The sequence below is a fragment of the Streptomyces sp. SID12501 genome (assembly GCF_010550245.1).
Classification (GTDB): domain Bacteria; phylum Actinomycetota; class Actinomycetes; order Streptomycetales; family Streptomycetaceae; genus Streptomyces.
Window position 1 is genome coordinate 56,569 of the sequence record NZ_JAAGLU010000041.1, and the last position, 44,503, is coordinate 101,071.

General features: G+C 70.2%; 40 protein-coding genes and 1 pseudogene (1 of these 41 cut by a window edge). 26 read left to right on the forward strand and 15 right to left on the reverse strand.

Annotation, left to right across the window (positions count from 1 at the left end; translation table 11 throughout):
* Window positions 1-388: the 3' portion of a response regulator transcription factor gene (locus G3I71_RS37210; RefSeq protein ID WP_164321939.1), read on the forward strand. 284 nt of this gene lie to the left of the window's left edge; the window shows 388 of its 672 coding nt (coding positions 285-672); its start codon lies beyond the left edge, outside the window; the stop codon is at window positions 386-388.
* A gap of 60 nt (window positions 389-448) precedes the next feature.
* Here the strand turns inward: G3I71_RS37210 and G3I71_RS37215 are convergent.
* Window positions 449-1,147, reverse strand: a pseudogene (locus G3I71_RS37215) (DUF5937 family protein); the annotation flags it as partial.
* A gap of 405 nt (window positions 1,148-1,552) precedes the next feature.
* Complete coding sequence (locus G3I71_RS37220) at window positions 1,553-2,752, reverse strand: low specificity L-threonine aldolase (protein ID WP_164321941.1); 1,200 nt, start codon at window positions 2,750-2,752, stop codon at window positions 1,553-1,555.
* Between the two features lie 193 nt (window positions 2,753-2,945).
* Between G3I71_RS37220 and G3I71_RS37225 the strand changes: the two genes are divergently transcribed.
* The 10 genes from G3I71_RS37225 to G3I71_RS37270 all read left to right on the forward strand — a co-directional run bounded on the left by G3I71_RS37225 (window position 2,946) and on the right by G3I71_RS37270 (window position 11,355).
* Window positions 2,946-3,899: a DUF2520 domain-containing protein gene (locus tag G3I71_RS37225; RefSeq protein ID WP_164321943.1), complete on the forward strand. Its 954-nt coding sequence runs from the start codon at window positions 2,946-2,948 to the stop codon at window positions 3,897-3,899.
* A complete protein-coding gene (gene panC / locus G3I71_RS37230) occupies window positions 3,896-4,918 on the forward strand; it encodes a pantoate--beta-alanine ligase (protein ID WP_164321945.1) in 1,023 nt (340 codons plus the stop codon). Before G3I71_RS37225 ends, panC begins: the two co-directional genes overlap by 4 nt.
* Before the next feature lie 188 nt (window positions 4,919-5,106).
* Complete coding sequence (locus G3I71_RS37235; protein ID WP_164321948.1) at window positions 5,107-6,855, forward strand: L-aspartate oxidase; 1,749 nt, start codon at window positions 5,107-5,109, stop codon at window positions 6,853-6,855.
* A 5-nt stretch (window positions 6,856-6,860) separates the two neighbouring features.
* Window positions 6,861-7,847, forward strand: a complete 987-nt coding sequence (gene nadC / locus G3I71_RS37240; RefSeq protein ID WP_164321951.1) for a carboxylating nicotinate-nucleotide diphosphorylase — start codon at window positions 6,861-6,863, stop codon at window positions 7,845-7,847.
* Between the two features lie 10 nt (window positions 7,848-7,857).
* Window positions 7,858-8,655, forward strand: coding sequence for a type III pantothenate kinase (locus tag G3I71_RS37245; protein WP_105970850.1), 798 nt, complete (start codon window positions 7,858-7,860; stop codon window positions 8,653-8,655).
* Window positions 8,656-8,799: 144 nt separating this feature from the next.
* A complete protein-coding gene (locus G3I71_RS37250) occupies window positions 8,800-9,441 on the forward strand; it encodes a hypothetical protein (RefSeq protein ID WP_164322020.1) in 642 nt (213 codons plus the stop codon).
* A gap of 82 nt (window positions 9,442-9,523) precedes the next feature.
* On the forward strand, window positions 9,524-9,706 hold the full coding sequence (locus G3I71_RS37255; RefSeq protein ID WP_164321953.1) for a hypothetical protein: 183 nt from the start codon (window positions 9,524-9,526) through the stop codon (window positions 9,704-9,706).
* 102 nt (window positions 9,707-9,808) lie between these two features.
* Entirely contained in the window at window positions 9,809-10,249 is a 441-nt protein-coding gene (locus G3I71_RS37260; RefSeq protein WP_203732368.1) for a BlaI/MecI/CopY family transcriptional regulator, read from the forward strand.
* A 9-nt stretch (window positions 10,250-10,258) separates the two neighbouring features.
* Complete coding sequence (locus tag G3I71_RS37265) at window positions 10,259-10,792, forward strand: amino-acid N-acetyltransferase (RefSeq protein ID WP_164321957.1); 534 nt, start codon at window positions 10,259-10,261, stop codon at window positions 10,790-10,792.
* A gap of 227 nt (window positions 10,793-11,019) precedes the next feature.
* Complete coding sequence (locus G3I71_RS37270; protein ID WP_164321959.1) at window positions 11,020-11,355, forward strand: Lsr2 family protein; 336 nt, start codon at window positions 11,020-11,022, stop codon at window positions 11,353-11,355.
* Here the strand turns inward: G3I71_RS37270 and G3I71_RS37275 are convergent.
* Window positions 11,334-12,023 carry an SCO3374 family protein gene (locus tag G3I71_RS37275; RefSeq protein WP_164321961.1) on the reverse strand — a complete coding sequence of 230 codons (690 nt, stop codon included), beginning with the start codon at window positions 12,021-12,023 and terminating at the stop codon, window positions 11,334-11,336. The genes G3I71_RS37270 and G3I71_RS37275 overlap by 22 nt on opposite strands.
* Before the next feature lie 441 nt (window positions 12,024-12,464).
* On the opposite strand from G3I71_RS37275, the gene G3I71_RS37280 reads away from it, so the two are divergent.
* Complete coding sequence (locus G3I71_RS37280; RefSeq protein WP_164321963.1) at window positions 12,465-14,993, forward strand: ATP-dependent Clp protease ATP-binding subunit; 2,529 nt, start codon at window positions 12,465-12,467, stop codon at window positions 14,991-14,993.
* Between the two features lie 106 nt (window positions 14,994-15,099).
* Here G3I71_RS37280 and G3I71_RS37285 read toward each other — a convergent pair whose 3' ends face one another.
* The gene (locus tag G3I71_RS37285; RefSeq protein ID WP_164321965.1) at window positions 15,100-15,750 is read right to left on the reverse strand and encodes an HAD family acid phosphatase; all 651 of its coding nucleotides are present in this window, start codon (window positions 15,748-15,750) and stop codon (window positions 15,100-15,102) included.
* Window positions 15,751-16,254: 504 nt separating this feature from the next.
* On the opposite strand from G3I71_RS37285, the gene G3I71_RS37290 reads away from it, so the two are divergent.
* On the forward strand, window positions 16,255-16,851 hold the full coding sequence (locus G3I71_RS37290) for a M23 family metallopeptidase (RefSeq protein ID WP_164321967.1): 597 nt from the start codon (window positions 16,255-16,257) through the stop codon (window positions 16,849-16,851).
* 61 nt (window positions 16,852-16,912) lie between these two features.
* On the opposite strand, the gene G3I71_RS37295 is transcribed toward G3I71_RS37290, so the two are convergent.
* Entirely contained in the window at window positions 16,913-17,500 is a 588-nt protein-coding gene (locus G3I71_RS37295) for a TetR/AcrR family transcriptional regulator (RefSeq protein WP_164321969.1), read from the reverse strand.
* Window positions 17,501-17,654: 154 nt separating this feature from the next.
* On the opposite strand from G3I71_RS37295, the gene G3I71_RS37300 reads away from it, so the two are divergent.
* On the forward strand, window positions 17,655-19,310 hold the full coding sequence (locus G3I71_RS37300) for an MDR family MFS transporter (RefSeq protein ID WP_203732370.1): 1,656 nt from the start codon (window positions 17,655-17,657) through the stop codon (window positions 19,308-19,310).
* Window positions 19,311-19,566: 256 nt separating this feature from the next.
* Here the strand turns inward: G3I71_RS37300 and cseC are convergent, their stop codons facing one another.
* From cseC to G3I71_RS37325, 5 genes are all read right to left on the reverse strand, one after another.
* Window positions 19,567-20,928 carry a two-component system sensor histidine kinase CseC gene (cseC, locus tag G3I71_RS37305; protein WP_239149570.1) on the reverse strand — a complete coding sequence of 454 codons (1,362 nt, stop codon included), beginning with the start codon at window positions 20,926-20,928 and terminating at the stop codon, window positions 19,567-19,569.
* A gap of 11 nt (window positions 20,929-20,939) precedes the next feature.
* Window positions 20,940-21,647: a two-component system response regulator CseB gene (gene cseB / locus G3I71_RS37310; RefSeq protein WP_164321971.1), complete on the reverse strand. Its 708-nt coding sequence runs from the start codon at window positions 21,645-21,647 to the stop codon at window positions 20,940-20,942.
* Between the two features lie 60 nt (window positions 21,648-21,707).
* A complete protein-coding gene (locus G3I71_RS37315) occupies window positions 21,708-22,361 on the reverse strand; it encodes a hypothetical protein (protein ID WP_164322026.1) in 654 nt (217 codons plus the stop codon).
* A 125-nt stretch (window positions 22,362-22,486) separates the two neighbouring features.
* On the reverse strand, window positions 22,487-23,029 hold the full coding sequence (locus tag G3I71_RS37320) for a SigE family RNA polymerase sigma factor (RefSeq protein WP_164321973.1): 543 nt from the start codon (window positions 23,027-23,029) through the stop codon (window positions 22,487-22,489).
* A 297-nt stretch (window positions 23,030-23,326) separates the two neighbouring features.
* Window positions 23,327-24,268 carry an A/G-specific adenine glycosylase gene (locus tag G3I71_RS37325; protein ID WP_164321975.1) on the reverse strand — a complete coding sequence of 314 codons (942 nt, stop codon included), beginning with the start codon at window positions 24,266-24,268 and terminating at the stop codon, window positions 23,327-23,329.
* Window positions 24,269-24,538: 270 nt separating this feature from the next.
* Here G3I71_RS37325 and G3I71_RS37330 point away from each other — a divergent pair, with 270 nt between their 5' ends.
* Window positions 24,539-25,408 carry a hypothetical protein gene (locus G3I71_RS37330; RefSeq protein WP_164321977.1) on the forward strand — a complete coding sequence of 290 codons (870 nt, stop codon included), beginning with the start codon at window positions 24,539-24,541 and terminating at the stop codon, window positions 25,406-25,408.
* A 59-nt stretch (window positions 25,409-25,467) separates the two neighbouring features.
* Here the strand turns inward: G3I71_RS37330 and disA are convergent, their stop codons facing one another.
* Window positions 25,468-26,592 carry a DNA integrity scanning diadenylate cyclase DisA gene (gene disA, locus G3I71_RS37335; RefSeq protein ID WP_164321979.1) on the reverse strand — a complete coding sequence of 375 codons (1,125 nt, stop codon included), beginning with the start codon at window positions 26,590-26,592 and terminating at the stop codon, window positions 25,468-25,470.
* 81 nt (window positions 26,593-26,673) lie between these two features.
* Window positions 26,674-28,083 carry a DNA repair protein RadA gene (gene radA, locus G3I71_RS37340; RefSeq protein WP_164321982.1) on the reverse strand — a complete coding sequence of 470 codons (1,410 nt, stop codon included), beginning with the start codon at window positions 28,081-28,083 and terminating at the stop codon, window positions 26,674-26,676.
* A 208-nt stretch (window positions 28,084-28,291) separates the two neighbouring features.
* Between radA and G3I71_RS37345 the strand changes: the two genes are divergently transcribed.
* Window positions 28,292-30,118, forward strand: coding sequence for a BACON domain-containing protein (locus tag G3I71_RS37345; protein WP_164321984.1), 1,827 nt, complete (start codon window positions 28,292-28,294; stop codon window positions 30,116-30,118).
* A 23-nt stretch (window positions 30,119-30,141) separates the two neighbouring features.
* Here G3I71_RS37345 and G3I71_RS37350 read toward each other — a convergent pair whose 3' ends face one another.
* Window positions 30,142-30,936, reverse strand: a complete 795-nt coding sequence (locus tag G3I71_RS37350; protein WP_343243178.1) for a hypothetical protein — start codon at window positions 30,934-30,936, stop codon at window positions 30,142-30,144.
* 155 nt (window positions 30,937-31,091) lie between these two features.
* On the opposite strand from G3I71_RS37350, the gene G3I71_RS37355 reads away from it, so the two are divergent.
* From G3I71_RS37355 to ilvD, 4 genes are all read left to right on the forward strand, one after another.
* Window positions 31,092-32,036 carry a Ppx/GppA phosphatase family protein gene (locus tag G3I71_RS37355; protein WP_164321988.1) on the forward strand — a complete coding sequence of 315 codons (945 nt, stop codon included), beginning with the start codon at window positions 31,092-31,094 and terminating at the stop codon, window positions 32,034-32,036.
* Between the two features lie 138 nt (window positions 32,037-32,174).
* Window positions 32,175-33,014, forward strand: coding sequence for a sugar phosphate isomerase/epimerase (locus tag G3I71_RS37360; RefSeq protein WP_164321990.1), 840 nt, complete (start codon window positions 32,175-32,177; stop codon window positions 33,012-33,014).
* Window positions 33,011-33,625, forward strand: a complete 615-nt coding sequence (locus G3I71_RS37365; RefSeq protein WP_164321992.1) for a TetR/AcrR family transcriptional regulator — start codon at window positions 33,011-33,013, stop codon at window positions 33,623-33,625. Before G3I71_RS37360 ends, G3I71_RS37365 begins: the two co-directional genes overlap by 4 nt.
* A gap of 152 nt (window positions 33,626-33,777) precedes the next feature.
* Window positions 33,778-35,631 carry a dihydroxy-acid dehydratase gene (ilvD, locus tag G3I71_RS37370; protein ID WP_164321994.1) on the forward strand — a complete coding sequence of 618 codons (1,854 nt, stop codon included), beginning with the start codon at window positions 33,778-33,780 and terminating at the stop codon, window positions 35,629-35,631.
* Window positions 35,632-35,749: 118 nt separating this feature from the next.
* Here the strand turns inward: ilvD and G3I71_RS37375 are convergent, their stop codons facing one another.
* Window positions 35,750-37,903, reverse strand: a complete 2,154-nt coding sequence (locus tag G3I71_RS37375; RefSeq protein WP_164321996.1) for a PQQ-binding-like beta-propeller repeat protein — start codon at window positions 37,901-37,903, stop codon at window positions 35,750-35,752.
* Window positions 37,904-38,086: 183 nt separating this feature from the next.
* Here G3I71_RS37375 and G3I71_RS37380 point away from each other — a divergent pair, with 183 nt between their 5' ends.
* The 6 genes from G3I71_RS37380 to proC all read left to right on the forward strand — a co-directional run bounded on the left by G3I71_RS37380 (window position 38,087) and on the right by proC (window position 42,600).
* Window positions 38,087-38,431, forward strand: a complete 345-nt coding sequence (locus G3I71_RS37380; protein WP_164321997.1) for an SH3 domain-containing protein — start codon at window positions 38,087-38,089, stop codon at window positions 38,429-38,431.
* A 61-nt stretch (window positions 38,432-38,492) separates the two neighbouring features.
* The gene (locus tag G3I71_RS37385) at window positions 38,493-38,987 is read left to right on the forward strand and encodes an EamA/RhaT family transporter (protein WP_164321999.1); all 495 of its coding nucleotides are present in this window, start codon (window positions 38,493-38,495) and stop codon (window positions 38,985-38,987) included.
* A gap of 71 nt (window positions 38,988-39,058) precedes the next feature.
* The gene (locus G3I71_RS37390) at window positions 39,059-39,880 is read left to right on the forward strand and encodes a class I SAM-dependent methyltransferase (protein ID WP_164322001.1); all 822 of its coding nucleotides are present in this window, start codon (window positions 39,059-39,061) and stop codon (window positions 39,878-39,880) included.
* Window positions 39,881-40,104: 224 nt separating this feature from the next.
* Window positions 40,105-40,875 carry an ABC transporter ATP-binding protein gene (locus tag G3I71_RS37395; RefSeq protein ID WP_239149571.1) on the forward strand — a complete coding sequence of 257 codons (771 nt, stop codon included), beginning with the start codon at window positions 40,105-40,107 and terminating at the stop codon, window positions 40,873-40,875.
* Window positions 40,872-41,666 carry an ABC transporter permease gene (locus tag G3I71_RS37400; protein ID WP_343243176.1) on the forward strand — a complete coding sequence of 265 codons (795 nt, stop codon included), beginning with the start codon at window positions 40,872-40,874 and terminating at the stop codon, window positions 41,664-41,666. Before G3I71_RS37395 ends, G3I71_RS37400 begins: the two co-directional genes overlap by 4 nt.
* A 121-nt stretch (window positions 41,667-41,787) precedes the next feature.
* Window positions 41,788-42,600, forward strand: coding sequence for a pyrroline-5-carboxylate reductase (proC, locus tag G3I71_RS37405; RefSeq protein WP_164322005.1), 813 nt, complete (start codon window positions 41,788-41,790; stop codon window positions 42,598-42,600).
* Between the two features lie 18 nt (window positions 42,601-42,618).
* On the opposite strand, the gene trpS is transcribed toward proC, so the two are convergent.
* A complete protein-coding gene (trpS, locus tag G3I71_RS37410) occupies window positions 42,619-43,656 on the reverse strand; it encodes a tryptophan--tRNA ligase (RefSeq protein WP_164322007.1) in 1,038 nt (345 codons plus the stop codon).
* Window positions 43,657-44,503: the final 847 nt, after the last annotated feature.

The following is a 44,503-nucleotide window of genomic DNA, read 5'->3' on the forward strand; positions in this document are numbered from 1 at the left end:
GAAGGCGGGTGCCTCCGGCTTCATGCTGAAGGACGTGCCGCCCGGCGAACTCCTCACCGCCATCCGCTCCGTGCACAGCGGCGACGCGGTCGTGGCCCCCTCGACCACCCGGCGGCTCCTCGACCGCTTCGCGCCCATGCTGCCGGCCACCGGCAACCAGCCCCAGTACAAGGAGCTGGAACGGCTCACCGACCGTGAGCGCGAGGTCATGATCCTGGTCGCCCAGGGCCTGTCCAACGGCGAGATCGCGGCCCGGCTGGTGCTGTCGGAGGCGACGGTGAAGACCCACGTGGGCCGCATCCTGGCCAAGCTGGGGCTGCGGGACCGGGTGCAGGTGGTCGTCCTCGCGTACGAGACGGGGCTCGTGCGGGCCGGCGGGGCCGGCTGACCGACTGTTCGGCGTCGGGCGACCGTTCGGTCCCCCTTCGGTCGCCGGTCGGTCCGCCGGTTACCTGAGGATGCCCTCCAGGAAGTCGCTGCCCAGCCGGGCCACCATCGTGACGTCCAACTGGTGCAGCACATACCGGCCGCGGCGGCGGGTGGTGGTCAGGCCGGCCTTTCTGAGGACCGCGAGGTGCCGGGATGTCTCGGGCGCCGTCATGTTGTGCGTCTGCGCCAGCTCGGTCGTCGTGAACGAGCTGCGGGCCAGCTGGCGGCAGAGCCGCATCCGCACCGGGTGGGACAGCGCGGTCAGGCGCAGGCCGAGCTGCTCGACCGAGGCGGGGGCGGCGAGCTCGGTGGAGCCCGCCGGGTAGTGCAGGACCGGCTGCCAGCCGTACCGGTGCAGGACCATCAGATGCGGCCGGCCAAGGCTCGTCGGGACGAGCAGGAGGCTGCCCGCCGCCGTGGTGTGGCCGTTGGCCAGTTTGTCGACGGTGATGCGGCCCGCGGCCTCGTCGAGGGTGACCGCGGACGACACCGAGGCCAGCGCCTCCGCCAGGCCCTTGTGGTGCAGGAGGTCCGTCTTGTGGCGGGCGTCCGCCATGAGCTGGGGGTGCACCCGGGACCACGTCTCGGCGAAGAAGGCGTCCTCGCAGTCCACCAGCAGCTGTCGCAGCCAGGTGCGGATCCGGGGAGGGTCGTCCAGCAGGCGCCTGGTGAAACGGAGCTGGCGGGGGCCGCGCGAGACGGCCAGGTCGAGAGCACGCCCGCACGCCTTGGAGGCGGCGGGCGTGTCGACGCTCTCGCATGTTGTACGGCAGCGCGCAGTTGAATCCTCCCCCGGCTGAAGCAGGGGATTCCTGGCTCACGCTGCCTGTGGGTCAGCGACCCGACAGGTCTTCCACGATCAGCACCAGCCGGGTTGAAACCAGCCCGGTTTGATACGGCAGAGCTTGGAGACGCATGTGCTGTCTTGGCTCTCGATCAGCACGGTATACGCGCTTGGTTCTCGCAACGCACGGCGTCGATCTTACCCGGCCAGGCGGACGGTGTTTGGCCCTGGAGGCGAAACACCGCTTCCTGCCCCGGAGCCCGGGACGGTGTCCCGGGCTCCGGGCAACGGAGGGCGTACGACGGCGATCTGGTCCCGCGACTTCGCTGGTAGCGCCCCCTACAGCCGCCCCACGAACTCCGTCACCGCCGCCTTCACGTCGTCCGCCGTCCACTCCAGGCCGGCGGCACGGACGGACACCTCGGTGACCGCGAGGCCGGGGCCGCGGCGGCCCCAGGCGCCGGCGAACAGGAGGGTCTTCGTCTCCTCGCCCTGTCGAACCGCGGCCTCCGCGGCGACCTCGTGGTCGTACGGGAGCCAGACCTGGAACTCGTTCGTGTGCGGCACCTCCGGGTGGACGCGCATCCACGGCACCCCGGCCGCCGCGAAGCCCTCGCGCAGCGCGGCGGCGACCACGCGCGCGTGGGCCACGTACTCCGGGAGGCGGGGCAGCTCGCGGTCCAGGCCGACGAGGGCCGACAGGACCGTCGGGAACTGCTGGGCGACCTCGCCGCCGTACCGGTGCCGCCACGCCTTCGCCTCCTCGACGAGGGTCCGCGGGCCCGCCAGGACGGCACCGCCGTACCCGTCGAGGGACTTGTAGAGCGACACGTAGACGCTGTCCGCGAGGCCCGCGATCTCGTCCAGGGGGCGGCCGAAGTGGGTGGTGGACTCCCACAGGCGGGCCCCGTCGAAGTGCACCACCGCGTCGCGTTCCCGCGCCGCCGCCACCGCCTCGGACAGCTCCTCCCAGGTGGGCAGCACGAAACCGGCCTCCCTGAGGGGCAGTTCCAGCATCAGTGTCCCGAAGGGCTCGTCGAAGTCGCGCACCTCGTCGGCCGTCGGCATCCGGGGCTCGCTCGTCACCCGGAGCGGGCGCAGTCCGCCGAGCGTGCTGAACGCGTTCCGCTCGTGCACCTCGGGGTGGGCGAGCGCGTGCAGGGCGACGGCCGGGTTGCCGGTGCGGCCCGCCCAGCAGCGCAGGGCCACCTGCTGGGCCATCGTGCCGGTCGGGAAGAAGGCGGCGGCCTCCTTGCCGAGCAGTCCGGCGACCCGTTCCTCCAGGGTCTCGACGATCCCGCCGCCGTAGATGTCCGACGGCTCGTCCAGGTCGTACGACTCCCGGGCCTCGTCGAGCAGCGCCAGCCGCTCCCTGATCGTCCCCAGGAACCCCGGGCGTGCCAGGACCCGTTCGGCGCCCCGCAGCGCGGCCCGGCGCCGCAGCCGCCGTTCCTTGCCGCGCTGCTCCGCGCCCCGCTCCCCGCCGGGTTCCTCGCCCGGTCGCCCGTCGTCATCCGCCGTGTCGGCCGTATCGCTCATGCCCGGGATCATCCCGCGCGCGGGATCGGGCGGTCACGCGGATTTCCGCCGGACCGTGCGCGGAAGGCGTGCGGTCGCCCACAGCCTGTGGACAACCGGACGCCTCCCGGACCGATCGCGTTAACATGACGAGAAATCGTCCGGTACATCGTCCGGTACCCCGAGCGGACTGGAACGGGAAGGCCGTCGTCGAGTGAGTACATTCCAACAACCAGACCCCAGGGACCGCCCCGCGCGGCTCACCGTGGGCGTGGTCGGTGCCGGGCGAGTCGGCCCCGCACTGGCCGCGGCCCTGCAACTCGCCGGGCACCGTCCGGTGGCCGTCTCCGCGGTCTCCGACGCCTCCGTCCGCAGAGCCGCGCAGCTGCTCCCCGACGTGCCCGTCGTGTCGCCCGCCCAGGTCATGGAGCGCGCCGACCTGGTCCTGCTGACCGTCCCGGACGACGCCCTGCCCGGCCTCGTCGAGGGACTCGCCGAGACCGGCGCCGTACGCCCGGGACAGCTGCTCGTGCACACCTCCGGGCGGTACGGCGCGAAGGTCCTGGACCCCGCCCTGAGGGCCGGCGCGCTGCCGCTGGCCCTGCACCCCGCCATGACGTTCACCGGCACTCCTGTGGACGTCCAGCGGCTCGCCGGGTGCTCCTTCGGCGTCACCGCGCGCCCCGAACTGCGGCTGGCCGCCGAAGCCCTCGTCATCGAGATGGGCGGCGAACCCGAGTGGATCGCCGAGGAGAGCCGCCCGCTCTACCACGCGGCCCTCGCCCTGGGCGCCAACCATCTGGTGACCCTGGTCGCCGAGTCCATGGACCTGCTGCGCGCGGCCGGCGTCGAATCCCCCCACCGGATGCTCGGCCCGCTGCTGGGCGCCGCCCTGGACAACGCGCTGCGCTCCGGGGACGCGGCGCTCACCGGACCCGTCGCGCGCGGGGACGCGGGCACCGTCGCCGCCCATGTCGCGGAGCTGCGCAAGCACTCCCCGCAGAGCGTCGCCGGTTATCTGGCGATGGCCCGCGCGACCGCCGACCGCGCGCTCGCGCACGGCCTGCTCAAGCCGGAGCTGGCCGAGGACCTCCTCGGGGTGCTCGCGGAGGGCGCGAACCCGCCCGCGAGCCCCGAAAGCCCGAACAGCGACGGGAGAGAGCGATGAGCAGCCGTTTCTGGGGACTTCTGTCCGACACCGACGCTCTGGCGGACGCCCACGCGCACATCGGTGTGCCGGGACACAACGCCGTCGTCATGACCATGGGCGCCCTCCACGAAGGCCACGCCACCCTGATCCGGACCGCCCGCGAACACGTCGGCCCCAAGGGCTTCGTGACCGTCACCGTCTTCGTGAACCCCCTCCAGTTCGGCAAGGGCGAGGACCTCGACCGCTACCCGCGCACCCTCGACGCCGATGTCGCACTCGCCGAACAGGCCGGTGCGGACGCGGTGTTCGCCCCCTCGGTGGACGAGGTCTACCCGGGCGGCGAACCCCAGGTGCGGATCAGCGCGGGCCCCATGGGGGAGCGGCTGGAAGGGGCCACACGCCCCGGGCACTTCGACGGTGTGCTCACCGTCGTCGGCAAGCTGCTCCACCTCACGCGGCCCGACGTGGCCTTCTTCGGGCAGAAGGACGCCCAGCAGCTCGCGATGATCCGCCGGATGGTCCGCGACCTGAACTTCGGCGTGGAGATCGTCGGCGTCCCGACCGTGCGCGAGCCCGACGGACTGGCCCGCTCCAGCCGCAACCGCTACCTGTCCCCGGAGGAACGGCACACGGCGCTCGCCCTCTCCCAGGCCCTGTTCGCCGGCGGCGACCGGCACGCCGCCCAGGAGGCGCTGCGCGCGCGTGCCCGCGAGGTACCCGCCACGCACGCGCGTGCCCAGGCCCTCAGTGCGCTCGGCGAATCCCGCGCCGCCGCCGACGCGCACGCCGTCGCGAAGGTCCCCGGAGGCGCTCCCGCCGCCGTCCGGGCCGCCGCCCGCCTCCTCCTGGACGACGCGGCCCGCCTCCGGCCCCCGCTGGTCCTCGACTACCTCGCCCTGGTCGACCCCGCCGACTTCACCGAGATCCCGGACGACTTCACGGGCGAAGCCGTCCTCGCCGTCGCAGCCAAGGTCGGGACGACCCGGCTGATCGACAACATCCCTCTCAATTTCGGAACCCCCGGAGCCGCCTCGTGAGCACCACAGGCCCCACCGCCGGCCCCAGGGCCTGTCGTCACATTCCCGCCTGCCTGGCGACGCCATGCACGCCCTCTTGCCGCACCGGACACAGGCCCACGTACAACCAGTACGAGGGCCTGCGCCCGGCACGCCGAGAGCACGCACCTGACGCCACCAGGCCCGCCCTCCGGGCGGACGACGGGAATGTGACGACAGGCCCTGGCGGCACCTCCACCGGCATACGGCTGCACGCCCCCGCCCCCGGCTGGGCCCTGACCGCGGACGTCGTGGTCGTCGGCTCCGGTGTCGCCGGGCTCACCGCGGCCCTGCGCTGCGACGCGGCCGGCCTCAAGACGGTCGTCGTCACCAAGGCCCGCCTCGACGACGGCTCCACCCGCTGGGCCCAGGGCGGCATCGCGGCGGCCCTGGGCGAGGGCGACACCCCCCAACAGCACCTGGACGACACCCTGGTGGCCGGCGCGGGCCTGTGCGACGAGGAGGCCGTACGGATCCTCGTCACGGAGGGACCGGACGCCGTACGGCGGCTCATCGAGACCGGCGCCCACTTCGACGAGACCTCCGAAGGCGGACTGGAACTGACCCGCGAGGGCGGCCACCACCGCCGCCGGATAGCGCACGCGGGCGGCGACGCGACCGGCGCGGAGATCTCCCGCGCTCTCGTCGAGGCCGTCCGCGCGCGGGGACTGCGCACGGTCGAGAACGCGCTCGTCCTGGACCTCCTGACGGACGCCGACGGCCGTACGGCGGGCGTGACCCTGCACGTCATGGGAGAGGGCCAGCACGACGGCGTGGGCGCCGTCCACGCGCCCGCCGTGGTGCTCGCCACCGGCGGCATGGGCCAGGTCTTCTCCGCGACCACCAACCCGTCCGTGTCGACCGGCGACGGAGTCGCCCTCGCCCTGCGCGCGGGCGCCGAGATCAGTGACCTGGAGTTCGTCCAGTTCCACCCCACGGTGCTCTTCCTGGGGGCCGACGCCGAGGGCCAGCAGCCGCTCGTCTCCGAGGCGGTACGCGGTGAGGGCGCCCACCTGGTCGACGCCGGCGGCGTGCGCTTCATGACCGGCCAGCACGAACTCGGCGAACTCGCGCCGCGGGACATCGTCGCCAAGGGCATCATGCGCCGCATGCAGGAACAGGGTGCCGAACACATGTTCCTGGACGCCCGGCACTTCGGCGCCCACATGTGGGAGCACCGCTTCCCGACGATCCTCGCCTCCTGCCGCGCCCACGGCATCGACCCGGTCACCGAGCCCGTCCCGGTCGCCCCGGCCGCCCACTACGCCTCCGGCGGCGTCCGCACCGACTCCCGGGGCCGCACGACCGTCCCCGGCCTGTACGCGTGCGGAGAGGTCGCCTGCACCGGCGTCCACGGCGCCAACCGGCTCGCCTCCAACTCCCTCCTGGAGGGCCTGGTCTACGCCGAGCGCATCGTCGCCGACATCACCGCGGCTCACGCCGGAAACGGCCTCCACGCACGCGTGCCCGCACCCGTCCCGCACCCCGAGAAGCCCGCGCACCCGCTGCTCGCCCCCGAGTCCCGCTTCGCGATCCAGCGCGTCATGACCGAGGGCGCCGGAGTGCTGCGCTCCGCCGCCTCCCTGGACACCGCCGCCGCGGCCATCCAGAAGCTGCACACCGAGGCCCGCGACGCCCTCGACGAGAACGGCAAGACCGCCGAGCCCGGCGTCGACACCTGGGAGACCACCAACCTCCTGTGCGTGGCCCGCGTCCTGGTCGCCGCCGCCCGCATGCGCGAGGAGACCCGCGGCTGCCACTGGCGCGAGGACCACGCGGAGCGCGACGACACGACCTGGCACCGCCACATCGTCGTACGGCTGAATCCCGACCGGACGCTGGCCGTACACACCACCGACACCGCAGACTTCCCCCCGACCCGGCATCATCAGCCGGAGCACCCCTCCCAGGAGCAGTGACAGAAGTGAGCACCCCCGACCTTCCCCTCGCCCAGAGCGGCGGCTGCGGCGACGGCTGCGCCTGCGGCGCCGACCCCGACATGGCGGACGAGGTGTACATGGAGTGCGGCCTCGACCCCGCGCTCGCCGCCCTCCTCGCCGACGCCGGCCTCGACCCCCTGGAGGTCGAGGACATCGCCAACGTCGCCATCCAGGAGGACCTCGACCACGGCGTGGACGTGACAACCGTCGCGACCATCTCCGAGGAGGCCCGCGCCACCGCCGACTTCACCGCCCGCGAGGGCGGCGTCGTCGCCGGCCTGCGGATCGCCGAGGCGGTCGTCTCCGTGGTCTGCACCGACGAGTTCGAGGTCGAACGGCACGTCGAGGACGGCGACCGCGTCGAGGCCGGCCAGAAGCTGCTCAGCGTCACGACCCGCACCCGTGACCTCCTGACGGCCGAGCGCAGCGCCCTCAACCTCCTGTGCCGCCTGTCCGGCATCGCGACCGCCACGCGCGCGTGGGCGGACGTCCTGGAGGGCACCAAGGCGCGCGTGCGAGACACCCGCAAGACGACTCCCGGCCTGCGCTCCCTGGAGAAGTACGCGGTCCGCTGCGGAGGCGGCGTCAACCACCGCATGTCCCTGTCGGACGCGGCACTCGTCAAGGACAACCACGTGGTGGCCGCCGGCGGCGTCGCCCAGGCCTTCAAGGCCGTGCGGGACGCCTTCCCGGACGTACCGATCGAGGTCGAGGTCGACACGCTGCACCAGCTGCGCGAGGTCGTCGACGCGGGCGCCGACCTGATCCTCCTCGACAACTTCACCCCCGGCGAGTGCGACGAGGCCGTAGCGGTCGTCGACGGCCGCGCCGTGCTGGAGGTCTCGGGCCGGCTCATCCTGAAGAACGCCAAGGAGTACGCCGACACCGGCGTCGACTACCTGGCGGTCGGCGCCCTCACCCACTCCTCGCCGATCCTCGACATCGGTCTCGACCTGCGAGCGGCGGAGTAGGTACAAGGCCATGCTGCTGACCATCGACGTGGGAAACACGCACACCGTCCTCGGGCTCTTCGACGGCGACGAGATCGTCGAGCACTGGCGCATCTCCACGGACGCGCGCCGTACGGCCGACGAGCTCGCGGTCCTCCTCCAGGGCCTCATGGGCATGCACCCGCTCCTCGGGGACGAGCTGGGTGACGGCATCGACGGCATCGCCATCTGCGCGACCGTGCCGTCGGTGCTGCACGAGCTGCGCGAGGTGACGCGGCGGTACTACGGCGATGTGCCGGCGGTGCTGGTCGAACCCGGCGTGAAGACGGGCGTACCGATCCTCACCGACAACCCGAAGGAGGTCGGCGCGGACCGCATCATCAACGCGGTCGCCGCCGTCGAGCTCTACGGCGGCCCCGCGATCGTCGTCGACTTCGGTACGGCGACCACGTTCGACGCGGTGTCCGCGCGCGGGGAGTACGTCGGCGGCGTGATCGCGCCCGGGATCGAGATCTCGGTCGAGGCGCTCGGCGTGAAGGGGGCACAGCTCCGGAAGATCGAGGTCGCGCGGCCCCGGGCGGTGATCGGCAAGAACACGGTCGAGGCTATGCAGGCGGGCATCATCTACGGGTTCGCCGGTCAGGTGGACGGTGTGGTGACGCGGATGGCGAAGGAGCTGGCCGAGGATCCGGACGACGTGACGGTGATCGCGACGGGTGGGCTGGCGCCGATGGTGCTGGGTGAGGCGTCGGTGATCGACGAGCACGAGCCGTGGCTGACGTTGATCGGGCTGCGGCTGGTGTACGAGCGGAACGTGTCCCGTATGTGAGTCCCGCCCCTGAACCCCGTTCGCGTCGAAGACGTGCACGGCCACCTGGGTGGCTCGCAGCGCCACACCCTCTCTCAATGTCGAGTTTGTCTGATTAGCGCGTATCGTCGCCGCATGCCCACGCCATTCGGATCTCGCGGCGGCATGGCGTTCGGTGCGGAGGAGCTGCGTGTGCTCCGTCGCGCCCTCGCCCTCGCCCTCCACCCCGGCCCCGCCTCCGCAGAGGACGTCCAGGACTGTCTCCGGCTCGCCGAGTCCGTCGACGAGGCGGCGCACGAGGGGGCCAGGCTGCGGGCCTTCCTCGTGGCCGACCTCGCCCGCTACCGCGCCGCCCTGCCCGGCACCGCCGCCGGCTTTCTCACTCTCCTGGAGGAGGCACTGGGCGCCGGCTACCGCCCGAGCCCGGACGACCTCGCCGCCCTCCGGGCCCTGCGAGGGAACCCGGTCGCCGCCGCCCTCCTGGACCGCTGTCTACGGCACGCCGAACGGGACGTACGGGCCCGTCTGGGCGCCAGAGTGGCCGGCCGTACGCCGGTCGCACCCACGGTGCCCGCCTCCCGTACCCGTCTCCTGGCCCTGCCCGGCGGTCTCGCCACCGAGGAGCCCGCCAGGAAGCCCGGTGAGAGGCCCGCGGAGAAGCAGCCTCACGAGCGGCCGGCACCCGCCCCCCGGCCCGCACCCGACGCCCCCAGGCCCGCCCGCCCCGTCCCCACCCCGGGCGAGGTCTTCCCGCGCCGCAAGCCGACCCCGCCCGCGAATCCCCCGCAACAGCTCGCCGCGGGCTGAACGGACAGACCTGACAGAGCTGGAATCGCCAGGCCCGGGCCCCCGCCCGGGCCTTTCTTCGGGCCTGGCTACTCTGGACCCCATGGACTACGTCTCCGCGCTCGTGCCCCCCGTAGTGATGGCCGCGCTCTTCGTCGCCGTGATCGTGACGATGGTGAAGAGTCAGGGCGGTGCCAACAAGGCCAAGGAGGACGCCGCCGCCGATGCCGCCATCGCCCGGGCCGAGCAGACCCCGCAGGCCGGGCAGGACCGCCCCGTTTCGTAGGTGTTCGGCGGTCAATGCGCACGTCCTTCACGCTATTCACCGTTTCTCCCACTAGTGTGCTGACTTGTGCCTCGCCCATTGGGAGAACTCGAAGACGCGGTCATGACGCGGGTGTGGAAGTGGAACCGCCCGGTCACCGTTCGAGAAGTCCTGGAAGACCTTCGGCAGGAACGGTCCATCGCCTACACCACGGTGATGACCGTTTTGGACAATCTCCATCAGAAGGGCTGGGTCCGTCGCGAGGCGGAAGGCCGAGCCTATCGATATGAGGCGGTCTCCACCCGTGCCGCCTACTCGGCCGCGCTGATGAACGACGCGTGGTCGCAGAGTGACAACCCCGCCGCCGCTCTCGTGGCCTTCTTCGGCATGATGAGCGAAGAACAGCGGCTCTCCCTCAGGGATGCCGTTCACATCGTCCAAGGGCCGGAACAGGTCGAACGGCCCCGACGGGCCGACAAGACCGAACAGACCGAACAGACCGAAGCCGCGGAACATACCGCCTTCGAGAACCCCGCCTCGGTCCAGGACCCCACCGGGCGATAGCGTCCGCTCATGTCAGCGATCCGTCCCGAAGCCACAGCGAAAGCCATCACCGTCCGGCGGGCCAGGACCAGCGATGTCCAGGCCGTACGCGGACTCCTTGACTCGTTCGTCCGTGGCCGTATCCTGCTCGACAAAGCGACGGTGACGCTTTACGAGGACATCCAGGAGTTCTGGGTCGCGGAACGCGACGACAACGCTGAGGTCGTGGGGTGCGGTGCACTCCACGTCATGTGGGAAGACCTCGCCGAAGTCCGCACTCTCGCTGTGAACCCCGACCTCAGAGGTTCCGGTGTCGGGCATCAGTTGCTGGAGAAGTTGCTGCAGACCGCCCGGTGGCTCGGTGTTCGTCGCGTTTTCTGTCTGACCTTTGAAGTGGACTTCTTCGGGAAGCACGGCTTCGTGGAGATCGGTGAGACGCCCGTCGACACCGATGTCTACGCCGAGCTGCTGCGTTCCTATGACGAGGGCGTCGCGGAGTTCCTCGGTCTCGAACGAGTGAAACCGAACACCTTGGGCAACAGTCGGATGCTTCTGCATCTGTGATCGAGCATCGGGCAATTTCCGTCGGCTGCCCTGCCCCGGTTCCCTATGTCCGAAACGCGCACGTTTTCGGCCCATGGAAGGGAGGCCGGTCTCTCCCGGGGGTTTGTGTTTTTCCGGCAAAAGCGGTTTGCTTTCCGATGTACTGCAGTACTGCATATAACAGGGGACGCGAATCGGCGGCGCATGCCGCGGCCTCGGCTCCCAAGTTATCGATGAAAGGAAATCCGGTGGCACAGAAGGTTCAGGTCCTTCTTGTCGACGACCTCGACGGCGGCGAGGCCGACGAGACCGTGACGTTCGCGTTGGACGGCAAGACGTACGAGATCGACCTCACGACTGCCAATGCCGACAAGCTTCGCGGTCTCCTCGACGCCTACGTCAAGGGCGGCCGTCGTACTGGAGGCCGTGCTTCGGGTGGGCGTGGAAAGGCGCGTGTCGCCACTGGCGGCAGCCAGGACACCGCGCAGATCCGTGCTTGGGCGAAGGAGAACGGTCACGACGTCAATGACCGTGGCCGTGTTCCGGCGATCATCCGCGAGGCTTACGAGAAGGCCAACGGCTGAGCGCTCGCGCGCCGCAGTCGGATGCGATGGCACTGCGTCGCCAGCGTGTCCACCAGCCGTACGAGATCGGGGGCGCCTCCGACGCCCCCCAGGGCCGACATGGTCGGCAGCGGGATTTCCGTCCCGCAGCCTGTTTCAGGGGGCCGCAGCCAGACAGCGGCCCCCTGCGGATTTTCACGGCCCGGCAAGTCGCCCGTACCGCCGGGAATTCCGGGCAGTGCGGGAAACCCGGGCGGCAGGGGCGCCTCGATGTGGCCGCCCGCGCCGATCGCCCTCAGGTCCGGTGTGAGCCGGCCCCACTCCAGCCAGTCCAGCAGCCCCGGCAGCTCGTCCGCGCTGCCCGCGGCCACCAGCAGCAGCATCCGGTCCTCGCGCAGGGCCACCGGAGAACCCGGCGCCCGTGTCCGCGCCCGGTGGCGCAGCGCCGCGAAACCCGCCTCCGCCGGCACGTCCAGCACGTCGAAGCGCAGGCCCACGGCCAGTCGTAGCGCAAGCCCCGAGGAACCGGGACCAGGACCGGGCACTGTCGCCCATCCCAGTTCGTTCTCGTACCAGCGCCGGACATCACCGGTGGCACTGGTGGCATCGCTACCGGCGTTACTGGTGAGACCACTGGGGGTGTCGCCCGTATCAAGAGGGCGACGAGGAAGGGGGACCGTGGAGACCATGTCAAAGCCAACCGCCGGAAGAGGCCGCGAGTTACGCTGGGTGTCCTCGCGGGCGCACAGAGTGCCGATTCCTGGGGTGTGCAGAGCAGCTCGGCGGCGCAAGGTTGTTCGCCCGTAGCGGAGGGAACCCGTGCATCCGGCATGGAGTGTCGGTCCGTACGGGTAAGACATCCCTAGTGGGAGGGGGCGACACGCAGAAAAGGGCGTCTCACGTTCGCCATCGGCGTACTGATAGTGAGGGTATCTCCCTGGCCTGCGGGAACATCGTCTCGCACGATCGGGTTGGAGCAAATGTCGGCGTACGGGGTCAGGAGGCTGTGTTGGTTCTCGGTCCGGTGTCGGCAGTTGGAATGAGCGGTCCCCGCTTGCGGGACTAAGCTGCGGAAGGACAGGGAGGGGAGCGTCCCCTTACTGCCTGACCGCTCTGAGGAGCGATTAACGATGTTCGAGAGGTTCACCGACCGCGCGCGGCGGGTTGTCGTCCTGGCTCAGGAAGAAGCCCGGATGCTCAACCACAACTACATCGGCACCGAGCACATCCTCCTGGGCCTGATCCATGAGGGTGAGGGTGTCGCCGCTAAGGCACTGGAGAGCCTCGGGATTTCGCTCGAGGCGGTCCGCCAGCAGGTGGAGGAGATCATCGGGCAGGGCCAGCAGGCTCCGTCCGGGCACATCCCCTTCACCCCCCGTGCCAAGAAGGTCCTGGAGCTTTCGCTCCGCGAGGCCCTTCAGCTGGGCCACAACTACATCGGCACGGAGCACATCCTGCTCGGCCTGATCCGCGAGGGCGAGGGCGTCGCCGCCCAGGTCCTCGTCAAGCTGGGCGCAGATCTCAACCGGGTGCGGCAGCAGGTCATCCAGCTGCTCTCCGGCTACCAGGGCAAGGAGACCGCCGGCGCCAGTGGCGGCCCCGCCGAGGGCACCCCCTCGACGTCCCTGGTCCTCGACCAGTTCGGCCGGAACCTCACCCAGGCCGCTCGCGAATCCAAGCTCGACCCGGTCATCGGGCGCGAGAAGGAGATCGAGCGGGTCATGCAGGTGCTGTCCCGCCGTACGAAGAACAACCCGGTCCTCATCGGTGAGCCCGGCGTCGGCAAGACCGCCGTCGTCGAGGGTCTCGCCCAGGCCATCGTCAAGGGCGAGGTGCCCGAGACCCTCAAGGACAAGCACCTCTACACCCTGGACCTCGGCGCGCTGGTCGCCGGCTCCCGGTACCGCGGTGACTTCGAGGAGCGCCTGAAGAAGGTCCTCAAGGAGATCCGCACCCGCGGCGACATCATCCTGTTCATCGACGAGCTGCACACGCTCGTCGGCGCGGGTGCCGCCGAGGGCGCCATCGACGCAGCCTCCATCCTCAAGCCGATGCTGGCCCGCGGTGAGCTCCAGACCATCGGTGCGACCACGCTCGACGAGTACCGCAAGCACCTCGAGAAGGACGCGGCCCTCGAGCGCCGCTTCCAGCCGATCCAGGTCGCGGAGCCTTCCCTCCCGCACACGATCGAGATCCTCAAGGGCCTGCGCGACCGGTACGAGGCGCACCACCGCGTCTCGATCACCGACGAGGCCCTGGTGCAGGCGGCGACGCTCGCCGACCGGTACATCTCCGACCGGTTCCTGCCCGACAAGGCGATCGACCTCATCGACGAGGCCGGTTCCCGGATGCGCATCCGCCGGATGACCGCTCCGCCGGACCTGCGCGAGTTCGACGAGAAGATCGCCGGCGTGCGCCGGGACAAGGAGTCCGCGATCGACTCGCAGGACTTCGAGAAGGCCGCCTCTCTCCGTGACAAGGAGAAGCAGCTCCTCGCCGCGAAGGCCAAGCGGGAGAAGGAGTGGAAGGCCGGCGACATGGACGTCGTCGCCGAGGTCGACGGCGAGCTGATCGCCGAGGTCCTGGCGACTGCCACCGGCATCCCGGTCTTCAAGCTGACCGAGGAGGAGTCGAGCCGCCTGCTGCGCATGGAGGACGAGCTCCACAAGCGGGTCATCGGCCAGAAGGACGCCGTCAAGGCGCTCTCGAAGGCGATCCGCCGTACGCGTGCCGGTCTGAAGGACCCGAAGCGCCCCGGTGGTTCGTTCATCTTCGCCGGCCCGTCCGGTGTCGGTAAGACCGAGCTGAGCAAGGCCCTGGCCGAGTTCCTCTTCGGTGACGAGGACGCGCTGATCTCCCTCGACATGTCGGAGTTCAGCGAGAAGCACACGGTGTCGCGTCTCTTCGGATCCCCGCCCGGATACGTGGGTTACGAAGAGGGCGGCCAGCTGACCGAGAAGGTCCGCCGCAAGCCGTTCTCCGTCGTCCTCTTCGACGAGGTCGAGAAGGCCCACCCGGACATCTTCAACTCGCTGCTGCAGATCCTGGAGGACGGTCGCCTGACCGACTCCCAGGGCCGGGTCGTGGACTTCAAGAACACGGTCATCATCATGACGACCAACCTCGGCACGCGGGACATCTCGAAGGGCTTCAACCTGGGCTTCGCGGCCTCCGGTGACAAGAAGTCCAACTACGAGCGCATGAAGAACAAGGTCTCGGACGAGCTCAAGCAGCACTTCCGCCCCGAGTTCCTCAACCGCGTCGACGACGTGGTCGTCTTCCCGCAGCTGACGCAGGACGACATCCTCACGATCGTCGACCTGATGGTCGGCAAGGTGGACGAGCGCCTCAAGGACCGGGACATGGGCATCGAGCTCTCCCAGGCCGCCAAGGAACTGCTGGCCAAGAAGGGTTACGACCCCGTCATGGGCGCCCGGCCGCTGCGCCGGACGATCCAGCGCGAGATCGAGGACACGCTCTCCGAGAAGATCCTCTTCGGCGAGCTGCGCCCCGGTCACATCGTGGTCGTCGGCACGGAGGGCGAGGGTGAGACCGCGACCTTCACCTTCCGGGGTGAGGAGAAGTCGGCGCTGCCCGACGTCCCGCCGATCGAGCAGGCGGCCGGCGGTGCCGGCCCGAACCTGAGCAAGGAGGCGTAAGCCTCAGGGCTGCGTCGCCGCGTCAGATGTCGGAGAGGGGCCGGTGCTATTCAGCACCGGCCCCTCTCGCATGTCGTGACGACGACTGATGACGACTGACGACGACCTACGACAGCTGGCCGTCGTAGTCCGGCAGCTTGTACGTCTTCTCCGCGTGGCCGCCCGACAGGTCGGTCGCGCTGTTGCCGATGTTGGCGATGATCGTGTAGCCCTTCGACTCGATGTCGACGCGCTGCGCGGTCTTGTAGTCGGCCACGCTCTTGAAGAGGTCGATCAGATTGCGCGCGTACAGCCCGGTCACGTCGTAGCCGACGTACGTGAGGTTGTACTGCGTCACGGGCTTGATGATGTCCGGACGCGCGGTGACGAAGAAGAGGGCGACGCCGTGGTCCTGGGCGTACTGCGCGACCTTCAGCACGGGTGCGTTGGCAGGCGACGGGTAGCTGAAGCCGAAGTCGGTCTCCAGGGTGGTGTTGTCGATGTCGAAGACGATCGCCGGCTTCTCGCTCTTGGAGGCGGCGGCGATGCGCTGCTTCAGATAGGGCAGGGCCTGGTCCATCACGGTCTGGCAGTCCTGTTGCCAGGTGGCGTAGTCGACGTCCTCGGCGGCGGCTGCCGACACGGACGCCGTGGCCGTGGTGGTCGCGGCCTGGGCGCTGCCGGGGCCGGCCAGTGTCACCGCGGCGACCGCGGCGACCGCGGTCAGGCCGATACGGCGGGTCCAGGGCGTCCAGGAGCCTGTTGAGCCTCTTGTCATCGGGATGGGGGTCCTCTCACGTAGGGCCGTGCGGTGCCAGGGCATGCAGATGTCAGGGGCATGCTTGCTGAGGTGAGTGGCGCTGATGGGAAGGGAACATTACTCACGGGTAGCGGCGAGGTGCCAGTAGTCGGAGCGGGTTTATTCGGCCCGCCGACGGCTCATTGGCGATGCGTCGGCCATGCGTTGGAGGTGCGCTGGAGGTGCGTTGTGCGCGTCACAGTCGTACGTCGGTGGATCTTGCGGGCCGGTGACATGACGCACAGGCGAAATGTCTGTTACTAGGGTGATTAGTGGGTGAGGGTGGAGGTGAGCCGTGGTTTGTGGGGGGTTGTCGCTTCGGTTGCTTTGTCAATAAGTGGGTGAATTTGCGGTCGTCTACGAACTTGTGTCGTAGATCGGCGGTTTGGGGATGGGTGGGGCCCGGGGTTACCAAGGGGTTGCCCATCCGGCGGGAACGCTCGTGCCGGGTGGCTTTTCTGTCCCCGTCCCCATGAGGTCTTGATGTTCCAGCGCGCCACCACCCCGTCCCGCGAATCCCGTACGGCCCGTGTCTCCCGCGTCTCAGTTCTGGCCGCGGGGCTCGGCGCGTCGATCGTCCTGGGGGCGACCGGGGTCGCGGCTGCCGCCGAGAGCGGTGCGACGGGGGCCGTCCAGGTTCAGGCCGCCGCCAAGAAGGCCGCCTCCTGGGTGGACCCGGTCAAGAAGTACACGCTCAGCGCCAGCTTCAACCAGGCCGGCACCATGTGGTCGTCCACCCACTCCGGCCAGGACTTCGCCGTGCCGAGCGGCACCAAGGTCGTCGCCGCGCACGGCGGTACGGTCGTCAAGGCCGGCGGCAACGGCGCCGGTGACGGGTCGGCGTACGGCAACGCCGTCGTCATCAAGCACGGCAACGGGACGTACTCGCAGTACGCCCATCTGTCGCGGATCAACGTGAAGGTCGGCCAGGTCGTGGCCACCGGGCAGCGCATAGCCCTGTCCGGAAACACGGGCAACTCCAGCGGGCCGCACCTGCACTTCGAGATCCGTACGACGGCGAACTACGGGTCCGCCGTCGACCCCGTGGCCTTTCTGCGGGCCAAGGGCGTGACTGTCTGACCTGTCGGGCCTGGCGGGCCTGTCTGGGTGGTGTGTGACCTGCCGGTCCAGGGGGCTGCGGTTACGAGGGGTGTTCCGTGCCCTCGTGCGCCTGTGTCACCAGGCCGATCGCGACCTCCAGGACCGCTTGGCGCTTCTCGTCCGCGTCGCCCGCGAGGTCGTGGAGCACGAACATCCCGGCGTGCAGTGTGAACATCGCGCTGATGCAGCGGACCTGGGCGACCAGGGGGGCGTCCGGGTCGATGATGATCTCCCGCATTCCGAGCATGCGGGTCTTGAACATGTCGCCGATGCTCAGGTCCCGTACCGTCGCCTGGTTCTCCTGCATGAAGCGGAAGAGGGGGGCCGCCTCGGTGAGTGCCTCGTTGTAGCGGCGCAGGATCTCCTGCTTCATGTCGAGGGTGTGCGGCTGCTGCCGACCCCACTCGATCAGGTCCTCGATCGGTTTCGTCAGGTCCTCGAACAGGCTGACGACGATCTCTTCCTTGGTCTTGAAGTGGTAGTAGAGCGCCGCCTTCGTGACGTCGAGGCGCTCGGCGATCTCCCGCAGCGAGGTCTTCTCGTAGCCCTGTTCGGCGAAGAGTTCGAGCGCCACGTCCTGGATGCGCTGGCGGGTGTCCCCGCGTCGGCGCTGCTTGGTGCGGTCCATGCCCGTACTCCTGCTTCCGCTTCTGAACCCTGGGGAGTGCCCTTGGGGTAAAACTTACTTGACGCCCGGCTAGTTAGGGGTCTAGCTTCCCCAGTGTAGTCAACTTGCCGGGCGGCAAGTAAGTAGGAGTACGTGGGGGAGTGGGGCGGACACGATGGCGGACACGCGGGCAGCAGCGGACGAGCAGGGCGAGCGGGACGGACGGATTGAGCAGGTCGAGCAGGGCAAGCAACCGCGGAGTGTGCGGGTGGTGCTGCTCGCGCTCATGATCGCGATGATGCTCGCGATGCTGGACAATATGATCATCGGTACGGCGATGCCGACGATCGTAGGGGAACTGGGCGGGCTCGAACACCTGGCATGGGTCGTGACGGCCTACACGCTCGCCACCGCCGCCTCCACCCCGATCTGGGGCAAGCTCGGCGACATGTACGGGCGCAAGGGCGTCTTCATGAGCTCGATCGTGCTCTTCCTGATCGGGTCGGCGCTCAGCGGTATGGCCCAGGACATGGGACAGCTGATCGGCTTCCGGGCCGTGCAGGGACTCGGTGCCGGTGGTCTGATGGTCGGGGTCATGGCGATCATCGGGGATCTGATTCCGCCGCGTGAGCGCGGCAAGTACCAGGGCATGATGGCCGGCGTGATGGCGCTCGCCATGATCGGCGGACCGCTGGTCGGCGGGGCACTGACGGACCACCTGGGCTGGCGCTGGTCGTTCTACATCAACCTGCCGCTGGGTGTCGTGGCGCTCGCCGCCATCAGCGCTGTGCTGCACCTGCCGAAGAAGCGGGCGAAGACGCGGATCGACTACCCGGGCGTCGCGCTGCTGACCGTCGGCATCACCTCGATCGTGCTCGTCACGACCTGGGGCGGTACGGAGTACGCGTGGGGCTCCGCCATGATCATGGAGCTCATCGGGATCGGCGTCGCCTCGCTCGTCGGGTTCGTGTTCTGGCAGACGAAGGCCGCCGAGCCGATCATTCCGCTGCACATCTTCCGCAGCCGCAACTTCACGCTGATGTCGATCATCGGCTTCATCACCGGGTTCGTGATGTTCGGCGCGGTGCTGTTCCTGCCGCTGTACCAGCAGTCCGTGCAGGGCGCGTCCGCCACCAACTCCGGGCTGCTGCTGCTTCCGATGCTCGCGGCGATGATGGTCGTGTCCATGGTCGCCGGGCGGGTGACGACGAGCAGCGGCAAGTACAAGGTGTTCCCGCTGGTCGGCGGTGTGCTGCTGAGCGTCGGGCTGTACCTGTTCGCGCAGATGGACACGGAGACCTCGCGGCTGACGTCCGGTCTGTACATGGCGGTGGTCGGGGCGGGCCTCGGCTGTCTGATGCAGATCACCATGCTGGTCGCGCAGAACAGCGTCGAGATGAAGGACATGGGCGTCGCGTCCTCCACGACCACCCTGTTCCGTACGCTCGGGTCCTCGTTCGGGGTCGCGATCATGGGTGCGTTGTTCAACAACCGGGTGCAGGACGTGATGAACGAGCGGGCCGGGGCGCTCGGGTCCAAGGTGACCGAGCAGTCGGCTCAGCTGGATGCGGCGAGTCTGGCGAAGTTGCCGGCGGCGGCGCGGGAGGCGTATCAGTACGCGGTGGCTTCGGGGACGCACTCGGCGTTTCTGCTGGGGGCCGTGGTGGCTGTAGTGGTGCTGGTGGCGGCGGTGTTCGTGAAGGAGGTTCCGTTGAAGGGGGCGGAACCGGAGAAGGGTGGGGAGTCGGGGCCGGGGTCGGCGTCGGCGGCTACGTCGGAGTCGGCGGGGAACGGGGCTTCGGCCAAGGGGACTGTGGTTGAGGTGGGCTGACGTCTGACCTGGTGGTCGGGGGACGGTGAGGAGGCGAAGGCCCTCGGGTGGTGTCCGCCCCGGGGGTCTTCGGCTGTGTCTCTTCGCCCCCGCCGCCCCTACCCGTCCCATCCCTCCCCCAGAGGGGGGACCCCCAGACGGGCTGGATGGTGCCTGGGCTGGACAGATGCGGTGAACGGGTGGGCGGGTGGGAAACGCGGCCCGAGCTGGACCGGCCTTGTTTCTCAGATGCCGGAGCAGATAACTCCGCCCCCACTCAACCGCTCTTGCGCGGAAGCATCGGGTGGCTGCCCGTGTTGGTCGGGGCGTGTTCCGGGAGCCACAGGACCGCCACCGCGCCCTCTGCGGGAACGCGGTCGGGGGCACCCGGTGGGCGTATGTTGCGGAACGTGAGGCGGGCGCCCAGGACTCGGGCCTGGCCCGCGGCGATGGTCAGGCCGAGACCGTGACCGTGGCCGGAACGGTCACTGCTCCCCGTACGGAAGCGGCTCGGTCCGTCCGCCAGCAGGTCCTCGGGGAAGCCGGTGCCGTGATCGCGTACGCGGATGACCCGGCCCTCGACCGACACCTCTATGGGCGCCTTGCCGTGCCGTGCCGCGTTGGCCAGCAGATTGAACAGCACGCGCTCAAGCCGCCGCGGATCGGTCGTGACCTCCGATTCGTGCACCACGTGTACGGCGATCTCCGGGTCCTTCGCGAGCACCCGCCGGGCCACGAACTCGCCCAGCATGATGTCCTGCAGCTCGGCCCGCTCCGACGCACCGTCGAGACGGGCCACCTCCAGGACGTCCTCGACCAGCGTGCGCATGGCCTGCGCCCGGTCCAGGACCAACTCCGTCGGGCGCCCGGGAGGCAGGAGTTCGGCGGCCGTCAGCAGACCCGTCACCGGCGTACGCAACTCGTGCGCGATGTCGGCGGTGACCCGCCGTTCCGCCTCCAGCCGCTGCTGCAGTGTGTCCGCCATCGCGTCCACCGCCCGGGCGAGGTCGTCGGTCTCGTCCCGCACGACACCGCCGATGGCGTCCCGCACCCGTACGTCCGTCTCGCCCCTGGCGACCTGGTTCGCGGCAGCCGCCGCCTTGCGCAATCGGCGCGACAACTGGGCGCCGATGAGAACACCGAGCGCGCTGCCGCCGAGGACGACGGCGATCGAGCCGATGATCAGCGCCTGGTCGAGGTCGGCCATGATGTCCGTACTGCGGTCGGTGAACCCGGTGTGCAGCGACATGATGTGCCCGTCCTTGAGCGGTACGGCCGCCCAGATGTCCGGCACCCCGTCCGGCCGGTCGGTCACATAGGTCGCCCGGCGGCCCTGTGCGGCCTTCTCCCGCAGTTCCTCCGGCAGGTTCGGGTCGTCGACCTTGATACCGGGGAAGTTGGGCCGCCCCGACAGGTTGTAATTGCTCTGCCCGATCAGGACGCGTTCGTCCGCGAGGTCGCGCGCGCCGTCCAGCATCGAGACCCGGGCCGCGTTGTGCACGACCAGGCTGAGTGTGACCGCCACGAGCGCGCCGACCAGCGCGATGGCGGCGCTCAGCTTCCACCTGAGCCCGGTACGGATGCCCGCGAACCGGCTGAACGGCATGAGCCGCATGATCCGCATTTCTCTGGAGCGCATGGGTGGCCCGCTCAGGCCTTCAACTTGTAGCCGAAGCCGCGGACCGTCTCGATCCGGTCCTGGCCGATCTTCGTACGCAGCCGCTGCACATGGACGTCGACGACACGGGTGTCACCGCCCCAGCCGTAGTCCCAGACGCGTTCGAGGAGCTTGTCGCGGGACAGGACCGTGCCCGGCGCGGACGAGAACTCCAGCAGCAGGCGCATCTCGGTGGGCGTCAGGGCCACCGTCCGGCCCTCCTTGCGGACCTCCATGCCCTCGGTGTCGATCTCCAGATCCCCGAAGACCAGCACCCCGCCGGTCACGGGCCCGCTGTCCTCCGAGGCCGCCGAGCCCGGGCCGCTCGCGTGACCGAAGCGGCGCAGGACCGCGCGGATCCGGGCCACCAGCACAGCACCGTCGAAGGGCTTCGTGACGTAGTCGTCGGCGCCCGCCTCCAGGCCCAGGACCACGTCGATCGAGTCGGCGCGCGCCGACAGCATGATCACCGGAACGGTGGACTCGTCGCGGATACGGCGGCACAGGCTGACCCCGTCGAGGCCCGGGACCATGACGTCCAGGAGGGCGATGTCGGGGCGGTCGGCGCGGAACGCCTCCAGGCCCGACAGCCCGTCGGGCATGGCGGTGACCGCGAAGCCGTCCCGCTCCAGGGCGAGTTGGGTGGCCTCGCGGATGACGTCGTCGTCCTCGACGAAGAGGACGTGGGTCTGGTCTGCCATCCCGGGTGCTCTCAGTTCTCGTCTCGTGTGTGGCGGCGGTATGGGCTCGGTAGGTGTCGGTCAGTTCGGGGCCGGCGTCGGAGCGTCGCCGTCGACCGCGCCGCTGTACTCGTTGTGCGTGCGGTACTCGAGGGCGAAGCGACCCGCCGTCCAGCGATAGGTGATCACATTCTCGCCGGACGGGCTCGTCACCGGGTCGTCCTTCTTGTAGACCTGCTTGGTGACCACCAGGTCGCCGCGGTCTATCTCCGCATACACCGGGGACTCCTCGGCCCTGAAGACGTTCCGGTACCCGTCCCCCGCCTCGCGGTACACGTAGGAACCGACGCCGACGGCATCGCTGCACGTCATGACGTTGACGACGACGTCGTCGGCGGCTCCGTCGGTCAGGTCCCCGTACGACACGTCGATCGGGTACTCGTCCCCGACGCACGGCTTCAGCGCCTGCTTGACCGAGGTCGCGACCTTCGGGTCGTCCCTGATGAGCTCGACCGCGTCCACGTCGTCCGGAGTGGCGTACGCGGAGGGCATGGGGGTGGAGCTCAGCCTGCCCGTGGCGGCATCGGCGCCGGCCGGGCCCTCGTCACGGGCGCCGGTGCCGCCGGTGGCGCAGGCGGAGACGAAAAGGGTGAGGGCGGCGAGCACGGCCGTCGCCGTGATCACCGCCTGAAAGGCCCGCCGGGCAGGGACGGACAGCCCCGGCCCTACGAGCAGCCCCGGGCCATGCCCAGGAGCGGGACCCCGGCCCACTGGCGGGGACGCGTCCGAATCCGTCGTCCCTGTCCCTGTTCGTGTCCCTGTGCGTGTCCGTGGGACCCCGGGATCGGTCGCCCCTGTGCCTAGGCCGCGCAACGCTCCCGCTCCTCATGCTCCAGCGCGCGTGCGTCCAGATCGCGGGCCTCCAGCTCCTCCCGGAGCCGGGCGAGCGCCCGGTGCAGCGTGCTCTTGACCGTTCCGGCCGACATGCCGAGGGCGGCGGCCGTCTCCTCCGTGGACATCTGCTCCCAGTGTCGCAGCACGACGACGCTCCGCTGCTTGGGTGCGAGAACCTTCATGACGTCCATCAGGAGTGCGCGGTCCGCGTGCTGCTCGGTGGAGTCGTCGACGCTCGCGTCCGGGAGCTGCTCGGTGGGTACCTCTTCGAGCTTGCGTGCCCGCCACCACTCCGTCCGGGTGTTGATCATCACCCGGCGGAGGTAGGCGTCCGCGAGCCGCTTGTCCGCTATGCCGTCCCAGCGGCCGTACGTCCGCACGAGCGCCGTCTGCAGCAGGTCCTGCGCGTCGACGGGGTCCGGGACCAGCCGACGGGCGCTGCGCAACAGCGCGTCCTGCCGTGTGCGGACGTACTCCTCGAATCCGAGCACCTCGCCCTGCTGCGCCATGTCGACCGCCTCCCGCTCCCCGTTTCCGACCTGTCTTCCGGTCGGCTTCACTGCCTTGTGGTCTCTACAGGGATGAAGCTACGGAGCTGTTGTCACGGAGTTGTCCGAGCCAGCCTTCGGGGAGCGCTCGGCTGTCCGTCGGTTGTGTAACGGAAATGGGGAAGGGGTAGGGCGGTGGGGTAATTGGCGGGGTTATGAGGTGATTTGGCGGTCTGGTGGGTGTGTTGCGGAAGCATGTTGGGGCGTTACGGAAGTCCGGGCATGTGTTTTGGCTGTGGGCGTCCCCGGCCGTCTGTCTCAGCTGTGCGGCAGGCGGTACAGCCCGCCCGGCAGGGGCTCGACCAGACCGTCGGAGACCAGGCCGTCGAGGGCCCGGGCGCGCTGGACCGGCTCGTGCCACACACCGTCGAGCGCGGCCTGCGGTACGGGGGTGTGCGCTTCGCGGAGTACGGCGAGCAGCTTGCCGCGTACCTGACGGTCCGTGCCCGCGTACGTCTGGCCCCGGCGCGCCGGGCCCTCGTGGTCGGGCTTCCCGGCGAGCCGCCACGCGCACCGGGCGGCGATCGGACAGCGATGGCAGGTCTCGTTCCGGGCCGTGCAGACGAGCGCGCCGAGTTCCATGGAGGCCGCGGCCCAGCGGGCGGCTGTGGGCTCGTCGTCCGGCAACAGGGCGCGGGCGAGCTTGCGTTCGGCGGCGGTGGTGGCGTTCGGGGGGTACTGGACGCCGGTGACGGCGCGGGCGAAGACCCGGCGGACGTTCGTGTCCAGTACGGCGTGCCGCTGGCCGTAGGCGAAGGAGGCGACGGCCGCGGCGGTGTACTCGCCGATGCCGGGCAGGGCGAGCAGCTGGGCGTGCTCGGTGGGTACGTCGCCACCGTGGCGTTCCGTTATGGCGACGGCGGCGCCGTGCAGGCGCAGGGCGCGGCGCGGGTAGCCGAGCCGGCCCCAGGCGCGGACGGCCTCGCCCGAGGGGGCGGCGGCGAGGTCGGCGGGGCGGGGCCATTGGGCGAGCCACTGCTCGTAGACGGGCAGTACGCGGCTGACCGGTGTCTGCTGCAGCATGAACTCGCTGACCATCACCCCCCAGGGACCGGCGTCCGGGCGCCGCCAGGGGAGGTCGCGGGCGTGGTCGTCGAACCAGTCGATGACGGGGGAGTGCAGGGGGGTGCCGTCGGCGATGGGGGAGGCTAGGGGTGTCGGGTCGGCGTCGCGGTGCGGGGGTTTCGTGGGCGCAGTCATGGCGGTTCCGATCCTGCCATGTGGGGGTGCGGGGGTGTGCGACGCGGTGCGGTACGACCCGGTTGTTTCTTCGCCCCCGCCGCGCCTGCCCGTCCCGTCCCGGGCCGGAGATGCGGGCCGGGAAGCGCGACCCGCCCCGAACTGCTCCCCGCCCGAAAGGAGTTCACCCACGTCACCAACCCCCTTCGCCGGGATGATGATCCGGAAAAGTTGGTGCCTGGGCGGCGGGTGGGGCGAGTGAACTGTCCGATCTCTCGTACAGTTTGCGCCGTGGGATCTATGCGCAATCCGGTCGGGCCGCTTCCCTCCTCCATCTACTGGCGACGGAGGGCCGTTCTGCTGTCTTTGCTCGCCCTGCTGGCGTTGCTGGGCATCTGGATCGTCGCCTCCGGCGGCGGAGGCGGCAACAACGGCACGGACGGCGCCAACGGCAAGGATCCCGAGCAGACGATCACCCCGGGACCGTCCGGTTCGGGGCCCGCGATCAGCCAAGCCCCGGGCGGACGCGACGAGTCGGGCAGCTCGGACACCGGCGGCTCGGACTCCGGTTCCGGCTCGGCGGGCTCCGGGAGTTCCGGGAGCTCCGGGGGTTCAGAGGACTCCGGCGGTTCGAGCGGTTCGGCCGGCTCCGGCGGCGACAGCGGTTCCGCCGGGACGGGTGGCGGTTCCGCCGGCACGGACGACGGCGTCAACGGCAGCGTAGGCAGCGGCGATACGCTCCCGGTCGGTTCCACCCTGCCCAACTGCACCGCCGGCGTCGTCCAGTTGAGCCTGCGCAGTGTCCAGAACACCTACGCGCCCGACGAGACGCCCACCTTCCAGCTGGTTGCCAGGAACTCCTCCGCCAACGACTGCAAGATCGACCTCGGCCCGAAGGCGGCGGTCGTGACGATCACGCAGGCGAGCAGCGACGACGACATCTGGGCCTCGGACGACTGCCCCAAGGACGCGGCAGGTCTGCTGTTCCGTGTCTCGGCCGGCGGCAGCATCACGTACACCTTCGAGTGGGACCGCAAGGCGAGCGCCCCGGAGTGCGCCACCCCGAAGGCGGGGTCGGCGACGGCCGACACCTACCTCGTGGAGGCGCAGGCCCAGGGCTTCCCGAAGGCCCAGATCTCTTTCGTGCTGGACAAGGACTGAGAGGGGCCGTGTAAGCACGGCCCCTCGGTCCCACCTCCGCGTACCGACCTGGTGCCGACCTACACGTACCGCTCCAGAATCGACGACTCCGCCAGCCGCGACAGTCCCTCCCGGACACTGCGCGCCCTCGTCTCGCCGACCCCGTCCACCGTCTGGAGCTCGTCGACGCTCGCCGCCAGCAGCTTCTGCAGGCTGCCGAAGTGTTCCACCAGGCGGTCGATGATCGCGCCGGGCAGGCGCGGCACCTTCGCCAGGAGGCGGAAGCCGCGGGGGGAGACCGCAGAGTCGAGGGCCTCGGGTGAGCCCGTGTAGCCGAGGGCCTTGGCCACCGTGGAGAGTTCGAGCAGTTCGGCGTGGCTGAGCGCGTCGAGTTCGCCGAGCGCCTCGTCGACCGTGCGGGAGCGTTTGGCGGTCGGCTCGGGGACGTAGTCCCGGACCACCAGCTCGCGCTCCGGCTCCACGCCCGCGATCAACTCCTCCAGCTGAAGGGTCAGAAGCCGCCCGTCGGTGCCCAACTCGAGCACGTAACCGGCGATTTCCGTCGCGATGAGGCGGACCATCTCCAGGCGCTGCACCACCGCGGAGACGTCCCGGACCGTCACCAGGTCCTCGATCTCCAGCGCGGACAGCGTGCCCGCGACCTCGTCGAGGCGGAGCTTGTAGCGCTCCAGGGTCGCCAGGGCCTGGTTCGCGCGGGACAGGATCGCGGCCGAGTCCTCCAGGACCCGGCGCTGACCGTCCACGTACAGCGCGATGAGTCTCATGGACTGGGAGACCGAGATGACCGAGTAGGCCACCTGCTTCGACACACGGTCGGCGGTGCGGTGCCGGGTGCCTGTCTCCTCGGTGGGGATGTTCGGGTCGGGGACCAGCTGGACGCCGGCCCGCAGGATCTTGGACAGGTCCGACGAGACCACGATGCCGCCGTCGAGCTTGCACAGCTCGCGCAGCCGCGTCGCCGAGAACTCGACGTCCAGGACGAAACCGCCCGTGCACATCGCCTCGACTGTCTTGTCGGAGCCGAGCACGATGAGTCCGCCGGTGTTGCCGCGGAGAATCCGTTCAAGCCCGTCGCGCAGCGCCGTGCCGGGTGCCACGGCGCTCAGTGAGGCGCGCATCAGGCCATCGGCACCGGAGCTCCCGCCGTACTTTCCTGGAGCTGCTGCCCGGTCGTTGGCTGCCACTGCACTCCTCCGGTCGCAGGTACTGGGCCGCTCCCGCTTCGCACACGTTGTTCGTACGGACGGGCGAGACCTGGGCAAAGTCTACCGGCGGTCCTCGTCGTCCCGTGGGGCGTCTCGCCTACGCGACCTCGGAAGCACCCGGAGCGCGTCCCCCATGTCGGCGACTTCGATGACCTTCATACCGGCGGGGACCTTGCCGGGGTCCGACGGAACGAGGGCGTGGGTGAAGCCCAGACGGTGCGCTTCGGACAGTCGGCGCTGGACCCCCGTCACCCGTCTGACCTCGCCCGCGAGGCCCACTTCGCCGATCGCGACCAGGTTCTTGGGCAGCGGGGTGTCGCTCGCGGCGGAGGCCAGCGCGAGGGCGATCGCGAGGTCCGCGGCCGGCTCGGAGAGCTTCACCCCGCCGACCGTGGCCGAATAGATGTCCCGCTTTCCGAGTGCGCTGATCCTGCCCCGTTGTTCGAGAACCGCGAGCATCATCGAGACCCGGGACGTCTCCAGGCCCGATGTCGTCCGCCTGGGGGAGGGGATCTGCGAGTCGACGGTGAGCGCCTGGACCTCGACGACGAGCGGGCGGCGGCCCTCCAGGGTGACGGTCAGGCAGGTGCCGGGCACCGGCTCGGCGCGCCGGGTCAGGAACAGGCCGCTCGGGTCGGCGAGGCCCGTGATGCCCTCGTCGTGCAGTTCGAAGCAGCCGACCTCGTCCGTCGTGCCGTAGCGGTTCTTGACGCCCCGGACGAGGCGGAGGCGGGCGTGCCGGTCGCCCTCGAAGGACAGGACCACGTCCACCAGGTGTTCCAGGAGACGCGGGCCGGCGATCGCGCCGTCCTTGGTGACGTGGCCCACCAGGAGCGTCGACATACCGCGCTCCTTGGACGCGCGGATCAGCGCCCCGGCGACCTCGCGGACCTGCGCCATGCCGCCCGCCGCGCCGTCGATCTCCGGCGAGGCCACCGTCTGGACGGAGTCGAGGATCAGGAGGGACGGTTTCACGGCCTCCAGGTGGCCCAGCACCGCCGAGAGGTCGGTCTCAGCGGCCAGATACAGGTGGTCGTCGATCGCCTTGATGCGGTCGGCGCGCAGCCGGACCTGGCTCGCGGACTCCTCACCGGTGATGTAGAGCGTGCGGTGCTCGTCGCTCGCCGACTTCGCCGCGACGTCCAGGAGGAGCGTCGACTTGCCGACGCCCGGCTCACCGGCCACGAGAACCACGGCACCGGGGACCAGCCCGCCGCCGAGTACACGGTCCAGTTCGGGCACGCCGGTGCTGCGTGCGGTGGCCTGGCGGACGTCGACCTGGCCGATGGGGACCGCGGAGGTGGTGACGCGGCCCGGTGCCGTCGTACGGACCGCGGGCGCGCCGTACTCCTCGACCGTGCCCCACGCCTGGCACTCGGAGCAACGGCCGAGCCACTTGGCCGTCTGCCAGCCGCACTCGGTGCAGCGGTAGGACGGACGGTCCTTAGCGGTCTTCGTACGAACAGCCATGGGACGAACCGTAACCGGGAGCACCGACACCACCGTCGCCGACGGGTGCCGGAAGCCGCGCCCTCGGCGGTAATCGGCCACGTCAGGGCGGGAACAGGCCACGGAATCCGGGGTTGCTGTCCCCTATTGAGGGATCGTTTCACCCGTACGGATTAAAAGTGCTCAAGGTGGGAGGGGGGCCCGTCGTAAGGCGCCTACGGTCGCACGGGTGATGAGCAGTAGTCCGGACACCCCGACCCGCAGCACCGGCACACACCGGGCGCACCGTGAGGCGCGCGACCGGGCGGCGGCACGCACGCTGGTCCAGCGCCCGCCCGCGCGCTACGAGCCGTATCTGGACGGCCTGTTCACCTACTGTCTGTCCGTCCTGTGCGACCACGACACGGCCACCGCCGCCCTCGGCGACGTCCTCGCGCTCGCCGAGCGCCGCAGCCCGCGCGGCCCGGAGTCCGCCGGTGACCGCAGAGCCTGGCTGTACGCGCTGGCCCGCTGGGCCTGTCTGCGCAAGCTGGCCGAGGCCAAGCAGAAACGTCAGAGCACGCACGCGGCAGGCCGACGCGGTAAGCGGCAGGCGTCCGCGGTCCCCGCGCCCCAGGCCGCCCCGGACTCCGCCGCCTCTGCTGCCTCCGCCTCCTCTTCCGGGGGCTGCGTCTCCGAGGAGGCCCAGGAAGCGCACCGCCGTGAACTGGCCCAGCTCGCCTGGCCGGAGGCCGCCGGAACCACCCCCGAGCAGCGCGAGGCACTCGAACTCGCCGTGCGTCACAAGCTCGACGCCCACGAGGTCGCCGCCGTACTGGGCCTGGACGCCGCCGCCGCCGGAGACCTGCTCGCCTCCGCCGCCTGCGAGGTCGAACGCACCCGCGCGGCCCTCGCCGTCGTCGAGACCGGCGCCTGTCCGAGCGTCTCCCGCCTCACCGGCGACCACCAGCTGGTGCTCAGCACGGCACTGCGCCGTGAACTGGTCCGTCACGTCGACGACTGCCCGCGGTGCCGCCGTACCGCCGAGCGGGCCGTCCCCGGCTCCTGGCCCGGCACCAGCGTCACGCCCGCCGAACTGCCCGTCCTGGAGGCGCCCCGCGCTGCCCTGCACGTCGCCATGGCACACCTCCCGCGCGCGCGGGGTACCGCCGCCCCGCGCTTCGACCGGCGCGGCTTCCCGATGGACCCCAAGGACCGCGCCGCCCGAAGGGACCGGCTACGCGCGCGTGCCGTCACCACCACGGTCGTCGCCACCGTGGTCGCCGCCCCCGTGCTCGCCCTGTGGGCGGCCTACCGCGGGGCGCCGGTGACCGGCGAGGGCGGCCCGGGGGACCGGTCGGCCACCGCGAGCGAGGCGCAGCGCCACGACATCCTCGACGGCGAGGCCGCGGGCGGCGGCTACGAGAACGCGGGCAACGCCGGCAACGCGGGCACCGGCGCCGACAGGGGCCTCGTCAGGAAGGACCACGGCTCACCCGACGTCTCCGTAGAGGTCGTCAGCGCGGTCCCCGGCGCGAAGGAGAGCCCGGGCCACCTCACTGTGGAGGCGTCCAGCGACGGCGACACCACGCTCATCACCCTCACCGCGTCCGGGCACACCCCGGTGCGCTGGACGGCGTCCACCGGGGCGTCCTGGCTGTATCCGAGCCGGTCCTCGGGAACGCTGCGGCCCGGCGAGTCGTTCACGATCAAGGTGTACGTCGACCCTCTGCGCGAGCCGTCCGGTCACTGGAGCGCGCGGGTGTCGATCGCACCGGCGTCCGCCGTCGTCTCCATCGAGGGGTACGGCACCGCGCCCACACCCCCGGACCCGACCCCGGTGAACCCCCCGGCCCCCGGCCCGCCCCGCCCGAGCACCCCGCCCCCGGATCCGGACCCGACGACCTCCGCGCCCGCGACCCCGCCCCCCAGCGATCCGCCACCGTCCTCGTCACCGGACCCGGAGCCCACCCCGACCCCCACCCCGACGGCCTCGGTGACCTCGACCCCCGCAGACCCCGGAGGCTCGTCGCCGCCCGCCGACAGCGGCTCCCCGAGCCCCGTGGCAACGCCCTGAGCCGCTCGCGTCAGCGAAGGGAATCAGCGAACGGGATCCGCCGGATGCGGGGCCAGCAGCGGCAACTGCGAGGCCAGCCGCTCCTCGCAGAGCTCGACCAGCCGGTCGTACCCCGCCTTGCCCATCAGCTCGACCAGCTCCGGCCGGTACGAGACGTACACCGGGTCGCCCGCGCCGTGCGCCGAGGTCGCCGACGTGCACCACCAGTGCAGGTCGTGGCCGCCCGGACCCCAGCCGCGCCGGTCGTACTCACCGATCGACACCTGGAGCACGCGCGTGTCGTCGGGCCGGTCGATCCAGTCGTACGTCCGCCGCACCGGAAGCTGCCAGCACACGTCCGGCTTGGTCTCCAGCGGTTCGAGGCCCTCCTTCAGCGCCAGGATGTGCAGCGAGCAGCCGGCGCCGCCCGCGAACCCCGGCCGGTTCTGGAAGATGCAGGACCCCTGGTACGGCCGGGTCTGCCGCGACCCCTCCTCGTCCTCGGAGGTCCAGCCGGACTCGGTGCCGATGGCGTGGTGCTGCCAGATGTCGGGCGTGAGCCGCGCCACATGTCCGGCGACGCGCTTCTCGTCGTCCTTGTCGGAGAAATGCGCCCCCAGCGTGCAGCAGCCGTCGTCCGCGCGGCCGGCCTGGATGCCCTGGCAGCCACTTCCGAAGACGCAGTTCCAGCGGGAGGTCAGCCAGGTCAGATCACAGCGGAAGACCTGCTCCTCGTCCGCCGGATCGGGAAACTCCACCCAGGCGCGCGCGAAGTCGAGCCCCTTCTCGTCGCTCACCACCACCGTCTTCGGAGGTTTCGAGGATCTCGGGGATTTCACGGCCTTCGCAGCCTTCGCGGGGAGGGCTGACTCTGCCGACTTGTCGGCCTTTGCCTTTTTCGTCTTGGGCACGCGTCCAGGGTAAGTCGCCCGGAGCCCCTTCCGGCACCGCTCCGGGGACGGATGCGGGCGCGGCTGGCAGTAGCGTTCCGTCCATGAGACTCGGTGTCCTCGACGTGGGATCGAACACGGTGCATCTGCTGGTGGTGGATGCGCACCCCGGCGCGCGCCCCCTGCCCGCGCATTCGCACAAGGTCGAGCTGCGGCTCGCCCAGCTCCTCGACGACGCCGGAGCGATCGGCCCCGAGGGGGTCGACAAACTCGTCGCCGTGATCCAGGACGCGCTCCAGGCCGCCGAGGACAAGGGCGTCGTGGACCTGCTGCCGTTCGCCACCTCCGCCGTGCGCGAGGCCAGCAACGCCGACGACGTCCTCGCGCGCGTGCAGGCCGAAACGGGCGTCGAGCTCCAGGTGCTGTCCGGCTCCGAGGAGGCCCGGCTCACCTTCCTCGCCGCCCGCCGCTGGTTCGGCTGGTCGGCCGGCAAGCTCCTCGTCCTCGACATCGGCGGCGGCTCCCTGGAGATCGCCTACGGCATCGACGAGCAGCCCGACACCGCCGTCTCCCTCCCGCTCGGCGCAGGCCGCCTGACCGCGGGCTGGCTCCCGGGCGACCCGCCCGACCCCGACGACATCAGGTCCCTGCGCCGCCATGTACGCGCCCAGATCGCCCGTACGGTCGGCGAGTTCAGCCGCTTCGGCGCCCCCGACCACGTCGTCGCCACCTCGAAGACGTTCAAGCAGCTCGCCCGCCTGGCCGGGGCCGCCCGCTCCACGGACGGCCTCTACGTCCAGCGTGAGCTGAAGCGCGAGTCCCTGCAGACCCTGGTCCCCGAACTCGCAGCCATGACGACGGCGGAACGAGCAGCCCTCCCCGGAGTCTCGGAAGGCCGGGCCAACCAACTGGTCGCGGGCGCCCTGGTGGCCGAGGCCGCGATGGACCTCTTCGCCGTGAAAACCCTGGAGGTCTGCCCCTGGGCCCTCCGCGAAGGCGTGATCCTCCGCCGCCTCGACCACATGGGCACTCACATGGGCACGGAGTAGACCGACAGGGGCACCAACAGGGGCGCGGGGAACTGCGCGACAAGCCACCCACAACCCGCACCCGCCCAACCACCGACCCTCGACGGCGAATAGGCACCCCCACCCCGGCCAACCAACGCACCCCGTACTCTGTCTCCCGTGGCAGAACCAGTCGTACGCATCCCGGATGCGAAGGTCGCGCTGTCCACAGCCTCCGTCTACCCGGAGTCGACGGCGACGGCCTTCGAGATCGCCGCGCGTCTCGGCTACGACGGCGTCGAGGTCATGGTCTGGACAGACCCCGTCAGCCAGGACATCGAAGCCCTGCGCAGACTGAGCGACTACCACCGGATCCCCATCCTCGCCGTCCACGCCCCCTGCCTGCTCATCACCCAGCGCGTCTGGTCCACGGACCCCTGGACCAAGCTCCAGCGCGCCCAGGCAGCCGCCGAGAAGCTCGGCGCGTCGACCGTCGTCGTACACCCGCCCTTCCGCTGGCAGCGCCAGTACGCGCGTGACTTCGTCACCGGCATCTGGCGCATGGCCGACGAGACGGACGTCCGGTTCGGCGTCGAGAACATGTACCCCTGGCGCTACCGCGACCGCGAGATGCTCGCGTACGCCCCCGACTGGGACGTGACGAAGGACGACTACCGGCACTTCACGATCGACCTCAGCCACACCGCGACGGCCCGCAGCGACGCCATGGAGATGGTCGGCCTGATGGGCGACCGCCTCGGCCACGTCCACCTCGCCGACGGCAACGGCTCCAACAAGGACGAGCACCTGGTACCGGGCCGCGGAACGCAGCCCTGCGCCGAGCTGCTCGAACGGCTCGCGGTCACCGGTTTCGACGGCCATGTCGTCATCGAGGTGAACACGCGCCGCGCGATGTCCAGCGCCGAGCGCGAGGCCGACCTCGCCGAGGCGCTCGCCTTCACCCGCCTCCACCTGGCCTCGGCCGTCAGAGCCGTCCCCGGCGGGGGACCGCGCCCATGACCAGCGCCGCCCCGCGCCGCCGGGGACGCCCCTCCCGTACGGACTCCGCCGACGCCCCCGCCGCCCGCGACCGCATCCTGGCCGCGGCCCGCGAGGAGTTCGCCGTGCGGGGCTACGACAAGACCTCCGTACGCGGCATCGCCAAGGTCGCGGAGGTGGACCCGGCGCTGGTGCACCACTACTTCGGTACCAAGGAGCAGGTCTTCGAGGCGTCCATCTCGGTCGCCCTCGGACCCGTCCTGGAGGCGCCCGGCTCGATCGTCGAGGGCCCGCTCGACGGCGTCGGTGAGCGGCTCGCCCGCTTCTTCTTCGGCATCTGGGAGACCCCGGCGACGCGCAAGGCACTGCTCGCGATCGTCCGCTCCGCCATGAACAACGAGGCCGCGGCCGGAGTCTTCCGCCGCCTGATCTCCACCCAGCTGCTGCGCCGCCTCGCCGTCCAGCTGGACCTCCCGGACGCCGAACTCCGCGCCGAACTGGCCGCCGCCCAACTCGTGGGAATCGCGATGCTCCGCTACGTCATCAAGGTGGAGCCCCTGGCCTCGGCCAACCCGGACGAGATCATCGCAAGGGTGGCCCCGGTGATCCAGTCCCACCTGACAGCGCCCTGAGCCCGGGCGCGACAAGCCCCCACCGGACCCGCGGCCGAAAGCCCGGAAGCCGAGACACTCATCCCGCATTCCGGACGGCGTGTCCGCCCACTGGATAACCGGCGTACGCTCGACTTCAGTCATAACTTTCTGAAGGAGCGAGGCGAGCGACGATGCCCGAGCTGAGGTCCCGTACCGTCACCCACGGCCGCAACATGGCGGGCGCCCGCGCCCTTATGCGTGCCTCCGGTGTACCGGGTGCCGACATCGGGCGGAAGCCGATCATCGCGGTCGCGAACAGCTTCACCGAGTTCGTGCCCGGCCACACCCACCTCCAGCCGGTCGGCCGCATCGTCAGCGCGGCCATCACCGCCGCCGGAGGCATCCCGCGCGAGTTCAACACGATCGCCGTCGACGACGGCATCGCGATGGGCCACGGAGGCATGCTCTACAGCCTCCCCTCCCGCGACCTGATCGCGGACAGCGTGGAGTACATGGTCGAGGCGCACTGCGCCGACGCCCTGATCTGCATCTCCAACTGCGACAAGATCACCCCGGGCATGCTGAACGCCGCCCTGCGGCTCAACATCCCCACGGTCTTCGTCTCCGGCGGACCGATGGAGTCCGGCCGGGCCACGCTGGTCGACGGCACGGTCCGCACGCTCGACCTGGTCGACGCGATCTCCGACGCGGTGAACGACAAGATCTCGGACGAGGACATCCTCCGTATCGAGGAGAACGCCTGTCCGACCTGCGGTTCCTGTTCCGGCATGTTCACGGCCAACTCGATGAACTGCCTCGCGGAGGCCATCGGACTCGCCCTCCCCGGCAACGGCTCGGTCCTGGCCACGCACACGGCCCGCCGCGCGCTGTACGAGAACGCGGGCCGCACGGTGATGGACATCACCCGCCGCTACTACGAGCAGGACGACGAGACGGTCCTGCCCCGCAACGTCGCCACCTTCGCGGCCTTCCAGAACGCCATGGCCCTCGACATCGCTATGGGCGGCTCGACCAACACGATCCTGCACCTGCTGGCCGCCGCCCAGGAAGCGGGCGTCAAGTTCGACCTGGACGACATCAACGCGGTCTCGCGCCGGGTGCCGTGCCTGGCGAAGGTCGCGCCGAACGTCGCCAAGGACCGCACGTACTACATGGAGGACGTGCACCGGGCCGGCGGCATCCCCGCCCTCCTCGGCGAACTGCACCGCGCGGGCCTGCTCAACGAGGACGTGAACTCGGTTCACAGCTCGTCCCTCGCCGACTGGCTGAAGACCTGGGACGTGCGCGGCGGCTCCCCGTCGCCGGAGGCCCTGGAGCTGTGGCACGCGGCACCCGGCTGTGTCCGTTCCGCCGAGGCCTTCTCCCAGTCCGAGCGCTGGGAGGCCCTGGACGTGGACGCCGCCGGCGGCTGCATCCGCAGCGCCGAGCACGCGTACTCGAAGGACGGCGGCCTCGCGGTCCTCAAGGGCAACCTCGCCGTCGACGGCTGCGTCGTGAAGACGGCCGGTGTCGACGAGTCGATCTGGACCTTCGAGGGCCCCGCGGTCGTCTGCGAGTCGCAGGAAGCAGCCGTCGAGAAGATCCTCAACAAGCAGGTGAAGGACGGCGACGTCGTCGTCATCCGCTACGAGGGTCCCAAGGGCGGCCCCGGCATGCAGGAAATGCTCTACCCCACCTCGTTCCTCAAGGGCCGGGGCCTCGGCAAGACCTGCGCCCTGGTCACGGACGGCCGCTTCTCCGGCGGCACCTCGGGCCTCTCCATCGGCCACGCGTCCCCCGAGGCGGCCTCCGGCGGCACCATCGCCCTGGTCAAGGACGGCGACCGCATCCGCATCGACATCCCGAACCGCACGATCGAACTCCTGGTCCCGGACGACGAGTTGGCGGCCCGCCGCGAGTCCCTGAACGGCGTCTACGCCCCCGTCTCCCGCGAACGCAAGGTCTCGCAGGCCCTGCGCGCATACGCGGCGATGGCGACGAGCGCCGACAAGGGCGCGGTGCGGGACGTGTCACTGCTGGGCTGACCCCCTTCGCGCATCTGCATCTGTGCCTGCACGAAAGGGCCGCTCCTCAGGAGCGGCCCTTTCGTCATGATCTTCCTGTACGTGCTTCAGGTGCCGTACGTGTCCGTGGCGCCCCGGATCACCAGTCGGCCGGGTCGGCCGCGTCCACGGCGAAGACGGAACCGTCGGGAGCGCTCGCGTAGACGCGTCCGCCGGCGACGACGGGGGCGGGCAGCGAGGCCGCGATCGTGTCCGAGGCCGGGCCGAGCCGCGGCGACGTCTGCCCCGCGAGCTTCCCCGTACGGGCGTTCACCGCGAGCAGCCGTCCGTCGGCGGCGGTGAAGTACACGTACCGCCCGTCCGCGGCGGGAGCCGAGCCTAGGCTCACGGCCGTCTCCAGCCGCCAGAGTTGCTTCCCCGCCTTCAGATCCACGGCGATCACCGTACCTCCGCCGCCCAGCAGATAGACGGTGTCCCCGCGCACGACACCATGGGCCCGCTGGAGCGGAACGGCCACCTCGACCTTGCGCGAGGCGCCGGTCGCCGGGTCGTAGTCGACGACGGCGACCGTGTCCCCGTACACGGTGTCGAGGGCGGCGAAGAAGACGGAGGCGCCCGCGCCGGTGGTGCCGATGGGCTTCAGCTGCCCGTTCAGCTTCTCCTGCCAGCGCACGTCACCGGTGCCGGGGTCCAGCGCGACGACCCGGGTGCTCGCCCCGTCCTGGGCCGGGCTCGTGGCGTACGCGAGCTGGTCGCCGGTGAAGGAGAACAGCTGGGGGCCGCTCAGGTCTGCGATCCGCCGGTTCCACTTGCTGTCGCCGGACGCGCTGTCGACGCCGGTGACCTTGCCGTCGGAGCCGGTGAGGAGGGTCATCCCGCCGGCGTATCCGAGGCCGACGCGGTCGGACACGGTCTCCTGCCAGCGGGTGTGGCCCGTGGCCGGATCGAGTGCCTCCAGCCGAGGGCCGTTGTCCAGCGGGGGGTGCACGAGCCCGCCCGACAGCACCGGCGGCCGGCTCGGAATGAGGGTGGCGTCGATCGGATGCCGCCACAGGACGGTACCGTCGGCGGGGTCGATCGCGGAGACGAGCCCCTTCTGGGCGCAGAACAACTTCCCGCCACCGTAAGAGCATTGGGGCATACCCGTGGTGCCACCGGTGCCCGGCCGCACCACCCAGGCCCGGAAACCGGCAGCGGCGGCCGTCGTACCGGTACCGGCCCTGGAGGAACGGTCCGTGGGCTCGGCGACCGTCGTATCACCGCCGAACACCTGCACCGAGGCGAAGACGCACCCGGCGGCGAGAACGAGGGAACCCGCGGCGAGGAGGACGCGCTTGCGCAGCCGCCGCCGATCCGAACGCCCGGCGGGCGAGGGCGAGTCGGCGTCAGGGGAAGCGGGGTCGGTGGAAGCCGGGAAGCGGCTGTCGCGCCGCTCCTCGGGCACGAACGACTGGGTGTCGTACGAGGCGGCGACCGACCGGAGTTCCCGCATCAGTTCGTCGGGAGTGGGCCGGTCCTCGGGCTCCTTGGCGAGGCAACCCAGCACCAGCGGGGCGAGGTTCTCCGGCACACCGGTCAAGTCGGGTTCGTCGTGCACGACCTGGTAGGCGACGACGTACGGACTGTCGGAGTCGAACGGTCCGCGCCCGGTCGACGCGTGCACCATCACCGACCCCAGGGCGAAGATGTCGGCGGCGGGCCCCACCTCGCGAGGCCGCCGGAACTGCTCGGGCGCCATGAACGGCGGCGTACCGATCAACTTGCCCGTCTCGGTGTGCAGTTCGCTGTCCTTCGGCCGAGAAATGCCGAAGTCGATGACCTTCGGACCGTCCTCGGCGAGCAGCACGTTGCTCGGTTTCAGATCCCGGTGGACGACCCCGACCCGGTGAATGTCCCGCAGCGCCTCGGCGAGCCCGGCCATCAGCCGCCGCAACTGCCCGGCGTTCATGGACCCGTTCCGCTTCACCTCGTCGGCAAGGGTCGGCCCGGGGATGAACAGGGTGGCCATCCAAGGCCGTTCGGCGTCGGGGTCGGCATCGACGACGGGCGCGGTGAAGGCACCGCTGACGCGCCGGGCGGCGGCGATCTCCTGCCGGAACCGTCCCCTGAACTCGGGGTTCTCGGCGAACTCGCCGTGTACGACCTTGACGGCGAGCTTCATCCCGGAGGTACTCCGGGCCAGGTGCACCACGCCCATGCCGCCGGAACCCAGCCGTGACTCCAGACGGTACTGACCGGCGTACTCCGGATATTCCGCTTCCGCGCCGGTTCCGGAGTTCCGCTGTGGCGTCATGGACTCACCCCCGTGCTGTTCGCCGTGCGTTCGACGCATGGAGCCTAGTCGATGAGGGGTTCGGGACAGAGGCGGCGTGCTGACGCCGGTGTACGAGTTTCGTACATGTGTTTCATGGCGTGTTTTAGGGGTATCACCCGGACCCCATGGCAGTCATGGGAGTTCAACGGGGGAGGTTTTTCCATGTCCACAGACAACATCGGGGCGAGAACGGCCGGCGAGGCCACGGAGCTGACGCTCACCACAGCGGCAGCCGCGACCGCGGCGGCGACCACGTCCGTCCGCTACTACTCGGTCGCCCCCGGGTACCGCCTCAACGTCCGCAGCGGCCCCGGCACCGGCTACACCATCGTCCGCGTACTGGCCGAGGGCGCCAAGATCCCGATCTACTGCCAGCGCCCCGGCGAGGCCATCGCCGGTCCGTACGGTACGTCGAACATCTGGGACAACATCGACAGCGGCGAGTACGTCTCGGACGCGTACGTCCTGACGGGCAGCGACGGCTACGTGGCGGCGCACTGCTCCTGACCCACGTGCCCAGCCGGGCACCGGCATTCGGTGCCGGTGCCCGGCTGGCGATAATCGACGGGTGAGCGACAAGACCGGTACGACGGGCGACGCCCGTACAGCCCCTCTCCCCGAGCCCATCCGCTTCTTCGGCACGACCTGGGTGGACCACGACGCCGGCTACACGGCCCGCCGGGTGGGAGTGGCCGCGGGTTCACTGACGGCGACGATCGCGTCCTGCCTGATCCTGCGCCTGGCTTACGAGGGCCTGCGGATCGCGGAGACAGGGGGAGCGGTGACCCTCCTGGTCCTGGTCATGTTCGCGGTGTGCAGCGCGCTGGCGTTCGGCCACACCTGGGGCGCCTTCACCACCCGCCCGGACCCGGCACGCCAGGCCTCTCTCCGGGGCCTCCTGGCGATCGGCTTCGTAGGCTCCCTGGCCGCCTACTTCCTCCGCTCCCTCAAAGAGGCCCCCGGCGAATCCCTCCACCGCCAGGAATACGAGACCTCCCGCGACCGACAGACCCGCCGCACCACCCGCCGAACAGGAAACCCGGCGAGGCGACGAAGGCGGTAGGGGGCCGATCTCCGGCCCAACTCTTCCCCAAACCCGCTCCCCCCACCGACACCCCCCGCCACCATGTCCACATGACGGCCTCAACCCAACCTCCCGTCCAACCCCCCACCCCCTCCCGAGCCACCTCCTTCAACGCAGCCGCAGCCCAATACGCCCAGAACCGCCCGTCCTATCCCCCCGCCCTCCTCGACGCCGTAGAACACCTGGCCGCCCACTCCCTCCCCGGCTCCCGCGTCGCAGACATCGGCGCCGGCACCGGCATATCCACCGCCCTTCTCCACGCCCACGGCGCCCACGTGATCGCCGTGGAACCCGGCGACGGCATGGCGGCCCAGTTCCGCCGCACCCTCCCCGACGTCCCGATCGTCCGAGGCAACGGCAACGCCCTCCCTCTGGCCGACGCCTCCGTCGACTTCCTCACCTACGCCCAGTCCTGGCACTGGACCGACCCGGCCCACGCCGTCCCGGAGGCCCTCCGCGTCCTGCGCCCGGGCGGCGCACTCGTCCTGTGGTGGAACACGTACGCCCTGGACGTCCCCTGGGTCGCCGCCCAGGCGAACCGCATCAAGTACTTCTTCGGCATCGACGTGGCAGTGGAGCAGAGCAACGCCTCCGGCCGCGCAGCGGACCCCTCTGGCCGCCTCGTATTCGCCCGCCGTCAGCTCCGCTGGAGCCGCCAGGTCCCGATCGACACCCACCTGGCCAACATCGGCAGCCACTCGGCCTTCCTGGTCCACGACAAGGAGGACGCCGCAGCCTTCCTGGCCGAGGAACGCAACCTCCTGCTCAAGCTCTTCCCGGCCGAAACGCTAGAGGAGACCTACGAGGTGGACCTGCTGGTAGCCAAAACCCCGGCCACCCCCACGCCCACCCCCGACCGCACCACTCATTGACCACGCACCTCCCCACCACCGCATGCCCCCGCGCGGCGGCCCACCCTCCAGGGCCGCCGCACACGCATGACGAACGCACCCCCGATCACTCCGCCAGGCGCCTGTGCCCCACCCACTCGACGCACTTGACGCACCCCCGGACCGAGAGCATTATTCATCACATGATGAATAACAGTGACCCCCCTCTCGGACAAGCCGTCCGATCCGTCCAATCGGTGCAGGCCATGCCGGCCGTACAGGCCGAAGCCCTCACCGTCGTACGAGGCACCCGCAAAGTCCTGCGCGGCCTCGACTTCACCGTCCCGCGCGGCCGGATCACCGGCCTGCTCGGCCCCTCGGGCTGCGGAAAATCGACCCTCATGCGGGCGATCGTCGGCACCCAGGCCAAGGTCACCGGCACCCTGGAGGTCCTCGGCCAACCGGCCGGCCACGCCACCCTCCGTACCCGCATCGGCTACGTGACCCAGGCACCCTCGGTCTACGACGACCTGACGGTCCGCCAGAACCTGGCCTACTTCGCCGCGATCCTCGACCCCGGCCGCGCAGCCGCCGACCGCCGCCACGAGAACGTCACCCGCGCCATCACCGACGTGGACCTCACCGCCCACGCCGACGCCCTCGCGGGCAACCTCTCCGGCGGCCAACGCAGCCGCGTCTCACTGGCGGTGGCCCTCCTCGGCACCCCCGAGCTCCTGGTCCTCGACGAACCCACCGTCGGCCTCGACCCGGTCCTCCGCCGCGACCTGTGGGCCCTCTTCCACACCATCGCGGCCACCCGCGGAGCGACGCTCCTCATCTCCTCCCACGTCATGGACGAGGCCGAACGCTGCCACCGCCTCCTCCTCCTGCGCGACGGCGAACTCCTCGCCGACGACACCCCGGACGCCCTGCGCACCCGCACGGCGACGGAGACGGTGGAAGCGGCGTTCCTGCACCTGGTGGACGAAGCGAAGAAGTCGACAACGTCGACAACAAAGAAGGAGCAGACCCAGTGACCACCGCCACCCCGACCCTCACCCCGATCCCCACCCAGAGCACTACCTCGGCCCTGAACGCCTCCCGAACCACGGCCACCGCGATCCGGGTCCTGGCGCAACTCCGGCACGACCCGCGCACCATCGCGATGCTGATCGTGCTCCCGAGCCTGCTCCTGTTCCTGCTCCGTTACGTCTTCGACGGCAGCGCGCACACGTTCGACGGCATCGGCGCGTCGCTCCTCGGGATCTTCCCCCTCATCACGATGTTCCTGGTGACCTCGATCGCCACCCTGCGCGAACGCACCTCGGGCACCCTCGAACGCCTCCTCGCCATGCCCCTGGGCAAGGGCGACCTCATCGCCGGCTACGCCCTGGCCTTCGGAATCCTTGCGATCATCCAGTCGGCCCTGGCCACCGGTCTGGCGGTCTGGCTCCTGGGCCTGGACGTGACGGGCTCCCCCTGGCTGCTCCTCCTGGTGGCCCTGCTGGACGCCCTGCTGGGCACGGCCCTCGGCCTCTTCGTCTCGGCCTTCGCGTCCTCGGAGTTCCAGGCGGTCCAGTTCATGCCGGCGGTGATCTTCCCCCAGCTCCTCCTCTGCGGCCTCTTCACCCCCCGCTCCAACATGCATCCGGCCCTGGAAGCGATCTCCGACGTCCTCCCCATGTCCTACGCGGTGGACGGCATGAACGAGGTCCTCACCCACACGGACATCACAGCCACCTTCGTACGAGACACCCTGATCGTCGCGACCTGCGCCCTACTGGTCCTGACCCTGGGCGCGGCAACCCTCCGCCGCCGAACCCAGTGAGCAACTCCGCAGCCGCCAGGTACGGGACGGGACATCCCGCCCACCGGACAGCCACTCCACCCACCCGCCCCCGATGCGAGGATGACCCCGGACGACGCAACCCCCGGAGGGCACCGCAACCATGACCCAGAAAGTCGCAGTCCTCGGCACCGGCAAGATCGGCGAAGCCCTGCTCAGCGGAATGATCCGAGCAGGCTGGGCCCCGGCCGACCTCCTGGTCACCGCCCGCCGCCCGGAACGAGCCGAAGAACTCCGCACCCGCTACGGAGTGACCCCGGTCACCAACCCGGAGGCGGCGAAGACCGCCGACACCCTGATCCTCACGGTCAAGCCGCAGGACATGGGCACCCTCCTCGACGAACTCGCCCCCCACGTCCCCGCCGACCGCCTGGTCATCAGCGGAGCCGCCGGCATCACCACGACCTCCATCGAGGCCCGCCTCACCACCGGCACCCCGGTCGTCCGCGTCATGACGAACACCCCGGCCCTCGTCGACGAGGCCATGTCGGTCATCTCCGCCGGCAGCCACGCCACCGCAGACCACCTCGCCCACACGGAGGAGATCTTCGGCGCCGTCGGCAAGACGCTCCGCGTCCCCGAGTCCCAGCAGGACGCCTGCACCGCCCTCTCCGGCTCCGGCCCGGCGTACTTCTTCTACCTGGTCGAAGCCATGACGGACGCCGGCATCCTGCTCGGCCTGCCCCGCGACAAGGCCCACGACCTGATCGTCCAGTCCGCGATCGGCGCCGCCGTGATGCTCCGCGACAGCGGCGAACACCCGGTGAAGCTCCGCGAGAACGTCACGTCTCCCGCGGGCACCACCATCAGCGCCATCCGCGAACTCGAGAACCACGGCGTACGAGCCGCCCTCATCGCCGCCCTCGAAGCCGCCCGCGACCGCAGCCGGGCCCTGGCCGCAGGCAACAACAACTGAAGCCGACCGCCACCGCGCCTACCGGCCCATGTCCACGACAACCCCGGCCTCGGCCTCGGCGTGCGCAGGCAGCAGCCCGATCGCGCGATAAGCGGCATCAACGGTCGGCCGCGCGATCGCCCGCGCTCTCTCCGCCCCGTCCCGCAGCACCCCCTCCACAAACGCGGGATCCGCGCACAACTCCCTGTGCCGGTCCCGCAGGGGCCTGAGAACCTCGACCACGGCCTCCGCGACGTCCTTCTTCAGATCCCCGTACGACTGATACACACCACTCAGCTCCGACGGTTCCCCACCCGTACAGGCCGCCAGGATCTCCAGCAGATTCGCGACCCCCGGCCGCCCCTCCGGGTCGTACTCGACGTCCCGCCCGCTGTCGGTCACGGCCCGCATGACCCTCTTCCGCACCACGTCGGGCTCGTCGAGCAGATAGACGATTCCCGGCCCGACGTCCTCGCTCTTCCCCATCTTCGACGTCGACTCCTGAAGATTCATGACCCGAGCACCCACCGCCGGACGCGTGGCCCGCGGCACCACGAACGTATGGCCGTACCGCTGGTTGAACCGCACCGCCAGATCCCGGGTCAGCTCGACATGCTGCGTCTGGTCGTCCCCGACGGGCACCTCGTCGGCCCCGTACGCCAGGATGTCCGCCGCCATCAACACGGGATACGTCAGCAACGACAGCCGCACACTCCCACCCCGCGCCCGCTCCCGCGCCGCCTTCTCCCTGTACTGGATCATCCGCCGCATCTCCCCGTCGGACGCCACGCACTCCAGCACGTACGACAGCCGCGTGTGCTCGTCCACATGACTCTGTACGAAGACGGTGCACAGCTCCGGATCGAGCCCCGACGCCAGCAACAGCGTGGCCGCCTGCCGACTGAGCCGACGCACGCGCGCGGGATCATGGTCAACGGTCAGCGCGTGCAGATCGACGATGCAGAACAGGGAGTCCGCCCGGTGCTGGTCCACCGCGGCCCACCGCCGCATGGCCCCCAGGTAGTTCCCCAGTGTCAGATGCCCGGTCGGCTTGATCCCACTGAAGACCCGTGTCATCTCTTCTCCACCTCCTGGTCGAGACCACCGCACCCGGTCGGCCGACCCCCTCTGGAGGGAGAAACAAGAACGGCCGCCGAAGCGGCGGCCGTTGAGTACATACGTGTGTACGGCCGCCGTCAGGCGGCCCACCACTGCTGGGTGCACGTATGCGTAGTCATCACGCCCACGAGAGTACGCCGCCGGGGCCCCCTCCGACACCGAGTTGACACTCTCCAGGCCCATACGTAGTGTTCTCCGAGTTGTTCGACGTGAGCGCCGACCCCGGTCGGTCCCCGGACAGCCATTCCGCAGGTACCAAGCAACGGTCGACGACCTGTCGTCGCGCCGGTGGCATGTCATTGGCATGCGTATTTGCGAAATGAGGAATCCGCGTTCGAAAGGGCGCACCCCCCGATTGGCTCGGGAGGCAGGGAATCCGCTAAAGTCTCACTCGTCGGAACGGCCCAACAGCCGGGAAGACAAGCCCCGCTGACTGGGAATCAGGCCCGAAACGGTCTGGTAGAGTCGGACTCGCCGGAAAGGGAAACGCGAAAGCGGAAACCTGGAAAGCACCGAGGAAATCGGATACGGAAACGGTCTGGTAGAGTCGGAAACGCAAGACCGAAGGGAAAGCCCGGAGGAAAGCCCGAGAGGGTGAGTACGAAGGAAGCGTCCGTTCCTTGAGAACTCAACAGCGTGCCAAAAATCAACGCCAAGTTTGTTGATACCCCGGCTCACGGGCTTTGTCTGTGGGTTGTGGTTCCTTTGAAGTAGTAAACACAGCGAGGACGCTGTGAACGGTCGGGCTTATTCCGCTTGACTGTTCCGCTCTCGTGGTGTGACCCGATTACGGGTTGACATTCAC

Bases quoted from the DNA above. Each gene is read 5' to 3' on its own strand.
- G3I71_RS37220 (WP_164321941.1), bottom strand. From the start codon at position 2,752: ATGAGCGATACGGCCGACACGGCGGATGACGACGGGCGACCGGGCGAG.
- panC (WP_164321945.1), top strand. From the start codon at position 3,896: ATGAGCAGCCGTTTCTGGGGACTTCTGTCCGACACCGACGCTCTGGCG.
- G3I71_RS37245 (WP_105970850.1), top strand. From the start codon at position 7,858: ATGCTGCTGACCATCGACGTGGGAAACACGCACACCGTCCTCGGGCTC.
- G3I71_RS37250 (WP_164322020.1), top strand. From the start codon at position 8,800: ATGGCGTTCGGTGCGGAGGAGCTGCGTGTGCTCCGTCGCGCCCTCGCC.
- G3I71_RS37255 (WP_164321953.1), top strand. From the start codon at position 9,524: ATGGACTACGTCTCCGCGCTCGTGCCCCCCGTAGTGATGGCCGCGCTC.
- G3I71_RS37260 (WP_203732368.1), top strand. From the start codon at position 9,809: ATGACGCGGGTGTGGAAGTGGAACCGCCCGGTCACCGTTCGAGAAGTC.
- G3I71_RS37265 (WP_164321957.1), top strand. From the start codon at position 10,259: ATGTCAGCGATCCGTCCCGAAGCCACAGCGAAAGCCATCACCGTCCGG.
- G3I71_RS37275 (WP_164321961.1), bottom strand. From the start codon at position 12,023: ATGGTCTCCACGGTCCCCCTTCCTCGTCGCCCTCTTGATACGGGCGAC.
- G3I71_RS37280 (WP_164321963.1), top strand. From the start codon at position 12,465: ATGTTCGAGAGGTTCACCGACCGCGCGCGGCGGGTTGTCGTCCTGGCT.
- G3I71_RS37285 (WP_164321965.1), bottom strand. From the start codon at position 15,750: ATGACAAGAGGCTCAACAGGCTCCTGGACGCCCTGGACCCGCCGTATC.
- G3I71_RS37290 (WP_164321967.1), top strand. From the start codon at position 16,255: ATGTTCCAGCGCGCCACCACCCCGTCCCGCGAATCCCGTACGGCCCGT.
- G3I71_RS37295 (WP_164321969.1), bottom strand. From the start codon at position 17,500: ATGGACCGCACCAAGCAGCGCCGACGCGGGGACACCCGCCAGCGCATC.
- G3I71_RS37300 (WP_203732370.1), top strand. From the start codon at position 17,655: ATGGCGGACACGCGGGCAGCAGCGGACGAGCAGGGCGAGCGGGACGGA.
- cseC (WP_239149570.1), bottom strand. From the start codon at position 20,928: ATGCGCTCCAGAGAAATGCGGATCATGCGGCTCATGCCGTTCAGCCGG.
- cseB (WP_164321971.1), bottom strand. From the start codon at position 21,647: ATGGCAGACCAGACCCACGTCCTCTTCGTCGAGGACGACGACGTCATC.
- G3I71_RS37320 (WP_164321973.1), bottom strand. From the start codon at position 23,029: ATGGCGCAGCAGGGCGAGGTGCTCGGATTCGAGGAGTACGTCCGCACA.
- G3I71_RS37325 (WP_164321975.1), bottom strand. From the start codon at position 24,268: ATGACTGCGCCCACGAAACCCCCGCACCGCGACGCCGACCCGACACCC.
- radA (WP_164321982.1), bottom strand. From the start codon at position 28,083: ATGGCTGTTCGTACGAAGACCGCTAAGGACCGTCCGTCCTACCGCTGC.
- G3I71_RS37355 (WP_164321988.1), top strand. From the start codon at position 31,092: ATGAGACTCGGTGTCCTCGACGTGGGATCGAACACGGTGCATCTGCTG.
- G3I71_RS37365 (WP_164321992.1), top strand. From the start codon at position 33,011: ATGACCAGCGCCGCCCCGCGCCGCCGGGGACGCCCCTCCCGTACGGAC.
- ilvD (WP_164321994.1), top strand. From the start codon at position 33,778: ATGCCCGAGCTGAGGTCCCGTACCGTCACCCACGGCCGCAACATGGCG.
- G3I71_RS37375 (WP_164321996.1), bottom strand. From the start codon at position 37,903: ATGACGCCACAGCGGAACTCCGGAACCGGCGCGGAAGCGGAATATCCG.
- G3I71_RS37380 (WP_164321997.1), top strand. From the start codon at position 38,087: ATGTCCACAGACAACATCGGGGCGAGAACGGCCGGCGAGGCCACGGAG.
- G3I71_RS37390 (WP_164322001.1), top strand. From the start codon at position 39,059: ATGACGGCCTCAACCCAACCTCCCGTCCAACCCCCCACCCCCTCCCGA.
- G3I71_RS37395 (WP_239149571.1), top strand. From the start codon at position 40,105: ATGCCGGCCGTACAGGCCGAAGCCCTCACCGTCGTACGAGGCACCCGC.
- proC (WP_164322005.1), top strand. From the start codon at position 41,788: ATGACCCAGAAAGTCGCAGTCCTCGGCACCGGCAAGATCGGCGAAGCC.
- trpS (WP_164322007.1), bottom strand. From the start codon at position 43,656: ATGACACGGGTCTTCAGTGGGATCAAGCCGACCGGGCATCTGACACTG.